Raw genomic sequence first — 57,400 nt, 5'->3', positions numbered from 1 at the left:
CCAGTCCTCCACGGGAATCACCCTTCCCTCCTGACCTTGATCACCAAGGCCAAGAATCAGATGAAAATCCACAAAAGGGTCAGGATTGACACGCTGTCAAAGGGTCAGATTTGGACCGTCGTCGAGACTGCCTGCTGGGTCAGGTGGCTGTAGATGTTCGCGGTCGTCGAGAGCGTCGAGTGCCGCAAGGTCTTGGAGACGACGGTGAGCGGGACGCCGGCGTTGATGGCGAGGGTGGCGGCCAGGTGGCGCAGGTCGTGCAGGGTGATGCGGGAACGTCGGCCTCTCGGGCGAGCTTGCGGAAGCGGTGGAGGACCTGTTCGGGGCGTAGTGGGCGGCCATCGGGGCGGCAGAAAACCAGGCCGACGCACGGATCGTCCGGTGCGCTTCCTGTGGAGTTGCCAGTCGAGTTCCGGATAGCGATGGAGCGGCGCTTGAGTGCTGCCGCGACGCGTGGAGAATTCGCGACCCGGTTCTTGCTGCTGCGGGTCTTGGGTGAGGTGAGCACGAGGCGGTTGTTGTCGATGGCCGAGAGGGTGCAGCGAACGTAAAGCACCTCCTCCTCGACATGGACGTCTGCCCAATGCAGGCCAAGGGCTTCGCCCTTGCGCATGCCGGTGCCGATGAGAAGTTCGCACAGGTCGGCGATGAGCGGGTCGGTGTGGTGGCAGTAGTGCAGGAACTGCGCGGCTTCCTGCGGAGTCCATACGCGCCGTTCGGGCGCTGGTGGTCGGGGGAGGACGGCAGGGCGTGCGGGGTTGTGGGGGAGGCGGCGTTGTCGGACGGCGTCGCCGAGGGCACTGGAAAGGGTCGCGAGGCAGCGATGGAGAGTCACTTTCCCTTGGCCTTGGGTGAGTTGAGTATGAACGAAGCCGGCGATGTGGCGGTGGCCGAGCTCGTCGAGCTGCACGCAGTCTGGCCTGGGCGTACCCCCTTGTCGTGGCGGTGAGGGCCCGGGATGCGTTCCTGCTGCGGTGTGGTTTCAGGTGGTCGAGCCCGAGCCCAACGATCCGGTCGTAGGAGGCAAGCGTGATCTGCTTGAGCTGGGCGAAGACGCCAAGGCCCGGGGACTGCGGCGGTCCTGCCGCAGTCCCCGGCTTGCAGGGCGGGTTCAGGGCGGACGGCGGTGCGCCGTCCGCTGAGGGTTTCACCCGTGGCGGTGGTGGCCGTGCTGGCGGCTGTGGCCGTGGTGGTGACGCTGACCATGGTGGTGACGGTGGCCGTGGTGGTGACGGTGACCATGGTGGTGACGGTGGGCGTGGCAGTCGGAGAGTCGGAAGGAGGCGATACGGGTGTTCCAGTTTCCGGTGCCATCGGACGGTTGGTACTGGTTGGTGTACCAGAACGTACAGTTGTTCACGGGGTCGATCGCCATGGAGGTGTAGTCACCCCAGCGGTTGCTCCCGGTCTGGGAGCCTGCGCCGGTCCATACGGTGGTTTCGTGGAACGTCGTCAGGTTCCGAGGGTCATGCGCCAGGCGTCCGGTGATGCGGATCGAGGGGTGGGCCTGGGAGGACGATCGCGAGTATCCCAGGGCGATGTCGCCCTTCCTGTCCTGGGCTGCGGAGCCCATCCACCGGTAGGTGGGTCCCGGAGCGTAGGTGCTTTGCTGGTGGACGACCGGTCGGCCGTGGTGCAGCCGCAGTTCGTACCAGCGCACGCCCACGCCGCCGCGGGCGTCGACCGCGTGGTTGAAGACCAGGGACTGATGGTCGCCGAAGTTGCGGTAGGCGAACCGGTACATGGGTGAGTAGGAGAGCGAGTCCAGTTTCTGGGTGGTGCCGGCCTGGGGGACGCACTGGGTGGGATCGGTGCTCTCGCAGGCCCGGGTGTAGGGGGCCACTCGCAGCTCCCGCGGGCCCGTGACGGTGGTGCGGGTCTGGTCTGTCCAGTCGACGTGGAACCGCCAGTACTGCAGAGTGTCGTCGGTGGGACCGAGGTTGATCAGCAGGTTGGGCTCGCCCCGCGGGGGTGGGGTGGTGCCGTCGAGGTCCGAGCCGAGCGGGATGGTCGATGCCGGGAGGGTGTAGCACTGCTGGTCGGCGTCGGCTCCGCGCAGCATCCTGTGCCGGTCCCAGGCGCACGCCTCGAAGAGCGTCCCGGCGGCGGTTGCGATCACGTAGTAGGCGTCCGGCCATACCGCCACCTTCGGGTGGTCGGGGAGGTTTTGATACCCGAAGTCGTAGCGGTAGTACTCGCCGGTGGCATCCGCGGTGCGGGAGACGCCCACGCACAGTCGGTTCGTGTTGGTGACGTCGTCGCGGGCGAACTGGTTGATGATCCAGCGGTGGGCCAGGGAGTCCCAGCGGACTACGGGGTCCCCGAGGAAGGCGTTCTGAGCGAACTCGCACGGTCCGCCGAACCCGCTGAACAGGGTTTGGGTCGTCAGCGGTCCCAGTAGCGTGGCACCGGACTTGGAGTACACCGCGAGTTCGAAGTTGGTGATCTCCATGATCTGGCGGGAGCCTACTGAGGCATTGGGGTCAGGAGGGACGCCCCCGCCTTCCCGGATGCCCTCGAAACTGACGCCCAACCGGATCCGGCCCCGGCGGCCGTTGTGGTTCTGCACCACCCGACCGGGACCGGTGGCCTTGGTGAGGGATGGGTGCGGCACCTTTGTGGGGGCATGAAGTGGGGGGCGGGCCGGACCTGTCTGGATCTCTGCGACAGCTCACGCAGCGGTGGTGAGGTGTCATGGTGCACCGCGGGGCCGGAGTCTGGGGACCGAGAAGCCTGCGTGTGGACGGCCGGCTTGAGTACGGCTTTGGCGGCGGGCGTGGCGGACCACGCCGGGGAGGCGACCAGCGCCGCTCCCACTGCGGCGAGGGCAACGATCGAACGCAAGGCACGGGATACGTGCATCAATCCTCCGAACGGGTCGGTGAGCCGACCCGTTCGGCCGCCTGGTGACGGCGTCGTCCCAGGCAACCCCCCACCCGGGTGCGGGGGTTGTCGAGACCTCCCCGCGCCCCCGGGCAGGCCGGGCACGTTTCGAGGCCGCAATATGAGGGCGGGCGACTCTTCTGATTGTGTGGAAAACCTAGTTATCCACCTCGTCCGGCCGACCCTGGGGTGACCGGCGTCGTGTCGGGTGCGGCTCAGCCTTATGGCGCTGCCTACATGACGGCCAGCCGAGCTCGTCCAGCTTTACGTGGCCGAGGGCCGGGATCGCAGCTCTCGCCTTCGAGGAGGCGACGAAGCATGGTGGTGGGGGCGCCCCGGGTGGGGAAGCCGCCGCGGCGGATGGCGTGGCGCTTGCCCGGGCGGGGAGGGCAGACCGACGGCGAAGGTCCAGGTGCCGTGATCGGGGTCGGCGGCGAGCTTGGGGCAGCGGGCGCCGAGTTGCTTGCGCTGCTGGTCGCGGCAGCCGCACCGACGGTAGACGCGCCCCCGGGTGGTGGCCGAGCGCATGGTGATCGCTTCCAACGGGTGAGCATGGGACTTTCGCGGGTTGCGGTGCCAGCGCAGGATCGTGTCGGGGCGGATCAGGAGCGGGAGGCGCCCCGGCTTGACTGTGGGGAGGTGGTCAAGCAGGCTGGCGAGCACGGCGCGGTCGGTGTCGGTGAACGTGGGCTTGCCGACCTGGCGTTGCAGGACCAGCAGTTGGTGCCGCGGCGCCAGGATCTCAATGTCCTTGTCCCTGTCGCTCATCGGCAGGAGCCGTAGCAGCGCGAGGGTGTTGGTCGCGGCGAGGTAGGCCAGGCGCAGCAGCACGACAGATCATCATGCCGCCAGTGCCCTGAGCACGTGAAGACTCCGAAGCGACTCGCGGGCATGGCCGGAGAGCGCCGATCAAGGCCGCGACCTGGGCGGATGATGTATCGGCACCCGCAAGCCTCGCCGACACATTGGATCTGGCCGCAGCGGAAGCTGGCGTCGCCATTGGTGGGGCGCACAGGAACGAGCGAGACCCTCTGCGATGTGCCGAAGCCGTCAGCAGCGCGGTCGGCCGGGGACCTGGCCGCCACCGGCTTCGGCCAGGCAGCCTGAGCCGGGCGCCCCGCCTGGGGCCGGTGGTGTTGTTCGCTCCCGCCTCCGTGCAGGCCCCTCAACTGGTTGCCGCATCAGTGTCCCCCGAGTACCGCCTGCAGGAGGCCGGGGAAGCGCGTCTCCATGTCTTCGCGACGCACTCTGACGATCCGTTTGCGACCGTCTGCAACCGACCTGATCAAGCCTGCCTCGCGGAGGATGCGGTAGTGGTGGGAAATGGTCGGGTTGCTCAGACCGAGGTCAGCCTCTTCGACGATGACGGCGCAGTCGACGGGTTCCGAGCTGCGAAAGAGCGCAGTCATCAGCGCCCGCCTGCCGGGGTCAGCGAGTGCGCTGAGGATGACGGTGAGGTCGAAGGAGTCGACCGAGGGTTCAGGCAGCGTGCGGGGCATCCATCGTCTCCTCTCGAATCTTTGACGCTCATCAAATCGTACGCTAGCCTCCAGCGTATGATAATTCGACAACGATCGAATGATTGGAAGTCGTCATGATCGGGATCACGGGCGCGTCCGGTGGCCTGGGGCGCGCCGCCGCCGAGCTGCTGCTGGAGAGCGTGGAAGCGCGCGAGGTCGTGCTGGCCACGCGTCGCCCCGAGTCGCTCGCCGACCTAGCCGAGCGCGGGGCCGAGGTCCGACGGGCCGACTTCGCCGCTCCCGGGTCGCTCGTCGGTGCCTTCGCCGGGATCGACCGGCTGCTGCTGGTGTCGATCACTGGGGTGGAGCGGGTGGAGCAGCACCGCGCGGCGATCGAGGCCGCGCGGGCCGCCGGGGTGCGGCACGTCGCGTACACCTCGGTGGTCGAGCCGGTACCGGCCAACCCGGCCGCCAAGGTCGACGACCACGCCCGCACGGAGCAGGTTCTGCGCGACAGCGGCCTGGCGTGGACTTTCCTGCGCAACAACCTGTACGCCGAGATCCCGATACCGGTGATCGAACAGGCGATCGCGTCCGGTCGGCTGGTGTCCAACAGTGGCGCGGGGGCGACGTCGTACGTATCCCGCGACGACTGCGCCGCGGCCGCCGTCGGAGTGCTCACCCAGGACGGGCACGAGGAGCGCATCTATGACGTCACCGGCCCCGAGGCCTGGACGGCCGCGGACCTCGCGGCGCTGGCCGGTCGCCTCGGCGGCCGCGAGATCGAGCTGGTCGACCTCGACGACGCCGTCTTCGCGGCGCAGCTGCGCGGCGGCGGGGTCCCGGAGGCCGTCGTCCCGATGCTCACCTCGTTCGGCGCGGCCGCCCGCGCGGGCCACCTCGCCCGGGTCACCTCGGTGGTGCCGGACCTCACCGGTCGTCCGGCCCGCGCGCTCACCGACGTCGTGGGGCCGCGGGTCGCCCGCTGAGGCCCGGTCAGCCCGTCGGGGCGAAGAAGCGGTCCGCCCCGGGAGATCCCGGACATCCGGTTCACCGCCCGCCCCGGGACGTAGCGCACCTCCTGGCCGTGCGCGAGCACCGCCAGCGGCAACGCCGCCGCGGCACTGGTCAGATCCACCGCCCAGGCCACCACGTCGGCCGCCTCGCGCACCGCGGTAAGCAGCTCGAGGATCTCCGCCTCGTCGTTGACCACCTTCTTCGAGAGCACCGGGTGGCCCTCACCGTCCACGGCCACCGCCCAGTGATGGCCCTTGCCCGCGTCGATGCCCACCCACAGCCGCCCCGGCGAGACTCGTCCAACTTCGCGCTCCCATCTTGTCGATCGGTCGGCTTCGGCCCAGGGGAACGCTCCGCCGTCGGGTCCCCAACCAGCGATGTCCGCACTTCTCAATCAGCGGTCGAAGCGTCCCGGAGAACCGGGCGGCCATTCCTTCCCAGCGCTCAAGCGCAACCTGCCATCAGCCATACCCGGTCCTCCCGGACCGCCTCACAGATTAGGGAACTGCTATGACCACCACTGCCCGTGACCTCGGCCAGCGCTTCCATGCCGCGCTCGTCACCGGCGACTGGGTGACCATCCGGTCCATGCTCCACGACGACGCCACCTGGACCCTGCCAGGCGACAACACCGTCAGCGGCGTCGTCGTCGGCGCGGACGCCATGGTCGAGCGCGCCCAGAAGGTCGCCTCCTACGGCCTCTCCTTCAAACTGCTGAACGTTCTGGTCAGCCGCGAGAACATGGCCCTGTCACAGCACAACACCGCCCAGCGCCCGGACGCGGTCCTGGACGAGTACGTGAGCACCGTCTGCCGCCTGCGGGACGGCAAAATCGCCCACATTGAGAGCTACCTGTCCGACGTCCCCGGCATGAACACCTTCTTCGTCTGACGAGAACGCAGATTCGGGAGGGCAACGCCTCGCGCAGCGGGCCTGTCAAACGAACGGTGTGACCAGGGTGGTTGGAGTTGCTGATTGACTGCTGAGAGGCGGCCGTCGAAGGTGATGTCGAAGGCGTTCAAGGCGGTCTTCCATCGGCTGGTCCAGCGGGCTAGGCCCTTGCCGGTGGGGTCGAGGGACATGATCGCCATGTAGACGCACTTCAACGCGGCTTGCTCGTTGGGAAAGTGACCGCGGGCCTTGACCGCTCGACGGATCCGCACGCTCATCGACTCGATCGCATTCGTCGTTCACACGATGCGGCGGATCTCGCTTTCGAAGCGGAGGAACGGGGTGAACTCCTCCCAGGCGCTCTCCCACAGCCTCACGATTGCCGGGTACTTCTTGCCTCATGCGTCGGCGAATGCAGCGAACCGATCCAGGGCGGCTTCCTCGGTCGGAGCCGTGTAGGGGAAGGCCAACGCTGGCGCCATCTTCGACCGGGTCACCCCCTTCATCCACTACAGCAGGTCTGATCCCAAGGTGAAGGAGGTGGCCGACCATATCTACACGGCGTTGAATGACCCAACTCCACTGCGCCGAAGAAGACTGGCAAAGTCATCCCCGGGAACTTCCTCCTCAACCCGCCCAGTGGGATCCACCGCCTTTACCCCGGCTACGACGCCAACGCTGCGGACCAGTACAAGAAGAACAGCCAAGCAAAGACCGTGCGTGCGAGAGCCTGCCGAAGGCAGCGAACCAGGACTGTGCGAGTACCCGTTCGCCTCGTCATGGGAGGGGGCCGGAGTCGGCGACGGTAACTTCTTCGTCAGGTACGTCAACGCTTCCCAGAACCGCAGCGCGGGGGGAAGTCTGGTGGTTTGGTACGGAAAAGACCGCATCTTGAACCGGGACGGATTCAGCGTCTACATCTCGTAGTCGCGCGACTCAAAAGCACAGCGGCTCCTGGGGGATCCCTGGGAGCCGCTGGCGTGCGCGCACCTTATTGAACAGGTGTAAAGAAGATCCAATACTTCTCCAGATCCACCGGCATATCCCATTCTCCACGCGCGCGTCTGGCCTCGTCACGGCCCCGGGCAGTCTCGCCTCCGGCCCGAAAGATGTCACGCCTCGGTGGGTGGACCTGCAACGCGACCTGTGGATCCTCGCGTTCGCCACCCACCCAGACCGCGCGATCACACTGTTTCATGGCCAAGCCGAGACCCTGGGCGACCCGGCACTGCCATCCGCTCGGCCTGTCGGCGCAGGACGGCGACCTCGTGGCGCAGGGCGAGGATCTCGGCCTTGTGTGCGGCGGAGGAGCGCCCCAGCAGTGTCAGCCAGCCCAGCAGTCGGCAGAAGATCAAGTACAGCAATCGTAGGCCGACGAACCGGGATCATGCCCGGGGCGCGGCCGCTCGCAAAGCTGCTGGTCAGTCGCTGTACGGCAGTAAAGACACCCTTCAGGCGTTGCGATCAAGACGGACGACACGGACTGGCCGTTCAATCCGCCCTTCGACCTGCATGATCCTCAGTACGCACCGATGGAGACTCGGCGTGCGGACTTCGAAGAGGCGTGGCGCCGTGCTCGTCGCGAGGATCAGGCAGCTGCCCACTGTCAGACGATGGCCTTGCCTGGGCTGCCAACTACGCGGCATGGACGCCGTGTTCGTGAGACCAGGCGGCAGCGCAGAACAGTGCTGCCCCGGGGGCATCAGGCAGACGGCCGGGGTCGGTTCGACGGCGTGGTCGACGTCATATGCTCTCCGCCAGTCGCTCGATCAGCGGGGCCGCTGACATGAGGGTCTCCAACTCCGCTTTCGTGAAGTGCTGTTCGAGGGCGGTCGCCACCTGTCGGGCCCGGGCGTCGTGTTTGCGCCGCAGCATCCCCAGACCGGTCTCGGTCAGTGACACGAGTACCCGTCGGCGGTCATGCGGGTCAGGGTTCCGCCGGACGAGGCCCCGCCCTTCCAGGCCGCTCAGAGTGGTTCCCATCGCCTGAGGCGTGATCTGCTCGGCCCTTGCCAGCTCGGCGGCCGTGGCCGGGCCGCCCCGGTTCAGTCTTGACAGCGCCGAGCGTTCGGGCAGCGAAAGCTCGCCGGGTGTCGATGCATGGCGGAGCCGCCGCGCCATGAGCCTGATGCCGTCGTAGAGCACTGCACCGAGGTCATCGGCGTTCGCAGACTGAGCCATGGTCATCAAGCTAAATTGATCAACCAAGATTGTCAACCTGGATTGTCAGTCCAGGCTGAAGGGTTTAGTGTGCGAGGCATGACGACCGGATTAGGTACAACGAGATTCGGCATCCACGCCATCGCCACCGACGAGAGCATTCACCCCGCCAAGCTCGGGACGGCGGTGGAAGAACGCGGCTTCGACGCCCTCTTCCTGGCCGACCACAGCCACATTCCGGCTGACAGTGCCAAGCCCCACCCGCGTGGCGGCGAGCTGCCCCGGCAGTACTACCGGACGCTCGACCCGTTCGCCGCTCTGAGCATGGTCGCCGGAGTGACCGAGAACCTGTTGCTCGGCACCGGAGTCGCCCTGCTTGTCCAGCGTGATCCGATCCAAACCGCCAAAGACGTCGCCTCCTTGGACTTCCTGTCCAACGGCCGGGTGATCTTCGGCATCGGCGCGGGCTGGAACCGCGAGGAGATGCGCAACCACGGCACCGACCCACGGATCCGCGGTCGGCTCCTGGACGAGCGGATGGCCGCGATCATCGAGATCTGGACGAAGGGCCAGGCCGAATACCACGGGAAGTACGTCGACTTCGACCCGATCTTCGCCTGGCCCAAGCCGGTTCAGCGACCGCACCCGCCGGTGTACGTGGGCGGCCAGAGCGCCAAGGCGATCGCTCGGGCCGAGCGGTTCGGCGGCTGGATGCCCAGCGCCAACGACGTCACCGACCCCGCCGGGGTCGCTGAGCAGATGGCGCTGGTCGGCCCGGAGACACCAGTGATCGCCAACGCCGTTCCACCCGAGCCGGACGTCGTCGCGGCCTACCGGGAGGCCGGCGCGGCGGGCATCACCTTCCACCTGCCCAACGTCCCGGAAGCCGAAGCCCTGAGCATCCTCGACGAACTGGCCCGGCTGATCGACTGATCGGCTGAGCCGCCTGGGCGCGCGGGCCTGTGGACAGGTCCGCTCGCCCATCGAGCGCGATCCGATCTCGGCATCTGCGTCGAGAGTGTCGCGTTGCTTTCTGGGCTTCTGCTGCATCGTCACCACCGCATCGCACCGCGCAGGCCGCTTCCGGGCCCGCACGTCCAGCCCTGCTGTGGCGCCTGTTCGCTGAGCGGCCGATACGGGCGCTCACGTGCACGTTCGGCCTTGTGGGTGCCGGAAAGTACATCCACGCTGGTCAAGCTGCATGTCGGTACTCGTGAAGGGTCCGGCCGAGTCGGTCGTGGCGGCGTATTTGCAGTTGGGTGATCCGGCCCGGATCTGTGATCGGTGTGGGCCGTGCTCTCAGGGGTGGGCCGTGGGCGAGGGCGCGGTGGGGGCGGTGGATGTTGAGGTCGTTCTCGAACTCGCGTAGTGCGTTGAGGAGATGGTGCTGGTTCCAGATCAGTCTTTGTATCCCTGCGGGGACGCCGGTGGCGGCGTGCAAATGGGACGGTGCTGTCCGCCGACGTCGGTCACCCTGTGGGATGTTGAGCCCGTAGATCAGTCAGGCGAGGGGGCCGGCTGAGCGGCTGTGGACTGCCGCTTCGAGCGCGCCGATCAGACTCTGGTTCGCCCCTTCGGCTCCCCGGTGCAGCCGCCGTGGCCGCCTGCACCGGGTGGCTGGAGACGCGGACGGGAGGGGCGAGGCCGTGGCACGGGACGATGCTGATGAGATCGTGCGGGTCGAGGAGCTGGTTGCGCGGGTGGCCGCGACCACAACGAGCACCGCCCCCACCATCCCCGGCGCCAGCTACCACCTGAGGCTCACGAACAGCCCGCCACGGTGCATGACCTCGACACCCGCAAGGCGCTACGCACCCGGGTCCTCGGTGGCCTGATCAACGAGTACCGATATGGGGCGTGACGTGCAGCGACGACTTTTCGAGCGGCACAGGGGCCGTGACCGTCCGTCAGCGCAGCACGGAAAGTGATCCAGGACCACGATTCACCGACACCGACAGGACAAGCGATTCGTCAGCCAGGCTTGCGTCGATGTCCACATGTGACATTGGGGGAGGGGCGGCCGCTCCTCCCCCACATCACGCGGCTGGAGCTCGCTCCTCCAGACAGCGCAGCTACAGTGGCCGGTTGCCGTCAGAGGGCGAGCTTGAGCAGCAGTTCGCTGAGGTCGGCCGGCATGGTGATCATGCAGTCGTGGCCGGTCGGCAGTTCCCACACCTGCGCAGAAGAACCGTTGGGCTGGATCGGAGGGACAGGTCGCCGGGTGATGCCTTCCGGTGTCGCGCCGACGCAGTGGATGTGCGTCCGCGGGATCGTGTTCGCGGCCGGGTTGTCCAGCCGAACCGGCTGCTGCAGGCAGCGCACCGGCTGATCTGAGAGCATCGAGCGCAGCCACGCGACGTCCGCCGGTTCGGTTACCCCGAACAAGCCGAAAGGCGCAGGCTGCTCCGGAAGTGGCGGAACGCGCCAACCGCCGTCGGACTTCGCGGCGAGGTCGATCAGCTTCTGGGTCACAGGCTGGACGTCCCCGGCGGTCTCTCCGTCCTCGGGGACCATCGCGTCGAGGTACACCAGGTGTGCGATCCGGTCCGGAACGGCGTTGGCAGCGGACGAGATGACCAGCCCCGCGTAACTGTGACCCACGAGGATCACCTCGGTGAGGTCCTCCTCGTCGATCAGCCTGACTATGTCATCGACGTGCGTGTCGAGCCCCACCTCGGGGCCGAGCAGATGCGCCTTGTCGCCGTAGCCGGTCAGCGACGGCGCGAGCGCCCGATGCCCGGCCGACTCCAGCAGCGGGACCACCCGCTGCCAGCAGCCACCGCTGTGCCAAGCACCGTGCACCAGCAGAAACGTGGACATGATCGGAACCCAATCTCTCTTTCGGGGTGCGGAGGCACACGGAGCTAGTGGTTACCGTTTGTATCTCAGTACTCTTTGAGAACCACCGCCATGCTGGTGCACTCGATGCGCCGCGGGCAATAAGGCACATTTCGGTGCCGTGGTTCCCTGGAGGTAACCATGACCACGACGGACAGCGCGATGCAGTCGGCGCGGCAGGACAATGCGTGCCGGACCCGCGTGGTGCTCGACATCGTCGGGGACAAGTGGTCGCTGCTGGTCGTGCGCAACCTCAGGGAGGGACCGCGCCGCTTCACCGAACTCAAACGGGCCATCGACGGAATCAGCCAGCGAATGCTCACTGTCACCCTGCGCAGCCTTGAACGTGACGGAATCCTGACCCGCACCGTCCATAACGTCATGCCGCCGCACGTGACCTACGAGCTCACCACGATGGGCATCACCCTCCGCGAAGCCGCCGCGCCCCTCCTGGAGTGGAGCATCGCGCACTTGGCGCACATCGACGTCGCCCGCGCTGAATACGACGCCCGCACCGACGCCCCGTCCGCCTACAGGACGTCCGGCGGTTCATGAGCGGAGCCAGACCGCCCAGCTGCCGGTCGGGTTGGTGGTGACGCCGAGGAGGTGGACCCGGCGAGTGGAGATCTCCATGGCGACCATGCAGTACAGCCGCTTCAGCAGCACGGTAACGACATGGAAGAGGTCCACTGCCAGGATCCCCGAGGCCTGGGTGCGTTGAAACTCCGCCCACGTCGGGCCCGAGCGGCGTGGTGCCGGATCGACCCCGGCCTTCTTCAGGATCGCCCACACCGTGGAGGGGCCGATCGGGCGGCCCAGGCCGGCTAGTGCTGTGACCGCATAGGTTCGCCGGGTTGGCCGTCGTGGCGGTCGGATGTGCGGTGACGTCCGATCCGACCGCTGGAGGCGCGGTGGCCGGGCCTGTCCGTGTGCGCAGACTGACCGGTCAGGAAGGGCAGAAGCTGCAGCAGATCGTGCGTCGTGGCAGCACGCGAGGCCATGTTTAAGCCAACTGGCCGACGCCAACGGCTCGATCGATCACCCACGTGGTGCGTCCCATGCGGCTGCCGGCCGGTGCGCACACTCAGCCATGTGCGTAGTTCGTGGAAGTACGGATCGCATTGTCAGCTCTGCCGGACGCCGGCCCCCGCGCAGCGGCGCGACGGACCACCCGTGGTCCGGGGGAGCAGGAAAGGAGTATCTGATGACACGGACCCATGAGTCGCCCGTCACGCGCTGGGCGGAGAGCACGGCCACCGACGACAGCGGATTCCGCACGGCGGACGCCACCGTCGCGGTGCCGGCCCTCGGCGCCACCGAGGTGAAGGTCGTCACGCCGCGAGAGGTGCCGACTGCCTGGTGGATAGGCCACCACGTGGTGGGGGAGCGTCAGCCGGGTGTGAGCGCGGGTCGCGGGCTCTCCGTGCAGGAGCTGCTGAGCCACCTCCGCTGACGGCCACCCGGGGCCCCGGAACCGCGCCCGCCGTCCGGGGCCCCGGACAGGGCCCGCCGCCGAAAGGGAACGGCGGCCCCGCCCGGCTCCACCACCACGGGAGGAACACGTGCGCTTCGGGGACGACATCGACGTCGTACTGCGCAGAGCCGAAATGCTCACCTCTGTCGGGCAGTTGATCGGAGCCCTGGAACAACTGTCGGCGTCCGCCGAGCTGGGTCCGGGCGGCTTCCTCGCCTGGGACGTCGGCCGGCTCGGTCTCCCGCCGTCGTGGGCGCCCGCGGCCGGGACTCTCGACCGGCTCTTCGGCCATCCCCAGGTGCTGGGGATCGTCGCGGCGCGGGGCCTCGCCGGACTCGGGCTGCTGATGCCCGGCGCGGCCCGCCCGGCCCGGGCGGCGCTGTCGGCCGCGATGTGCCTGACGGCCTACGGCCTGCAGGCCCGCGCGCGCTACGGATTCGACGGGTCTGACCCGCTGGCCTTCGTCACCTACGCCTGCTCGGTGCTGGAGAAGACGTTCGGCGGGGACCGCCGGGCCCGGGAGGCGGTGGTGGCCTTCCTCGCGGCGCAGGCATGCCTGTCCTATGCCACGTCCGGGGTGTCGAAGCTGGTCTCGCCGGTCTGGCGGGACGGGTCGGCCATCCCGAGGATCTTCCGCACCGAGACGCTTGGGGACGCCTTCCTCCACCGTGCGGTCCGCGACCGACCGTGGCTCGCCAAGACGCTCGCCTGGTCGACCATCGCCGGTGAACTCTCCTTTCCCCTCGTACTGGTGGCGCCGCCTCCGGTCGCCCGGGCCATCCTCGCTGCCGGCGCCGCATTCCATCTCGGCAACGCGCGCCTCATGGGACTCAACCGGTTCGTCTGGTCGTACTGCGCGACGTATCCGGCCATCGCCCACGTCTCCCGTTCGCTCGGCGGCCCCGGCGTAGGGCCGAAAACCGGACGTACAGTTTCGTCCGGACATGCGGGGCAGCAAGGCCGTACGGTGACCTCCGGCCCCACGGTGCGGGGCGGGCACACAGGACGCGCCGCCGGGGACTCTCCAGGCGGCGGGCTGGACCGGGCCGGCGCTGCGGGCCTCGCGCTCCTGGCGGGCGTGGGTGCGGGCACCACCGTGCTGCGCCTGGCGCGGCAACAGCGGCTCCGTCGCGCCGGATCGGCGCCCGGCAGGATGGTGCGGCTCGGCCGACGCGAGGTGCACGTGCTCGCGGACACGACCTCGGGCGGTCCGACCGTGGTATTCGAGAGCGGGATGGCCTGCCCGGTCACCGCCTGGTCGTGGGCGCTGCGCGGTCTGGGCCCCGGTGTCGACTACGTCGCCTACGATCGGCCTGGCATCGGCTGGAGCTCACCGTACGGAGGGGCGCAGGACGCCGAGTGGAACAGCGCGGCGCTGGGCGCGCTGCTCGCCCGGCTCGAGGCGAAGCCGCCCTTCCTGCTGGTGGGCCACTCGGTGGGCGGGGTGCTGATCCGCTGCTTCGCCCGCCGCCATCCGGAGATGGTCGGCGGTCTGGTGTTCGTCGACTCCTCGCATCCCGAGCAACTCGACCGGTCCGCCGGGCAGCGCGAAACCCTCCCCTGGGTCCGGCAGCGGCTCACCACGCAGTGGCTGCGAACACTGGTCGGTGGGCCGACAGCGTGCCGCTCCGACGACCTGGCGGCAGGACCGTTCGGCTTCTTGCCCGCTGCGGTCGCGGCGACGACCAAGGCCCGTATGTCCACGCCCGCCACGTGGTGGTCGGCCCGCCGGGAACTGCGCCAGTGGCACCAATCCTGGTCGCACGATGCGGCCCGGCTCACGACGTTCTCACCGGCTCCGGTCGCGGTGCTGAGTGCGGGGGAGACCGCTCGCTCGGACCCCGCCCACCTCGCACTCCAACGGGAGCTGGCCGAGCTGTCCGAGGTGTCCCGGCACGACATCGTGGCCGACGCCGGGCACAACACCTTGGTCACGCGCAGGGAGTACGCCGACCGCGTGGTCGCGAGCATCGAGTGGGCTCTGGCCCGGACCACGGAGGCCGTCCATGCCTGATCCGACCGGAACACCCGCGCTCACCGGCTACGCTGGCGCACCCGTTCAGCGGTACGGGCTCTACGGGCTGCTGCTGGCCTGGTTCGGGCTCACGGTGGCACAGCAGTTCCGTAGGCAGCCACGGTGGCTGGGCCCGGTCGACCCCGGGCACTCGCTGTTCCCCGTCTCAACGTACTTCGCGCCCAACCCGGCGGCGGAGGACATCCATCTCCTGGTCAGGCACCGGCTGGCGGACGGCACCACGAGTCCGTGGCGCGAGTATCCGGTGATCCGGCCGCGGTCGGTACGGCAGATGGTCTGGCACCCCGGCCGGCGTGCCGAGAAGGCGCTGCTGGACCTGTCCTCCGACCTCACGTCCGTGCTGCGCGAGGAGCGGCGTGAGGAGTTCGTGCAGACCTCGATCCCGTATCTCACGCTGTTGAGCGTCGTCTCCCGCCGCTGCCCGGCGCCCGAGGGCGCCGAACGCGTGCAGTTCCAGCTCGTGGCGTCCCCGGGCCGGGAGCGCACGGAGGAACCCCATAGCCTCCTGGTCTCCGCCTTCCACGCCCTGGAAGATTCGGAGGTCTGACCAGGGCCGCCTCCGGGGCGCATTCCTGGCGGGCGCGGACCGGGGCAGCGCTCCGGGGGAGGAGTGAGCTGTACTGAGATTTGTGGAGTCCCTGATGCCAGGGTTACGGTCCTGGCGAAGAACTACCTGATGCGTGAGCTGGGCTTGGAGGGCGTCATGGCCCGGATCGCGGGCCGGTTCAAGCGGGTGGAGCCGCGTGCCACGGCCCGCGCCGGCGAAGTCCACCGAGCCATCGCAGGCTTGGTCTCCGACCGCGCTGCCCAGCGGACCACCCGCCACGACCCGAGCACCGAACTGGTGGGCGTCCGCGCGACGGCCTGCTGAATCACTCACCAGCCGAACCGCCAGGCCAGCACGCCCCACACTCAATCGCGGGTCAGGCCGTTACTCTGCAACTTCGGCGAGCGGGGGTCCGGGCGCGTCCGCTGGAGCCGGCTTCCGCTGGTCCGGGCGCACGTGCTGCGCGGCGAGGTGCGGGATACCGCCCAGTGGCACCGCGACGCGCTCACCTATCCCGCCGCCCGGGTCTGGCCGCTCGACTACCTGGCGCAGCCGCCGTATGTGGAGCTGACGGCACGGCCGAGCAGCATGGGCGAGGATCTGTGCGATCGGTCAGGCGGTTTGCCGCAGCGGGCGAGCCGTGTCAGGAACGCACATGTCTGTCTGGTGTCGCCGATCGCAGGAGTTCTTCCGCCTGTCGCGCGATCTGGGTGACGATCTCGCCGGCGGGTTCGACGCTGGTGATGAGGGCGGCGGATTCTCCGGCATACATTGCCATCGCCGTGACATCGCCTGAGGCCGTGGCAGTGGGTGGCGGAAACCCGAATCTCGGCACTTCCTCGGTATCGGGCCCGATCTTCATCCGCGCGACGGCGGCGTTGTCGGGCAGCGCGGCGGCGCGTTCATACGCGCGACGCAGCACGCGGGACCGCGTCACCTCATCCGGCCAGCCGGTCTTGAAGGCGTCGGTCAGGACCGTCTCGGTCTCGGCCACGATTGCATCCTTGTAGCTTTGGTGCGCGTTGGACTCCGGGGTCGCGACGAAGCGAGTGCCGAGCCGGACTCCGGCGGCGCCGGCCGCCAGCGCCGCCGCCAGCCCGCGCCCGTCGGCGATGCCGCCGGTGGCCAGGACCGGGATATCGACCGCGGACAGGACCTCAAAGAGCATCGGCCAGAGCCCACGCGAGCCGTACATGCGGCCGCCGCCCTCGGTGCCCCGGACGACGAGGAAGTCGCACCCGGCGTCGACGGCGGCGCGGGCCTGGTCGGTGGCGCCGACCTGCCAGGCCGCGAGCGCGCCCGCCGCGTGCACCCGCTCGACGAGCGAGCCATCGACGGCGCCGTGGTAGAAGTCGACGCACCGGCACCGCGCCGCCGCCGCTTCGACGACCTCCAGGTCGAGGAACGGCACCAGCACGTTGAAACCGAACGGGCCCTTGGCGTGGGCGCCGCAGGCCTCGAGCGCGTCGATGACCGCCCTGGCGGGTGCGCCCGGCAGCCCGACCATGCCCATGCCGCCGGCCTCGGTCACCGCGGCGACCAGTTGCGGGGTGTTCAGCACACCCATCGGCGCCAGCTGGATCGGGGCCTTACAGCCGACAAGCTGGGTGAACGCCGTCTGCAACATCGCTCCCCCTACTCAAGTGGCCCACACCCACAGCCTACCCGCGGCGTATGCGGTCGACGGGTTCCCCCGGTGTACGGAGCGCTTGCTCTCGCCAGCGGCCGGGTGGACGTAACGGCCAACGGCGACCGGCCGCCGACCATGCCCGGGGCCCACGTCGCCGTAGCAGCACCGACAACTCGGCCACACCCCGGATCTTGACCCACCAGGCCAGGCCAGGATGCAGAGTTGATCCGATCGTTGCAAGATCATTCGCAAAGTAAGTCCGGAACTGGCAAGGTTCGCCCGGACAGGACATGCCCTGTCCGATTCCGTTGGACGCTGCCCTGGTCGGTGGTCGTGACCAGCAGTGTGCAAGGTCCGTCTGCGCGAACGCCTCCGCGATTGGTCAAGTCGCCCCTGCATCTTCGGAGACCGCACACCGAACGCCTTTTCGCCTGCCACGTCAACGCCGGTCGCTCTGCCGCAAGAAGTGCCAGTGGGGGGCGCGGACAGGGTCGGGGGCGGGGGTTCGTCACGCTCCTGGCCAAGTGTCAGCGCGAGGCGTCTGTTGCTGGTTTCGGACGGCAGTCGGCGGGCTCGGAGGCCAGATCTTGCGTCCCGATGACGGATAGCAGTTCCAGTTGCTCAGCCCCCCGGCCGCCGGTCGGTGCGGTGAACCACAACAGTCGCTGGCGTCCGTCCTCGCTGAGCAGGTTGCAGCAGTCGAGTTCGATGACGCCCAGCGTGGGATGGACGATCCGCTTGCGGTCCGTCCGCTTCACCGCGACGTCGTGGGTGTCCCACAGCGCCGCGAACTCCGCGCTGCCGCGACGGAGGATAGCCACCATCTTCGCCATTTCCGCGTCATGGCCGCGCCGGGCGGCTGCGGCTTGGAGGTCCGCCACGAACCACCGTGAATGATGCGGATGATCCTCGGGTGGGAAGATCTCGCGCGTTTCGGGGTCGGTGAACCAGCGGTACACGAAGCTCGCCGTCGGACCGCGCCGGGTCGGTGATCGTCCCAGGAGGGCAACGGCGAGGTCGTTCTCCACCAGGGTTTCGTGCAGATCGGTGAGGACACGCGCGGGAGTGTTGGACAGCCGGTCCAGCAGTCCCAGTAGGGCAGGCTGCACATGCGATGCCGGTCCGTGCGCCGACGGGGGAATCGGCCGTTCGGCGAGATGGAACAGGTGGTCGCGCTCATCCGAGTTCAGCCGTAGGGCCCGGGCGAGGGCGGCCAGAGTCTGGGCCGAGGGCTGCACACCGGTCTTCTGGCTGCCACGCTCCAACTCGGTGTAGTAGTCGGCCGACAAGCCTGCGAGCTGGGCGACCTCCTCGCGGCGTAGGCCCGGGACGCGGCGCCGCGGCCCCTGAGGCAGGCCGACGTCGCCCGGCCGGATGCGGTCGCGGCGCGATCGCAGGAACGCGCCGAGTTCTGGAAGGTTCACCCCTCCATGGTTGCCCGCGCGGCGAGCCGTAGCCAGGGGGCGGCAACCCCCGGGTAAACGCAGCCCTGGCTACCTCTGGAGGGCTGGCCGATGGTCGAGCAGATACCAGGGCGGCGGCAAGACCGCGGCCCGATCGCCCTCAAACGCAGGAGACGCCATGCCGCTTCCGGATTCCGTGGACTCCACCGCTACTGCTGCGCGCCTCTCAGGTTCGTCTCGCGTCGCCGTCGTCACCGGCGGATCGCGCGGCATCGGCCGCCAGGCCGTGCGCCGCCTGGCCGCCGACGGTTACGCCATCGTCGTCGGCTACATCGGCGATCATGACCAGGCCGGGGCAGCCGTCAAGGAGGCCGCTGCCGCCGGCGGCGTCGCGGTGGCCGTGCGCGCCGATGTCGGTGACGAGTACGCCGTCGCGACGCTGTTCGACACCGCCGAGGCCGAGTTCGGCGGCGTCGACGTGGTCGTGCACGCCGCCGGACGGGCGCGCATGGCGCCGATCGCCGAGCTGGACCTGGCCGTCCTCGACGACCTGCACCGCACCAACATCCGCGGCACGTTCGTCGTGGCCCAGCAGGCAGCCCGCCGCGTGCGGCCCGGCGGCACGATCCTCACCTTCTCCACCTCCGTGGTCGGCCTGGCCCTCCCGAACTATGGCGCGTACTGCGCCAGCAAGGGCGCGGTTGAGGCGGTGACGCTGATCCTGGCCCGCGAACTGCGCGGGCGTGATGTCACCGTCAATGCCGTCGCGCCCGGACCGACGGCGACCGACGGGTTCCTGGACGGCAAGGACGAGGAGACCATCGCCCGCATGGCCGCCCAGCCCCCGCTGGAGCGGCTCGGCACCCCGGCCGACATCGCCGAGGTCGTGGCGTTCCTCGCCTCTCCGGCCGGCCACTGGGTCAACGGGCAGGTCGTCCGCGCCAACGGCGGAATCATCTGAACCCCCTCCGCCACACCATGACACGCCTGCCGTTCGCAGCCCCCAGACCCCAGCTCGATGCAGGATCCAACTGACGTATGCAGCCTGAGATGCAAGGTCGATCTGACTTGTACAAGGTTCACCGCTGCAGGACATCCGCCACGTACTTTCCCCCGGAGGGACCTTCTGGGTGGGCACCGAACACGCCCTCCGTCGGGAAGACAACGCCCCTCTCAAGAGCCAGGGCACCACCGCGCGCGATGTCGACTCACCTCCGGATGGTCCACCGTGACGACCGTGGACCTCCACCAGTTGGCCTGCTTCGCCCTGCGCTTGTGACCTCACCCTCCACCGACCGGAGAAGACCTGTGGGTGCCCGATACTCGGCCGCCGTATGCGACCTGCGGGTATTCGTGGATCACTCCACTGAGGCGGTCGCGGCGGATGACCTTGCCTTCGGAGCGGTCTGGATCAGCATGACCAGCCGGTGGCAACTGCTGTCGGACAGCTGGGCTGTTGCCGGTGAGCGCCTCCCGCCGGAGCCGGCCGTGACCTGAGCGGCCTTGGCCTGTCCCACAACAGCGTCAGGTCCTGCTGTGTTGCAGCAGTTCAGGGGGTGGGACGTCCCGAGTAGGCATCATCTGGCCGAACACCTTTCTTCCTCCTGCCAACCGTCGTGCACCGTGGTCTGCGCAAGCCGGGGCACAGCGGTGCACGGCACAGCGGCACCACAGAGGAAGGGGAGAAACGATGAAGTTCAAACGATCGGCCGCCTCTGCTGCGTTGGCGACCAGCGTCGCCGCAGCAATCGTCTTCGGCACGGTCGGCCCGGCCCAGGCCAACACGAACGCCGACAGCCTGGGCGAGGGCGTGCCCAACATCAACTACGGCTCAGGCGTCTGGTGCGTGCAGTACATGTTGAACCGCATGGACAACGCCGGCTTGGCCGAGGACAGCTCTTTCGGGCCCGCTACCGCCGCCGCGGTCAGGGTGTTCCAGGCCACTCACCACTACAGCTACCACCTGACCGTCGACGGTGTCGTAGGCCCCAAGACCGGAACCGAGATGCTGGACCAGTGGAAATACGTCTTCCACAAGTCCGGAGGCTGGGGCGGCTACTGCGGCAACTGGCTGCCCACCACCCACTAGGTCACAACGAACTGCTGCTGTCCGCACCGTGCTTCACCGGCTGGCCGGTCTCGCCGGGATGCCCTTCGCAGTGCTCGGAGCGTCGAACGACCGTGGCCGACATTCTTGGCGATGTCGTGAATCCGGTGCGCGATCGCCTTGCAGGCCTCTGCGGTCCGCGAGGTCGCGGGTCTTTGACCTGGACCGGCCCACCGGGTGGGCGCCCAATCGCGGCCGCCGGGAACTCTCGGACTCCACCGCTCCTTCGGGTGGCCTGCTCAGACCATGCTGGAAGGCAGGAGAGGTTCAATTGGTCTATTAGACAGGTTGATGACGGCCGTTGCAGAACAACCGCGAGTATGACGACCTCAAATCATGGTGCTGATACTTTCCCAGATGTAGACGGAGCAATTCCGTCAAACTTTGAAGGGAGCACGAATGCGCGCTCACAAGAGCAGAACGTTGTTGGCAACCTTAGCCACCACTGTGGCGATCGGCGTCCTGGCTACGGCTCCGGCATCGGCCGCCCCTGACGCCCACGCCAGCCCCGCCACCATTGGGACATGTCACCGTTGGCAGGACATCAGCACGTTCGGCGGCTGGTGTGAGGGAAGCAGCCCCAGCATGTACAAGGCCTACGCGAAATGCGCCAACGGCCATCGCACGAGGTACGTCTACGGCGTGGTCCGCATGGCCGGGGATAGCCAGGGCTCCTATGCCTACTGCAGTAGTGTAGGCCTTCACCTCTCCTTCGGCGGCTTCATGCTGGTTCAGTAGCGCTGAACTATTGCGCTCGTGTCTCCATCCCGGAATACAGTAAATCGAGACAGCATCAGCTTTCCCGATCAGGACACGAGCGCTATTGGCGCCCCGGTTGCGCCCAGGGAAGTGGCGCACTGGGTTCCACAGGGTCCAGGGATTGATCTCGGTGTTGGGTTCCCGCCCGAAGACGATCAGTGACCAGGTACGCGAGCGCATTTGCCTGATCGTCGAACGCGGCCGCCGGAGGGACGGGCGGCACCACCGGCGTGATGTCGCCCAGCAGTCCCAGCACCAGCCGGTAGAGCCGTTCCTCCGCACCGGGCTCGCACCGTGCATGCAGCACGTGTGCGCCCCGCTGCGGAGCGGCGGCTCTGTCCCCGGCGTCGTCGAGGCCGACGACCTGGGGACGTTGGATACAGCACTCGCAGAGCCATACGTCAGGATCCCGCCCCGCCTGACCCCCACCGCAAGTCCCAGGCCAACAGCGGTAGCCGAGTTTCGGGCACCCACACTCCGCGACTGCCACGCAACCAACGTGGCCCGCCGGATTGCCATCAACGCCATTGAGGACGCGCTTCACGGCAGCTGAGGGCGGGTCCCAGGGTGTCGGCGGACGCTTCCGTAGCTGCCCCCTGGGGCACCTCATATCGACGACGAACCCACCTGCGACGCGCGAACTTCACGAGCTCTCGCGCTCTCGGGCTCTGCGGAATTCTCCAGAAGGCCGCGGAGCCCCCGGTGGCCTCGCCGTCGACGTGGGCGCCCTGTGTCCGCGCGCCGATTCGGAATGGAGGCTCGCCGAAGCCGTCCTCGGCCAGGTCAGGGCAAAGCCGCAGAATGTGCCGACGCGGCTGCGGTCCGGCGAGCAACAGCACACCGAGAAGCAGCTGTCAGACCTGGTCGGCGCCAGCTCGCTTGCGCGCTCGATAGTTGCGCAGGTTGGCCGCGTTGCCGCAGACGCGAACGTCGTGCCAGACGCCGCTGTTGTTGCGGGAGCGGTCGTAGAAGGCAGCCGCGCAGCGGGTGTTGCGACAGGTCTTCAGGCGGCGCAGAGTGTCCGTGCACTGGGCCCGGTAGGCCTCGATGAGGGCGAGTGATGCCACCTGCCGCCATCCCGTACCGCGCGGCTCCGCCCGGATGGTTCCGTGCTCGTCGAGGCGCAACGCCATGGGCAAGGTCATCAGTGAGGCCGTTGGGCCGGACTTCGGTGTGGTCTCGGCGGTCTGTGCCTGCAGGATCTGGTTCAGATCGTGGCGGAAGTCGCGGAGGCTCCGTACGTCCTCGGCTGTCAGCTCGATACCGGGTGCCGGCTGGTGGGTCGTGCTGCTCCAGCTCTTCAACGCCTGGTCGAGCCACTCATTGGCGTCTTCAGTGGTGTGCAGCAGGTCGGCCCCACGTGGCTTCCCAGCGGACAGCGTGTTGAGCAGGTCCTGTACGAACGCCAGCTCGCCCGGGGCGGGCTGCAGACCGTATCGGACTGTCGCACTCCAGGACATTCTGGGATCTCTTTCTGTGGTTCTTGTAGCGACATGCCCATAGATATTTTACCTATTACTTTCAGAGTGTAGCTGTGTGAGGCGTCGGTGTCACGTTGCCTAAATAACACGGAGGGTGTGGTCTGATCACCTCCTAGCCGGCAGGGCTTCGGTGGATTCACGAACAGAAGTGTCCAGATGTCGGATCTGGCTTCGCCCGTGGGTGTGTCGGCGTCGTTCGTCGGTATGTCTTCGCGAGACCGCGCCCGGCAGCGCGGCGGCCGCAGCGGGCTGCTGTCAACACGCGATCGGTGTCTCCGGCCACCCGGTTCCCCTCGGGGCAGGACGCTGGTGACTGCGGCGTCCGAGGCCGCAGCCGCTCAGCCCTTGGCAGACCTGGCTGAGCCCCACAATGCACCCTGGTTGACGCGGTCGGGATGCAGTTCCAGCATGCCGCGGTAGAGGTCGATGGTGGTCGTGGTGCGTTCTGCGACTGCTTCGAAGTCGTGGATGTACCGCCGGGTCTCGTCGATGGTCTTCGGGTCGTCGGGGAGGCCCGGCCGCTTGTGCCCCGCGATGACCGCGGCGGGGTTCAGTGACGCGATCGTGTCAAGCGCGTCCAGCCAGGATTGCCGGCCCTCGGCGGGCGATTCGGCGAGGTAGAGATGGACGTCGTTGTAGACGGCGTCTCCGGCCGCGACCAAGCCGATCGACGGCACGTGCAAGCAGGTGGTGTCATCGGTGTCGGTGTGGCCGAGTTCCACGACGACGAGGTCGTGTCCCTCCAGCGTCAGCCGGTGCCCGTCCAGCGGCTCTGCGGCCACCAGGTTGTCCGGAATCTGACCGGGGAAGCGCTTGTCCCAGAACGACGCCACGAACTCCGGCGCCATCTGCTTCTCCATCTGCTTCACCACGGCCGGCGTCGCGACGGCGCGCGCCCCCGGGAAGCGCTCGAGCAGCGTCCCCAGCCCGAACCAGTGGTCCCCGTGTCCATGCGTCACGAAAATGGTGGTCAGGCTCTTGCCGCTTGCCGCGACCCAGTCGGCCAGTCGACCGGCCTGTTCCGTAGTCATCAGCGCGTCCACCAGGACCGCATCGTGCTCGCCCGTGATCAGCGTCGTCGCCATCGGGGACCACATGCGCCGGGGGAGGTCGGGGGGCAGGTCCGCGATCTCCGTGGGGATCGACGGCGCTACGTGGACGCTCCAGTTCAGAGGTGCTCTGGACATCGTTGCTTCCTCGAGTGTCTGAGGCAGCCGCAGCGCCGATTCCTGATCGGCCGTGCCGACAGAGCCGGAGGCTGCCCGGCCTTTCCTTTCGATGGTAGCTCGCCCGACGACAGAGCCAAAATTTTAACACATCTGTCTGATGGTCGTCGGAGCTGGATCCTGATGCCGACCGGGCTTACTGCTCTGACTTCGAGCCGTTCCTCCAGGAGAAGCCCCACGCGGGAACACTGCCACTGGTTCGCCCCGGCGCCGCAGCCGCGACCAGGTGCACGCCCGACCCTCGGCGATTCGCAGGATTCTCTGCTGCGGATGGGTGAGGTGGAGCATGCTGTATTTCTCGACGGCCTCCGGCTGCTGGCTGCGCGCATAGCCCCGCTGGTCAGGAGCGACGACCCGATACCCCGCGGCAGACAGCGCACCGAGCTGGTGCCGCCAGGAGTACCAACTCTCCGGGAATCCGTGAAGCAGCAAGACCAGCGGGCCCTGTCCCTGCTCGGCAATGTGCAGTTGGACGCGGTTGGCCGTGACAAATTTGTGCTGGACTGTGTCAGACATGCAACCTCCGGGCTGAGTTACTTCCCTCCGCCTCTCCAGTCGGCACTTCCCGCTCGGTGTCCGACTTCCGCGCCCCGACCTGTCCGGTGCGCGCCGCGCGAGCTCTCTAGGCCGCTGCAGGCGGGCCGACGACCGCGACGACGCTCCGCCACAGAGCCTTCGGGTTGGCGTACCCGGGGAAGAGTCGCATCATCTCGTCGAAGAACTCCTCGGGCGTGCGGCCACCCTCTTCGTGGAGGCGCTGGAAGGTGTTGAGGTAGGTGCGGGTCCGCTGGACGGCGCCTCCGTCGTCCGGCTGCGTCTTGTCCTTGTGGCCGGCGACTGCGTACTTCGGATCCAGCGCCTCGATTTTGTCCAGGGCGCGGTACCACGATTCGAGTCCACCGTTGCCGGACTCGTTGAGGTACTGATGGCAGTGGTTGTAAACGGAGTCGCCGGCGACGAAGAGGCGAATGGCCGGGACCCACAGACCGCTGGTGTCGTCTGTGTCGGTGTGACCGAGCTCAACCGCCTTGAGGGCATTGCCCTCCAGTTCGATGCCTTGCTGCGGGATGATCCGCGGCTCGATCTCTCCCTCGCTGACCTGGTCCGGGAACCTGGCCTCCCATTGCGCACCGCGGTTTTCGTGCTGCATCTTCATGTACGCCGCAGTACCGGGGGTGGCGTAGACCTTCGCTGTCGGGAAGCGTTCGAGCAGTGCCGGTGCGCCGAACCAGTGGTCGCCGTGGCCGTGGGTGATGTAGATCGAGGTGAGGTTCCTTTCGAACGACGCGATCCAGTCGCCGATCACGTGGACGTGTTCGTGTGTCCAGGGGGTGTCTACGAGGACCGCGTCGCGCTCACCCGTGATGAGCGTCGACGTTATGGGAGATGCGACCGCCGGGTAGCCGTGGGGCACCGGCGGCGTGCCATGTTCGAGAGTCGGATCGGCAACGTGAACATGAAAGCGAAGCTCAGACGCCATAGTGCGGGCCCTTTCTTGTTGTGCTTGCCTCCACCCGATGCGTCGTCGGCAGCGTGCCCTGCCACGAGCAGCGGCGCCTGGCCTGATGCGGGACACGGCGGGCCAGTGCCGCATCACTCGACATAACTGTACACGTTTTGGCTCTGTCTTGACAGGATCGAACGCCACCGCCCCCGGCCTTCGGGTGCAATGGGTGAGGTGGTGTAACCGGCGGTGGCGCCGCTCCGACCCGCGCTGCGCGGCTTGGACCCTGCGCTGGCAATCACGATGCCGGCGCGCACGGATCGTGATATATCGCCCGGAACGCCCGACTCGACTGTGTGGTCAATTGGGCGCTTCGGAAGCCGCCGGAAATCCGAGCTTTCATGTATAAGTCTTCGATGCCTCGACGGGAACCTATCGCATTACGGGAGATTGGGCCACGGGAACGGATCCACCGGCGCCGATTAATGAACTCGACAGTAATTTTCTTGCTGTTGCCGTGGAAGCCGCCGGCGGTGGACCAGTCCTTCCGTCTTGGCACTGCTCGTCTCGCTCCGACATGCGCTGGGGGGATGTGCGGCTTATGATCGCTAGGTATGGGGCGTGTGACACAGATTTCGCGGCCTTGTCGTCGGCATCCGCAAGAACCGCAAGAATGTTCCTGTGGGTTCTCACCGCTCAGCACCTCCGCGGCATGTCTGCCGCGCATACGAGGCACTCAGGGATCATGGCGAAATCACGAGACGAGACGATGCACGCTGAGAGGACAAAACAGGCCCAACGGGGGAGCAATCAGTCGCAACGTCGGGACGACGTGAGCACCAGGGATCTGGTGTTCATTCATGGCTTCCTGGACAAGCCCTCGATTCGGCAGGACGTTATAAACCGTTTGGAATGCCCGGAGCGGACGCCGATCCCGGTGAGTCTCCACCACACCGGCATGGGCGAGCGCGAAGGTGCTCGACGGGGTGCGACCTTGGACGCCTACCGTGACCAGGCCGGCGCCTCCGTCGATCCGCTCGACAATTCGTCGGACCGGCCAGACGTCATCGTAGGACGCAGCAGGGGGTACGCAGGTGGCGGAGCTGCTCGCTGTGGCCCGTCCACACCGCACAGCGGGACTTGTGTTGATCAGCCCCATACCGTTGCGCGGGTAGGCGCTGTCGGCAATGGAGATGTCCGCGTTCGCCACGCGTGCGCTGGTTCACGGGCATGTGGCTAGCCGCTTCTCGAACTGCGAGACCGCTTACGTCCCAAGCGCCGGGCACTGGTCCCACGCCGAGAAACCCGCAGCCTGACTGACTTCGTGAACAAAGTCGTAACCGCATAAAGAGGTGAACGGGTAATGGACTTCGAGGACGTACTCGTGCCTGCCGCAGACGACATATCACTGCACGCCTGGTTGTTTCGGCCACCCGTTGGAGACGGTCCCTTTCCGGCGATCACGATGGCGCACGGCTTCGGCGGAGTGAAGTACCGCGGCCTGCAAGGATATGCAGAGCGCTTCAGCCGTGCGGGATTCGTCGTCCTCGTTCATGATCACCGGGGGTTCGGGCTGAGCGGCGGCGAGCCGCGCGGCGACATCGACCCCTGGCAGCAGGTGGCGGACTGGCGACGAGCGATCTCGTTCCTGGAGACACTCGACGACGTCGACGTCAACCGGATCGGGATCTGGGGCTCGAGCTACGCCGGCGGGCACTCGATCGTTCTGGCAGCCACCGACAGGCGAATCAAAGCCGCAGTCGCGCAGATCCCGACGATCAGCGGCTACGAACAGAGCCTTCGTCGTGTGCCCCCGGACCGGAAGCAGGCGCTCGAGGAGCGGTTCGACGCCGACGAACGCGGTCAACTGGCCGGTCGCCGACCCGAGTTTCAACTCCTCAACAGCCTCGACCCCGGTGCGCAGGCCGCCTACCATTCCCAGGGCATGGACGAGCTCCATGCCTCTTTCCCCATGCCACCTGGCGTCGAGAAACCTGAGCACATCACACTGCGGTCAACACGCAAGGCGCAGATGTACGAGCCCGGGGCATGGATTGCGCGCGTTTCACCGACACCGCTGCTGATGGTCGTGGCGAAAACCGACACGGTCACGCTCACCGATCTCGCACTCGCCGCGTATGGGCGTGCCCTGGAGCCCAAGCGACTGGCGATGTATGTCGGTGACCACTTCGACGCCTACATGACGGGCTTTGAAACGACGAGCAAGGCTGCCACCGACTGGTTCCGTGAGCATCTGGCACCGTGACCACGCGCGCAGCGCGGGTTGGCACCGCCCTCTCGGCGAAGGACGGCGGCGACCCATGGTCCGGTGCTCCAATGAGTGCGCCGCCCGTCAGGGCGGCGCAGTCGAACCGACTGATGATCACCCGATCTTCGCGAGGAACTCCGCGATGTCACGCGCCAGTTCCTCAGGGCGCTCCAGGTAGGGGAAGTGGCCGGCATCGCCGACCTTGGCCACACTTGCGTCGGCGAACCGGCCGGCAACGTCGGTGCGCAGCATCTCTTCGCTGAAGAAGGTGTCGTCGGTGACCACGACCAGGGTCGGGGCCGTGACGGGCGAGGGCCGACGCCCCTGCGGGTGACCTCCGATCCAGGAGGCCAAGGACTGGAGAGTGGAGCGTTCGCTCTCCGCCGGGGTCGCGATGACGAGGTGCAACGCCGTCGTGTCGGACGTGTTGCGGGCGAGTCGCATGCGCGACAGCGCGGCGGTGACTCGGTCGAGTTCGCGAGCGCCCGCCTCGAAGTCCTCCAGCATGTCCGCGGGTAGCGGCGTGCCCGCCAGCGGCGCCGGGGTCACCAGCACCAACCCCTTGACCGCATCCGCCAGTTGAGTGGCTGCGAGTTCCGCGACGGGGCCTCCCATGGACTGGCCGACCAGGACGACTTGCTCCTGTGGCCGCGCGACATGACGCACGACCTCGACGACCTGGGAGGCAAAGTCGTCCAGGAGGCCCGCATGCTCCGCGTCGCGGCGGCTGACCTCCTTACGCTGGACCAAGACCACACGCCAGTCGGTGATGACGCCAAGGCGCGCCAACTCGTCTATGGTCCATTGCCAGCCCACAGCGCTGTCACGCCAGCCGTGGACGAAGACCATCATCCCGGCATCGCCGTCACCCACTCGGAAGTACTGGATGCCCGACGGGGTGAACCGCTGCTCCAGAGCTGTACGCGTCACTGCCCGTCGCCTCGGTGGATCGGCCAGACCTCATCGAGTGTGTCCGCGTCGGTGTTGGTGCCCTCGATCGACACGATGCGCAACCCGTCGGTGCGGCGAGCGATGATGAAGTGCACGGCGAGGCGCTCGATTTCCGAATCGTCGCCGCGCCGACGCGACCAGATGACGTCGATCGCGCCACCATGCCGGTGAAAGATCATCACTCGGCGGTCGAGCACCGCGGTGTGCGTGTAGTCGGCGGACTGAAGGCGGTCAAAGCTGTCTTTGAACCACCCGGTGATCTCCTCGGGGCTGTTGAAGACGGCCGCCGGACCGTCTTCCAGGCCGATCCAGAGCGGGGCACCCCAGAAGTCTGCGATGAAGGAGGGGTCGCTCGAGGTCTCCACAGCGGTCATCCACGGCTGCAGATAGTCCTCGAAGAACCAGTTGGTGATCTCCGTGTAAGCGTCGCCGAGTGCGGCGGGCGAGGACGTTGATGGCATCTTCAGTTCTCTCCTTTGAGGGACTGGTCGGTCGCCCCGGATGCGGAGGTCCGACGAGCCAGTCGCGGTGATATCCCGCCTATTCGATGACGGCGCCCGAGGGCGACCAGGTCCCGGTGTCGATCGGCGAGTACTCCTCGCCCTTGCCATCCAGGCGGATCATCCGCTTCTCCGCGTGCTCGGCGAGCACATCCGGCTCGAGAGGCGGCACAAAGGTGTTGTTGACGACCGTGTACTCGGCCGCGAGTCGGCCGACCGGAGCGATCGCGCCGAAGTCGATTCGGCCGTTGATGTAAAGGTCGTCGCGAACGTAAAAGTTGACGACTTCACCCCACACCACATTGTGGAGCCCGTCCGGAGCCGAGAGGATCCTGTCCACCCTGCACTCCAAGGCAAGAGGTGCGCCCTTCACCCGCGGTGGCTTCACCAGAGCTGAGGGCTCCTTCTCCACGTCCACCATATCGAACTCGTCCACGTCGGGGGCAAAATCGACAGCGGTGCGATGCACGGCGTGCGCCTGCGGGAGCGTAGCCATGTTCGTGACGAACTCGCCGGTCTCCCTGATGTTGACGAAGCTGTCCTTCAGTGTGCCGTCTTCCCGCGGCTGCAGCGACAGCGAAACCTTGGGAGGTTTACGTCCGACGCAGGTGAAGAAGGAAATCGGAGCAAGATTTCCCACGCCGGCTGTGGATACGGTACTGACCCACGCGACAGGCCGCGGGATGATCGTGCCGATGAGCAGCTTGTAGGCGGACTTTGCGTCCAGCCCCTGTGCGTCGATGTCCATGGGTCCCTCTCCGTACCTCGCCACCAGGCAAAGTCGAAGCTCGACGCGCGCACCAGAGTGAACCTACGGCACCACGCCATATCCAATGCAACTTTGCCTCTGTCTCCAAATGTGCCACCCCTCCACGGCCTGGAGCGACACGATACGTGCCCTAGAGGGAATCCTGGCCACTTCGACACATCGGCAGACGTAACCATACCACTCTTGCCTCTGTCGCACACTAGCCAAAGTGTACTTTGAGGGATAGACGCCCCCCATCCCGGCTTGCCTTGCCTTCCGGCAGGTCGGAGACCCGCGTTCGTACACGCCCGTGCCTGCCGGCCGCTCAGGCAACCCGGCGAGCCCACGACATCGACGCAGAAGCAGTCAGGCTCCGCTATGCCTTCCAACAAGCTGATCGACACCGGCTTCCCGGGCCTGGACAGCACATCGCCGGCAAGCACGCGTGTTTCTCAGACAGCTCAACACCACCTCTAGGAGCACCTACCAGGGCTAAGAAGCAGTCGGCCAACAGCCGCAAGCGCCGACAGCGGGTATCGGACCGAACTGTCGGCGCGGTGAACGCCTTCTCCCGGGCACCGCCAACGGCCAGTTCTCCAGCCGGTAGTAGACGGCTCGCAGTTGCCGTACCTCTCCGGGGCGAGCCCACTCAGACCGCTGCCCGCCGCGTACATCGCAAGGAGTCCGCTGTCGTCGGGGCCTCTTGAATTTCCGACCATTCGGCAGCCCTCGAATCCCGGGTCACGCACAGCGCCTGCGCATAGACATCGGCCGGTACGTCCCCACCGTTCCCTCCCCTCAACTCGTCGTCTCATCGTGTGCGCACTAGCATTGCGTCTGTGAAAGTCGCGGCTTTCGGCGACTACACGCGCACTCGACACGACCCGCAATTGTCGGAGCACAAAGAGCGATCGCGCTCACAGCGCCGGGGTGAAGAGCCGTGGCCATCCACGGTCGTGTCGAGATGACGATCCCGTGGTGGAGCGGGAACAGGCGGGTCTGGATCTCGTGGCTTTGGTGACGGCAGGCATGCGGTGGCGCTGTCCGACCAGCGCCCGACGCGGGAACGGAAGCGAAGAGGCAGCCATGAACACGCAGCCGGTCAGTTGGAATCGGGACCTTGAACGGTGGGAGACGACAGCCAGAGGGCGCGCTGTGCTGGCCAATTCACGACTGAACAAGGGGACCGCATTCACGGAGGAGGAACGACAGTCGCTCGGCCTCATCGGGCTGATTCCGCCACGTGTACTCACACTGGAACAACAAATGTCGCGGGCGTACTCGCAGTTCCTCGCACAACCCAGTGATCTGGCCAAGAATGTCAATCTGACTTCCCTCCACGACCGCAACGAAGTGCTGTTCTACCGGCTGATGTGCGAGCACCTGGACGAGACACTGCCCATCGTCTATACGCCCACCGTCGGCACTGCGATCCAGCGCTACAGCTACGAGTACCGACGGCCCCGAGGGATCTATCTCTCGGTCGACGCGCCCAAGGAGGTCGAGAGCTCGCTGCTCGCCAGCGGACTCGGACCGGACGACGTCGACCTCATCGTCGCCACGGACGGTGAGGCGATCCTGGGCATCGGGGACTGGGGCGTGGGCGGAATCAACATCTCGGTGGGCAAGCTGGCCGTCTACACCGCCGCGGGTGGCATCGACCCCTCCCGCACCATCCCCGTCGTCCTCGACGTGGGCACCAACAGGCAGGAACTTCTGGACGATCCGCACTACCTCGGCAATCGCCACCCCAGGGTCGACCAGGACACCTACGACGCCTTCATCGAGACCTACGTCGAGACAGCCACTCGCCTCTATCCCAACGCCGTTCTGCACTGGGAGGACTTCGGACCGGACAACGCGCGGCGCATCCTGGGGCGTTACCGCAACCGGTGCCTCACCTTCAACGACGACGTCCAGGGCACGGGGGCGGTGAATCTGGCGGCGGTGCTGTCCGGAGTGCAAGCGAGCGGGACGCCGCTCCACGAGCACCGGGTGGTGATCTTCGGCGCGGGTACAGCAGGCATCGGCGTCGCCGATCAGCTGCGTGATGCTATGAAATCCGCCGGGCTGACCCCCGACGAGGCCACCCGGCGACTCTGGTGCGTCGCCCGACACGGTCTGCTCACCCAGGACATGGCCATGCGGGACTTCCAGGACCCGTACGCCCGTGCTGCCGACGAGGTGGCCGGCTGGTCTCGCGACACGGATCTCGGCGGAATTTCCTTGGCGGAGCTCGTACATCAGGTGAAGCCGACCGTCCTCATCGGCACCTCCGGCCAGGGCGGCGCCTTCACCGAACCGTTGATCCGTGAGATGGCCGCTTCCGTCGACCGCCCGATCATCCTGCCCATGTCCAACCCCACGCCGCTGGCCGAGGCGACCCCGGCCCAACTGCTCGAATGGACCGACGGTCGGGCTCTGGTGGCCACGGGCAGTCCCTTCGCGCCCGTGACCCACCGCAGCACCGTCTATCAGATCGGGCAGGCCAACAACGCGTTCGTCTTCCCAGGGCTCAGCCTCGGCGCCATCGTCGCTCAGGCCACCGGCATCACCGACGGCATGCTCACAGCCGCCGCGCACGCCGTGGCCGAGCAGGTCGACTCCACCGCTCCCGGTGCCCCCCTGCTCCCGCCCACGCGGCAATTGCGGCAGACCTCTGCCGCCGTGGCCACGGCCGTTGCACGAGCCGCGGCCCGCGACGGCGTGGCGCGCACCACGATCGGCGACGACATCAACACCCGGGTTCGTGCCGCAATGTGGCAGCCGAACTACCGTCCGGTAGTGGCCATCTGACGAGCCGGGCCTGCTGGCCGCCCTTTTTTCCCAAGTACGTGCCCCGCTGATGGCATCCAGGGGCTCAACCAGCTTCAATCGCCAGTGATCGCAAGCCGCCAACGGATTTCCCACGACGCAGGGCCCGACATGCGCCTCCTGGCCAGGCGAGTTATTGTCGCTACGTGGAGTCTGGCTCTAAGGATATTCGTCCTGGTAGGGGGGCCGACGAAGCCCATTTCCGCACCGTGCCCCCGAACGCCAAGAGTGAAGAAGGCAACCATCATTGCCTGTCCCGGTGGCGACGACGCCCAGGAGCCGAGCATGAAAGCTATCCGTTTCGCTCAGCATGGGGAGCCGACCGAGGTCCTCACCGTCGAGGATCTACCCATTCCCGAGCCCGGCGAAGGGCAAGTGAGGGTCCGCATCCTGCAGACGCCGGTAAATCCGTCCGATCTCCTCTATGTACGGGGACACTATGCGGGTGTCCAAGCACATTTTCCGGCACCAACCGGATTCGAAGGCGTCGGCATTGTTGAAGCTCTCGGGCCGGGGGTAAAAGAAGTAGCTGAAGGGCAACGGGTATCGGTCGTCAACGGCCAAGGCGGCAACTGGGCCGAGTACGCTGTCGTCCCCGCCAGCGACTTGTTCCTCGCACCCGACGAGATCCCCGATGACCAAGTAGCCTCCTTCGTCATCAATCCGGCCTCAGCCATTCTCATGGTCCGCCATGTTCTGGCGGTCCCCGAAGGGGAATGGCTGCTCCAGTCAGCAGCCGGGTCCGAGCTCGGACGCATGGTCATCAGACTGGCCAAGCGGGATGGCATACGTACCGTGAACGTCGTCCGCAGACGAGAGTCCGCGGAAGAACTGGAGCGACTCGGCGCCGATGTCGTGCTCGTCACCGCCGATGGACCGATCGACGAACAGGTACGCAAAGTCGTTGACCCGGCGGGCATCAAATACGCCATTGACCCCGTGGTGGGAGAGACTGGCACGCAGATCTTCAAGTCACTCCACGAAGACGGACGCATGCTGGTCTACGGCTCTCTCACCGGCGAGCCGATCCGCGTCGGTGACGACCCGCGTTTCATCCTGGCCGGTCGCCGAATCCTGGAGGTGTACTGGCTGGGATACTGGCTACCAAGGCTCACAGAAGCACAGCGAAAGCAGCTGGGTCAGGACATCATAGATCTCATGCGCGAGGGTATCGTGGAAACTTCTCCCGGGCGCAAATACTCTCTCGATGAGATCAACGAGGCCGTCATTCAGGCGGAGCAGAAAGGCAGGCAGGGGAAGGTATTCCTTGTCCCCGGAAGCTAGTAGTGGGCGATCGTCGAGCGCGGCGTTGGCAAACTCGCCTACGAGGGCGTGGAGGCGCTCGCCGGAGCACGTGCTGACCGACGACGAGCACGTGCTCCGTGCGATCCATATCGCGGTCAACAAATCCACCGTATGACCGACAACAGCCACGGCAGCCTGTCAGCTGGCAGGATCTCCGGCCCTCTCGACGGGCTCACACGGCACGACGGCGCAGCCCACGACCTTCATCTCGCCGGACGGCTCACGGAGCAATCGACAGAGAATTGCTTGCAGTTGGACGACGGGGGAAGGCGCGCAGGAGCGTTGGCGTCGAACCATGACATCAGCTTCCACGGCGTGGCACGGGTCTCTCCTGCGCTACAGGATCCGGCGTAGGCGTTGAAGTCGGGAATGCGACCCGCCGGCAGGCTGTGCCGCTCGGAAATAGGATTCGGTGCTGTGACCCGCAGCGATGCTGTTCAGTCAAGCGGCGTGGTGGTACTCGTTGATGAGGCCGCGAAGGATCGTCCCAGACACCGTGCAGGCCGCGGCATCGGATTGAGGAACCCCAGGTCAGGATCCGAGTCGTATTTTCGAGCGGCACAACACGCGGATCGGTCGGCGTAACTGCCGATGCGTCGCCCAGAAAAGCAAAATCAAACCCCCGCACGAACCCCAAGTGCCGTTGCGTCGGGTGTAGTTGCGTAGTGAACGAACCGGCTTATCGATACGGCGTGAGTGCAGTATGTGGTTTGCGCGTCGGATGGGTGGTCACCACACCAGCGCTGCTGATCGGTACAGACCCGGCGCCCGCATCTGCTCCGGGGACGGGCTGTGCGGGGCGGCCCGTAGCTGGGCGTGGACACCGGCCACCAGCCCGTCCGGTTGATCCCCGCCCAGCCCTGTTGAACGTTCCCGCTCAACGGCCCTGCCCGGGTGGGTGGGGGACTGGCGTCCTCGTAACCGCCACGCGACCGAGCAGGGCCACCTTGATGATCAAGGGCCGCCGGAGCGGAACCCACGTGAACAAGCCTCCGGGTGTGCGAGCACACCCGATCGAGCCGTACGGACCATGAGCTCTCTGGCCCCCGGTGGGCGGGCGGATCAGCGCAGTCCGGCGAACAGGTCGTTCTCGGGCACGGCCGCTCCGGTGGTGCCCTGGACACGTACGAAGGTCTCGACGCCCATCAACTCGGTGAACCTCTCCTGGCCCATCCTGAGGAAGAAGATGTTCTCGCCCTGGCTGGCGTGAGCGGCCAGCGCATCGAACTTCTGACCGCCGAACGCGGTGGTGTCCACCCAGGTGGTGATCTCCTCGTCGGGGAGTCCGATCTCGGCCAACGCCGCGGCCTCAGCGGGATCCGGCTCCTGCCAGTCCGTACCGAACTCGCGCATGACCTCCCCGAACCGCTGCATCATCGAGCGGGGCGCCGTCGTCCAGTACACCTTCGGTGTCAGCGCGGTCATCGCCAGCGCCGCCATCGTGATGCGGTTTGCCTGGATGTGGTCGGGGTGGCCGTAGAAGCCGTTCTCGTCGTAGGTCACTACCACATCGGGCTGGTAGCGTCGCAAGAGTTCCGCGAGTCGGGCAGCGCCCTCCTCCACGGGTGTCTGCCAGAAGGAGCCCGGGGCGTCATTGGACGGCCAGCCCATCATCCCGGAGTCGGCGTAGTCCAGCATCTCCAGATGACTGACCTTCAGGACTTCGCAGCTCGCCTCAAGTTCTTGACGCCGCATCAAGGCGACAGCTGCCGGATCGTGCCCGGGATCGCCCGGCTTGACACCCCCCGGTCCGTCGCCGCAACCGCCGTCGGTGCACGTCACGAGGACCGTGCGAATGCCCTCCGCCGCGTACCGCGCGAGGACACCTCCCGTTCCAGTGGCCTCATCGTCGGGGTGGGCGTGCACCGCCATGAGCGTCAAGGGCCAGTCATTCATGAAATCGTCCTCCTGTGTGAAAAGGCCTCGGTCCGAGTCTGCGGCAGGCGTATAACCGGTCGCCCCAATATCGGGTGACCGGGCGTACCGCGGACCCGGGGGACCGGATCGCGTCGGGGCGGACGATCTTTTGGTCTCTCTGTTCCCCGCCCGCGCGGCTCCGGTCCCTCGGCCGGTGCAACAGTGCTGACCGGATCGGTTGTTCCCGCCGCGCACGGGAACACCTCTGGGCCTTGGCGCTCGCTCCCGTGCACTTCGCTTCCGGACTTGCCGGTGAGCCTTCACGAGTTCGTCGGCTCGTTGCGCCGGCCCGGGCCCCGGCACTCCGATGCGCGGATCGGGACCCGCCCGGCGACGCAGCCGGGGCGCGACCGGTGCCAGCGTGACCGCGAGCACATGCGCGGTGGTGGTCGGCCGCAGACCGGTGTTGGCCGCTGCAGAGCCGACGGCGACGGCGGGCTCGGACGAAGGTTCGGCCTGACGTGACGTTCGGTCGTGCACGGGGAGCGGGAGAAGGCCCGCGGCCGCCGTCGCCGCTGCCTGGCGCACCACGCCGTGAAGGGGGTCACAACTCCGATCAGACCGCTGAACTGGGGCTCTCCTGCGGGCCGTGAGGCGGCCTGATCGGGGTGGCGTGGTACTCGTTGAGCAGTCCGCCGCGTATTCGACGGCGCCGTACGGCGGCAGCAGGCAAGGAGGATGACGTTCGGATTGTCGTCGGGTGCTCGTAGGGCCAGGCCGCGGTGGGCTCATCCGGTGTTGTAGTGCTCGGCGTACTCGCTGAGCGCAGTGCGCAGGTGTCGTTCGGCGGTGATGAGGAGTCGGTCGGTGCATTCGGCGTGTGCTGTGTGTATCCACTGCTCGGTGAATGCGTTTGATCGCGGGCGTTGTGGCGGGGTAGGGATGACGGTTGTGTCGTTGCCGGCGAAGACGGCGTCAAGAGCGGCGGTGAACTTGGCGTCGCGATCACGGATGAGGAACCGAAAGCACCTGGCCCTGTCCTCCAGATCAATCAGCAGGATCCGGGCGAGCTGGGCCACCCACTCGCCCGTGGGGTGGGTGGTGATGCCGAGGACGTGGACGCGCCGGGTCTTGGTCTCCACGACGAAGAGTACGTAGAGGCGTTTGAGGAAGACGGTGTCCATGTGCATGAAGTCGCAGGTCAGGAGCGTGTGGGCGTGCGTGCGTAGGAAGGTGTGCCAGGTGTGTTGAGAGGTGCGCTGTGGTGCGGGCGGCAGGCCGGAGCGGCGTAGCACGCGGCGGATGGTGGTGGCGGCGACTCGGTGGCCGGGCCGCCGCAGTTCACCTTGGATCCTGACGTACCCCCAGGTCGGATTCTCCTCGGCCAGGCGCAGGGTGAGCGCGACGATCCCTTCGGGTAGTGGTGGTCGGCCGGACCTGCCCGGTGGCTGGCGCCACGTCCAGCGCGCCAGGCGCCGGTGCCAGGTCAGCAGCGTGCCCGGGGTGACCAACCGGTGCGGACGCAAGGCGCGTGGAAGGTGCCGCGCGAGAGCGGTGAGCAGGGCGCGGTCGGCTCATGACATCCGCGGCCGCCCGACCTGGCGTCGCAGTACAGCGACCTCATGGCGTAGAGCGAGGATCTCGGCCTTGTGCGCGGCGGAGGAGCGCCCCAGCAGTGTCGGCCAGCCCAGCAGTCGGCAGAAGATCAAGTGCAGCAGTCGTAGACCCACGAACCGGGGTCATGCCCGAGGCGCGGCCGCTCGCAAAGCCACTGGTCAGTCGCCGTACGGCAGTAAAGACACCCTTCAGGGACGGATCCCGCACAACTCCTTCCGCTCGGCCGGAGCGTTTGAACGTCAGGGACGACTGCGCCGGGTCTGGCTCCGGAGCGCGTCGAGACGCCGGCGGGCGCTGGCCACCCAGTCCTCCTGGCCCGGGAGCGTCGCCACCGCCGCGAGGAGCCGCGCCGCCTCCGCTACGTCCCGACCGTCCAGCGCCGCGAGGAACCCCCGTTTGAGGCGGAGCGCGGTGGTGCCCGCGGTCTGTGATCCAGCGCCCGCACCCTCCGGGGGAACGGACTCCGGCCACGGGATCAGCATCGGAGTGCCTGCCCCGGGACGGGGCTTCGCGCCCCGCCGTGCCGAACCGGCGCGGGGGCTCCGGAACCAGACGAACAGGCCGGTTCCAGAGCCCACGGCCACGGCAACGCCCAGCGTCCACACCCCGAAGGGGGTGTGCCGCGCGACGACCTCCACGATCCCCAGGACCGCCGCCAGGACGGCGACGAGGAGCATCGTGACCACGGCCGCGCCCGCCGCGACAACGCTCCGGCGCAGGGCGCCGAACGGGCCATCCCCGGTGGTCATGCGGCGTCCGGACGGTGCAGGGCAGCGGTCATCCGATCATCGAGCTCGGCAACGGCCCGGCGCGCGGAGACGATCCCGGCCAGCTCCCGGGCCAGGTCCTCGGCGCCGCGCCCGCCCGGCGAGGCCAACTGGACCAAGGCCTCGACTTTCTCGGCGAGCATCCGCTCTGCTGACTCAGCGAGTGCCTCGCACTGGTCGGAGTACGCCTGGTGCACCGGCCCCCCGTTCCGGACGTCGATCCCGCTCACCTGCGTGCGCATCGCTTCGATCCCGCGCGCGAACGCCTTCCTGGACCCGGCCCGGGCCAGGGTCAGACCGGCGTACCCGAGCGCACCGGCACCGGCCGCGACCAGGACCAGCGCGCCCACCGGCGTCATGGCGAATGCGATGATTCCGCCGCCGATGCCGCCGGCGGCGCCCACCGTGGCCGCCGTGCCGCCTACCGCGGTCCCCGACACACCACCGCCCACCCCCGCCAGCCCGCCCAGCACGGCGGGACCTATCTCCGCCAACGAGAAGGTGACCCCGGCGGCGGCGGCGCCGTAGCCGGCCAGCGCGCCGCCCGCCGCACCCGCGACCGTCGCTCCCGCGCCGCGCCCCAGTCGCGCCCTGGTGTCGTCCACCAGGCGCGGGGACTCCGTCGAATCCGTGGTGTCAGGGGAGACGCCGAACTCGCCCATGCTCTCCTGCAGGAGCGGGAGCCGGTCGAAGAACAGGTCCAGCGCGTGCTGCGCGTGGCCGCGGTAGAAGGCGAGGACGGGTTCCAGGGCACGCTGGGTGGCCGTCATGACCTCGTCGTCGTGGAGGGCGGCGGCGTTCGCCAGGCCGCGGGCGGTTTGCTCGGCGACGGCCTTGGGGATGCGGTTGTGCTCCGACAGCACTTTCTGCTCGGCGCGGGTGATCCGCTGGAGCAGGTCCTGCTGGGACTTGACGACCGAACTCCGGCATGCTGGCCATTGGCTGGCGGCCAGACGGCCCGCCATGGCGGGGCCCGACACCGCCTGCCAGGCGTCCTCAGCGGCCCGGCGGGCCGCGGCCACCTGGGCGGCGAGCTTCCGGGCGGCGGCCGGGTCGGGGCTGAGTACGGCCCGAAGCGTGGCCTCCCGGAAGGCTAGGAAATCGTCGAGTTCGGCGAGGGCGCCGAGCGCGTGGCCGTGGGCACGGAAGAGCAGGCTGTCGGCACCGTTGTCCGCCATGTACGCCGAGACCGCGCGGATGAAGCGCTCGGCCTCCTTGCGGTGCGGCCGGCCGGTGACCCGCGGACCGGAGCGGTGGCGCCAGGACCGCGGGCTGGTCAAGGTCGGCAGGTGGAGCACGAACAGTTGCTCCGGGTCCACCTCCGCGAACGTCTCGTCACCGAGGACCCGCCGGGCTGCGGACCGGACCTCGCCAGCCCACTCTTCCTGCCGGGCAGCGTTCCTCTCCCAGGCGTCGTAAGACCAGTTGAGGACCACCGCGGCGAACCGGACGCGGGTGCGCGACCACTGCTCGGCGATCCGCAGCAGGGGGCCGTAGGAGCGGTCGCGACAGACACCGATCACGGTGTGCGTGTCGCTCTCCAGGAACGCCCGCAGCTCCGCGGCGACATGGGGCGACACGCCCTCAACGCCCGGCAGGTCGACCAGCCGCACCCCCTTCTCCAGCATCGGGTGCTGTAGCCGCACGTAGCCGCGCAGCACCCGCTTGCGGTTGTCCTCGTTGCGGCCGCTGAGGACATACCCGCCGAACTCCTCCATGTCCCGGCAGGCGGCCTCGGTGGACGGCACGCCATCCAGGACCACCGAGTAGCGCACCTGGTCGGTGTCCCCCCACTCGACGACGACCGGGGCCACAGTGCCCGGGACGAGGTCCTCCTGCGGTGTGACGTCCCTTCCCAGCAGCGCGTTGACCAGCGTCGACTTCCCGGCGCCCTCCGCGCCGACAATCACGAGGTCGAGCAGGCAGGCGTCGACCGCCTGCTCCGCCGCGTCGAACCGCCGCAGCAGCCCGGTGTTGCGCGGCATGCAGCGGCGGGCGATCTTCCGTCCGGAGGCGACCGCGTCCAGGAACGTGTCTCTGGCGGCGGTGAAGGCGTCCAGGACGGCGTTGCCGAACGCGAGTTCGCTGGGCTCGACAGGTTCGACCGACATGGCCTTTCCCCCAATTCGACGGCCATGCTCCCACGGTGGGCCCAGCAGCATACGGCTGGCAGAACCCACCGATTGCGCCACGTCCATACCCATCCGTTCCGGACACGAAACGGGGACGGGATCGGCGTGATTCCGCAAACCGCCGCGCCCGGCCCGGCGTGGTGCCGCGCCAGGTCCGCGACTGCGCACGGGGTCACACGCGGCCGGGCCACAAATGGGCGGGCGGCTCAGCCGAGGAGGCCCGCCAGGACCGGTTCGAGCACGCCCAAGCTGACGGCCCGACAGCAGGCCCACCCGGTCGAGCAGCACGCCACCGGCGACCACTGTATGTCGGTACTCGTGGAGGGTTCGGCCGAGTCGGTCACGTCGGCGTATGTTCAGTTGGGTGATCCGGTCCGGATCGGCGATCGGTGTGGGCCGTGCTCTCAGGGGTGAGCCGTGGTCGAGGGCGCGGTGGGGGCGGTGGGTGCTGTAGTGGTGTTCGAACTTTGCGGGTGCCGATTAATCATCCGGCCTGCTCAGGCGGCATGTTGGTATTCGTGGAGGGTTCCGTCGAGTCGGTCTCGTCGTCGGATCCTCAGGTGCCTGGTGCGCGGTGGCACGTTGATCGGTTCGGGTAGGGGGGCGAAGCGGCGCGGCTTGCTTCAGTGTTCGGTGCGGTCGGTGCTCGTTGTAGAAGGACTCGAACTCGCGGAGCGCGTTCGGAAGGTGTCTCTGGTTCCAGACCAAGGTGCGGTCCAGGAACTGGCGTCGGCAGGTCTGTATCCAGCGCTCCATGAGGGAGTTCATTCGCGGCATCTGGATGCCGGTGGTGACGACCTTCGGCCCGGCGTCGGCCAGCAAGGCGTCGAAGGCGGCGGTGAACTTGGAATCTCGGTCACGGATGACGAATCTGGCCCTGACGCTCGCGTCCTTGAGGTCCATGAGGAGATTGCGTCCGAGCTGCACGATCCACTCCGCCGTCGGGTGTGCGGTGGCGTCCGGGATCCGGATGCGCCGGGTGGAGTGCTCGATGACCGCGAAGACATACAGGCGCGTCCCAGTCAGGGTGCGGGCCTTGAAGAGATCGCAGGCGAGCAGCGCGTCAGCCTGGCTGCGGAGAAAGTCGGCCCAAGTCGTGCCCTTCCGTTCGGGGGTGGGACGGATGCCGTGCTCGCGCAGGATCTCCCAGACGGTAGAGGCGGCGACCTTGATGCCGAGGGCAGCGAGCTCGCCGTGGATTCTTCGGTAGCCCCACGAGCTGTTCTCGCGTGCCAGGCGCAACACCAAGGCCTGGATCGAGCGGACGGTGGGCGGGCGTCCGCGGTGCTTTGGCACGCAGGTCGCAGCATGGCGTCGCTTGAGTAGGTCGCGGTGCCAGCGCAGGATCGTGTCCGGGCGTACCAGCAGCAGGAGGTGACGCAGCTTGTCCATCGGGAGGTGGTGGAGCAGGCCGGCGAGGACAGCACGGTCGGTGTCGGTGAACTGGGGCTTGCCGACCTGGCGCTGGAGGACCGGCAGTTGGTGCGGCAGCGCCAGGATCTCGATGTCCTTATCTCGGCCACTCATTGGCAGCAGGCGCGAGAGCGCGAAGGTGTTGGTCGCGGAGATGTCGACCAGGCGCAGCAGCACGGCAGATCACGACTTGGGCGTCCGTCGGACTCGGGTCATTGGCAGGCTGATCCTCCCGACGTGCGGTCCGTCACTCCGGTGCCCTCGGGGATCGCGGATGCAGGCCCCTCGATGGGCGTCGTTGCAGGTGGCGAGAGACGGCGACGTCGGCGGCGCGCCTGGGTGCCTTGACATGGCGAAGACGACCGGACGTATTGACATGGGACGTTGAGGAGTGTGAAACGTGGCCAGGCCCAGTTTGCGGGAGCACTTGATCGATGCTGCTTCTGAGCGCTTTCACGAATACGGGTTCAACGGCAGCGGGATCAAGGACATCACCGACGCCGCCGGAGCGCCGAAGGGCTCGTTCTACAACCACTTCGACAGCAAAGAGTCGATGGCCGTGGAGGTGATGAGCCGCTACGGCGAGACACGTGAGCTGGGCATGCTCGCCGACAAGTCCGTCGCGCCCATGGAGCGCATCCGTCGGCACTTCGTCTTCCTGTCGGAAGACCTGGAGCAGTACGGCTACACCCGGGGCTGCATGTTCGGGAACTTCGGCGCGGAGCTGTCCACGCAGAGCCCGACGATTCGCGACGAGGTGGGCCGCAGGCTCGGAAGCTGGGAGTCGCTCCTCGCCTCGGTACTGGAGGAGGCCCGGGCTGCTGGCGAGCTGGCGAGCGGTGTGGACGCAGTGGTGCTGGCGCGGTTCCTGGTGAGCGCCTGGGAGGGTGCGGCGATGCAGGCGAAGGTCGTCCGCGGCAGCGCACCCCTGGACGACTTCTTTGCCGTCTTCGACTCGATGACCGCTTGAGCGCCTGCACTGGTGCCGCTGCAGGAGCGCGGCCGAGACCGCCTGGGCTGACTGCTCCCTGGGGCGGCTGCCGGTCTTCAGGACGTGCCCTCCGAGGGTCGTCGTCAGGTGGAGGGGAGAAGCGGGGGTCCGATTCGCCCCGCGGCTCGTCGGCGTGCAGCAGGCGGGCGATGTCTTCGTCCAGCCGCAGCAGGGCGCTCTCGGTCCCGGTGGCGACCTCCGTGTAGGTCTCGTCGAGGAAGTCCCGCGGGATGCAGGCCGGCACCGCCAGTGTGGCTTCCGCTTCGGGGGAGGCGATTCGGATGTGGACGGCGCCGCGGCCGGCGGCCAGCGCGCGGTCGGCGCGGAGCGGGCCATGCCTGTACGTCACCGAGGCCGACTGGCGTGGCAAGGCCCGCGGCCAGCGGATCCCGTGCGAACAGCTTCTCCACCGGCCGGGGCGTGTCGGGGCTTGCGACCGGGGGAGAGGAAGCGTCGACCCGTGGCCGCGTAGACAGGGAACGCGGACCCGGTAGCCCTGGTCGGCGAGTAGCGGGGCGACGTGCGCGTAGCTGTGGATGTCGTAGGGCCACCCGTGGCAGGGCGTCGTTGGGGACGACCCGGTTGACCACGCCCGCGTCGGCCATCATCGGCGCGGGCACCTGCTCGGAGGTGATCGCCCACTCGGCGGCCCGCGCCCGGCCAGCTCGTTCGGCGACCCGGTAGATCCCGCCGAGCAGCGTGACGATGCCCAGGCTCTGTTCGGGGTGCCCAATGCGCGCCGACTCCGCGGCGAAGACGACGTCCGCGCGCAGCGCGAGTTCCAGGCCGCCTCCGAAGCACAGGCCGTGGACAGCCGCGATCACCGGGAGCGGCAGGCGCTCCAGCTGGTTGAAGACCTGCGTGTAGCGCTCGAAGAGGGACCTCAGCTCGCGCACGTCCGCGTCCGGCCAGTCGACGATGTCACCGCCGAAACTGAAGTCCGGGCCCTCGGCGCGTACCAGCACGGCCCGGGCTCCGCTGCCGCCGATCGCGTCCAGCGCTTCGGCCAGTTCGGTGGCCATCCGGGGATCGATCCGGTTCTGTGGTGGGTTGGCCAGCACCAGGGTGGCGAGGCCGTCGTCGACGGAGTAGGCCAGGTGCGGCACGATGGGGTCCCTTCAGGGTTGGTGGGGACAACTCGGCACGGGGCCGGGCGCCGATCAGGCGAGGTGCGTGCGGAACCAGGCAACGGCGGCGGTGCTCGACTGGTCGAACTCGGTGGTGTAGGGGGCGAAGTGGCCGCCGGGGATCAACTGCAGCCCCTTGGGCTCCAGGGCCCGCTCGTAGGCGGTGAGCGCGAGGTCGGTCACGGTGATCGTGTCGCCGGTGGCCACCACCATGAGCAGTGGTGTGGGGGAGACCCGCGAGATCCACGTCCCGGGCTCATACATGCGCGCGGCCCGGGTGGAGCGCACGGTGACGTGGTTCTCCCACACCCCCTCGGGCGCGGGCTGGTTGTAGAAGTCGATGGCCTCCTTGGACCGGTACGACGCCGGCACGTTCGGATCGCTGCTCACGATCGCCTGGGTCCGCGGGGCCTCGCCGCGCAACTGCGCCCGCTCGTCCTCGTCGAAGGTGGCTTCCAGGCCCGGCGCGGCATCCGGCGCGATGCGACGCAGCCCCTGCTCGTAGCCGCTGATGGTCGGCACCTGGGCCACCACAGCCCGCAGCCGGCGGTCGGTCGCACCCAGCACGATCGCATGGCCGCCCGCGTAGCTGGTGCCCCACAGGCCGATCCGGCCCGGGTCGACCTCGGGCCTGGTCTCGAGGTAGGAGATGGCCCGCCGCCAGTCGGCGATCTGCTGCCAGGGGTCGACGTCCTGTCGCGGCAGGCCGTCGCTGGCCCCGAAGCCGCGGTGGTCGTGGAGCAGGACGACGAACCCGTTCTCGGCGAATCGCCGCGCGAAGCGCTCCAGGCCGTGCTCCTTCACCCCGGCATAGCCGTGGGCCATCGTGATGGCCGGGCGCGGGCCGGGCTCCTGCGGCAGGAACAGCCAGCCGCGCAGCATCACGCCGCCGTCGGCCCCGAACTCGACATCGATGCGGTCAACCATGGGACAAGACCTCCCGGGGGATGGGGCGTTCAGCCCTGGTGGAAAAGGTCGGCGGGAACCGTCCCGCGCAGCCGGTCGCGCAGTTCCGCGGAGAAGCACAGCGCCGCGCCCAGCGGGCGGTGGTGGACGAGGGCTCGAACGATCTGCCCGGATGCCGACTTGGTGAGCACGGTGATGCCCTGGACCGGCAGGCCGCCGAGGACGGTGGCCTCCTATTCGAGGTAGGTCTGGGAGCCGTCGGTGGTCTCCCGCTTGAAGGGCGAGCGTCTCGTAGATGCCGCTGGCGGCGCCCATGACCGTCATGACCTGCTCGCGGCCCTCGACCGGGCGGGTGAGCACGCTGCCCTCCAGCACCACGTCCGCGGCGAAGGCCTCGCCGAAGGCCGCGGCCGACTTCTGCTCGAAGGCGCCGGTCCAGCCCGGTGCGCTGTCGATCTTCTGGGGCCCCGCGGCGCCGGACAGAAGCAAGGTGGCGAGGAAGCGGTCCACCTGGAGGGGTGTGACGTGTGCGGCGCTCTTGCCCGCCAGCGTGAAGCAGCTCGGGCCGACGGGAGTGCCATCACCGTGTCCCGGTGCAGCCAGGAACTTGCCAACCACCCGCACAGAAGGGCGGAACAGGCATGACGCCTCCGGACCCGTTCGCGGGTACCTCGTACGCGAAGTCGCCCGCAGGGTGGTGGACGGAGTACGGGGGAGCGCTGGACGTAAAAACTGGTTGACCCACTTGCCGGAGCCGTACCACCCGCCGTGCCTGCGTGGCTGTGACAGGTGCAGACCGCCCAGCAGCCAGCAACACCCCTGGTCTCCCGCCCTACCGGTTGAAACCGAACGGCAGTCCCCCGGAGTTCGGGATCCCGGTAGGGCGGGGCAGAGGAAAGGAACACCATGTCAGTTCAGGAGCTTCTGAATCTGACCACGCCCCGCGCTGGGCGCGTTGATCCGGGCGCTTGCGTCCAGTGCGCAGCCATCCGCAAGCGAATTCGGAAAGCCACCAAGGCCCGTGACGCTGACGGGGCAATGGCAGCCCTTGAAGCGATGCGCGTGCACAAGCGGTACGGGCACCCTACGGACTCTCGGCGGATTGCTAGTGATCTTCCTGGACTGGACCCCAAGATCACGCGGGACTGAGCCGGGAGCAGGACGGCAAGACGGCAAGTTCCAGCAACAGCACTACATGACCACGACGGAGGGGTTCAATGGAACGGTGCCCGGTGTGCAGCGGCACCCATGTGACCGTGTATCCCCAAGAGGATGGGACGTTCCTATGTATGTGCCAGTGCGGGGCGGTGTGGACTAAATGACCCCGATCGAGGATTCACGCATGCGGACTCTCCTGGTGCGAGCCATGCAAGGGGGGCAAACCACTAGGATTCGGAACATCTTGGCGGAGTTCAAACAACTGGCTTGCCGCGTCTGCAAGGAATCGAACGTCAGCGTCCATCCCGAAGCGGGCTGGGGCGTGACTGTGCTCTGTGAACGGCAGGAGTGCCAGGGAGCCCATACAGTCTTGCTCTGACACCCAATCGGCCCCGTCAGGCGTTCAACCCCCGAAGCGCCGGGCGGGGCATTCTGCTTCAGCGCCCCGACGGTCGGGGTGCAGCGTTGCCTGCTTCTTGACCCAGACCCTGCGCCGCCTGGAACGCAACGGGATGGTCGTGCGCCGCGTGCTGCCGACCTCGCCGGTCGGAGTCGAGTACTCCCTCACTCCGCTCGGCGAATCCCTGCGGGAGCCGTTCGGTCGGTTGTACGACTGGACAGTCAACAACGCGGACGAAATCCGGGCGCACCAAATGAACTACGACCGACGCGTTCAGAGCTGAGAACGCGTGACCGAGAACCGCATCGTCCTGAGCTGACTCGCTCCGGGCACCGCCGGGCGTCCGGGCCCCCAAACCTGCGGTCCGATGCTGGCATCTCACGGCTGGCTGGCCGGCGCTTTCCCGAATGCGTCCGGCTGAACCGTCAGTTCCGTGGTGGCGTAGATGCCGGGAAGCAACCGGCAGTGCCACCACTTCTCATCAACAATCCGAGTTGGGCTGATCATCAACCGCCGTCGGAACCGGTGTATAAACGCTGCCACTCGACATCGATGAAGCCATCTACCTCGCGGAGAAGCGCGGCGCCGATGTCCACGAGCTCAACGAGGCCTACGAGCTCACGACGTCGAAGGCCGGCGGACTCAAAGTCCGTACCCGTCATCCCGGCTGGGCCCAGCGAACGGCGCCTCGAAGCGGGACTTGTAGGTGACGCCTCCGCTGATGCTGTCTCCGGCGGTGAAAGCGCCGGATCCGCTGGGGATGTCGCCCTTCCAGTTTGCGCGTGCCTTTGCGACGGGCATGTTTTCCTCCAAGTCCCGTAGGGGTTTCCGATGGGCGAATTGCGTTGCCGCCGGCCGTCTGCCGGCGGCCTCAGGCGAAGTGGAAGTCGCTGAGGTCGATGGACACCATGACCTGGCTCGTGATCGCCCGCAGATCCTCGTCGCGGCGGTAGGCCCGGCGACGGGTCGGCAGTCGGATGCCGTCGGCCTCGACGATGTCGTAGACGTACTGCGCGGCGGCGAAGCCGCCGGCGATGTCCACGTGGTAGTCGTGGCGGCGCAGCAGCCGGTCCGGGCCGAAGTAGAAGTCCTGGCGGGTGCTGTGACTGGCGATCATGGCAGGAAAGGTCGCGCGCAGTCCGCGCCATTCCTCACCGGATTCCACCCAGGGCTGGATCTCCTCGACCTCGACCCCGGGCATGGCCAGCAGGAAGGGCGTGGTGAGGTACGTCCACAGGGCGTACCCGTTGAAGTACGCCCGGTCCAGGGGGTCCCAGGGCGTCTCCAGGACGTGGCCGTCGAAGGACCTGCGCGGCTCGAAGCGCTCCGCGACGACGGCCCCGTCGGTCTTCTCGACGGCGACGCGGCCCGGGGTGAAGTCGGTCCGCTGGTCGGGAGCACCGAACGGGGCGACCGAGGCGTGCTCCTCGTGCAGAGAGACCGTCATCTCGCGGGGCGTCGGGTCCTGTGGCATCCCTTTGATGGCGAACATGTCGCCCCCGCTGACGATGGTGGCGCGCCCGGTGCTGAACCGGCGCCAGCGGTCCATGCCGCCATGGGCTTCGATGGCCTCGTTGAGAAGGGAACTCATGCTGTTGTGCCTCCTGGTGAAAAGCTCACTCCCGTGGACGACCCTCAGTCGGGAGAGGGTCACTTGCCGTTCAGAGGGCCCTTGAAGGACCTGCGGACCACCGACCCGGCGAACGGGAGCACCGAGGCCAGGACCTTGCCGTTGAAAGTGCTGGGGTGCCTGTCCGGTTGGATGTCGATGCGGGAGCCGTCGCCGTGGGGGTCATCTTGAACACCCATCCGCCGCCGGGTCCGAAGGCTTTCGAGTCGAGCGTGGTGATGGTGACCTCGTCCCCGGTCGGATCCCATTCGTAGCGTGCGCGCTCCCATGCGCTGGCCGTTCCCTCGGTCACCTCGGCCCAGGTGTCCCCGAGTGCGTGGATCTCGAAGTGTTCCGCGTCGATCGTGGGCCAAGCCTGGGCCCGTGCGGAACTGAAGTCGGTCAGTGCCGCGGCGATCGTGTCGATGAGCTCCTGGACGAACGCCAGTCCGCCGGGGGCCGGGTCCACGCCGTAGCGGTCGAGGGCTGACCAGATCACGCTGATACCTCGCAGCTGTGACATATGTAACGCTGCTTCGTATATTATTTCCGTCGCTGCAATCGCGACACCATCGAGGCGCCGTCATCGGTGCCTCGATGATCCTTGCCGCGAAGGAGGTGCGCCCTGGCTGCCGCCTGGCTACCCTCGTCGGCTTCTGGACGTGGCCAAGGCGGAGCGCGCCCACACCAACAGCGCCGGGCCGACGGCCCAAGCGGCGAGCGTGAGCAGCGGGACGACGGAGTGGGCGCCGTTGAAGTAGCTCAGATCGGTGATCGCGCGAACCGCGGCCCCCGGCGGCAGGATGCCCGAGACGGACCGGGCGACGCTGGGAAGCAGGTCGGCTCCGACGGAGGCGCCGCTCGTCGAGTTTCCGACGGTGAGCAGCAGCAGGGTGGCCATGGGAATCCCCACCGAGCTGAAGAGGGTGCCGAGGAGCTTGGTGGTGAAGGCGGCAGCAGCGGTGAGCAGGGCCAGGGCCACCGTCAAGGGGATGAAGGGAGCCGGCACCGCTCCCAGTACCGGCCCGGCGAGGGCCGCGGCGATGCTGCCGGCCACGACCGCGAAACCGGCCATGACCGTGAAGCGGTGGCGCAGGTGCAGGAGCCTGGACAGCCCCAGGATGTTCTGTGCCAGGACGAAGCCGGAGAGCGTGACCCCGAAGGCGACGTAGAAACCCGCCAGGCCCCGGCTGTCGTAGCGGGCGAGCGGCACGCCGTCGTGCACGGTCACGGTCTCGCCGGCGCCGTGGGCGTAGGCGGAGACGAGATTCTCCACAGCGGTGGTCGTCGACAGCCCGTTGGCGCCGGCGACCTCGAGCGACACCCTGCCGGTCCCCTGTGGCGTCAGGACCGCGACGACGTCCCGGTGCCTGAGCGCCTGGTCGGCTGCGGTCCCGCCGGGCTCGGAGCGGACGTCGATGCTGTCGCCGAGGGCCTGCTGGATCTGGGTAGACAGCTCGCTGCCGACGACGCCGACCGGAATCTGGTGAGGCTTCGCCGCGCGCGCCAAACCCACGTAGCAGCTGATGAACGCGGCGACCACGACCAGTGCGATCACAACCGGCTGCAGCCAGGACCGGACCGGCGGTCTCGCCGGGGGAGCCACCTGGGGCCTGCGTATGGCTGTGCTGCCCTGCGGCTCGGCCGTGGGAGTGGACGCTGGGGTGTGCATGGGGACCTCGCGGGTCTGGAGAGAAGCGGAACGGGGGCGATCCGCGTTGGCGGAGGATGCGTGAAAGCTGGCATCAGGCGACATGGGCATAAATCAATAGCATCTTTCGATGCGCTGTCCATTCCACCCCGGCCAAGCCGGCTGGGCTCCTGGCAACCGGCCTCGCGTGATCCCGCGCCCGGAGGGTCCGGGGGCCACGGAAGGCTCCGGGGGCACGGGGGGCTCTGGGGGCCGGCGGCCACGGAAGGCTCCAGGCGGTTTCGGGTCACTTCGGGGGGCCGGGTCCGAGGCGGCGAGCGGGCCGCGCAGGACCGAGTCCGTGGTTCGTGCCAATGCTTGATCTTGACGTTTCGTCAGCAGCGTTGGTCGGGTTTGGCGAAGGCCGAGGCCGCCCCGGGGAGCCCAATGAGAGCACACCGGGGCGGCCTCGGAGGTCTTTCGGCCGGCTACTGCCCCGGGTGGGTCAGGTCGGCAGGGGGCATGCCGGGCGGGCCGAGGACGACGTCGCCCAGTTCCTCGGTCACGGCCGTGAAAAGCTCCGCGTCCAGCTCCGTCTCGGGCGTGGCCAGGTGCAGGGGGGTGCCCGCACGGGCAATGAGTGAGCCAACACTCCTCGGCTCCTACAGCACGATGGTGGTCGTGGCGAAGGTCTGCGTGGCGTGGCGGCTGCCGAAGCGTCAAAGCCGAACGGTGCCCTTGCCGAGAACCTCATCCACCGGGGTCAGGCCGCATGTTGGTACTCGTGGAGGAGTCTGCCCGGACGCTCAAGCCTTCGTATGTCTTCACCGACAGCCCCTTCGAGATGCTCCAGGCCGAGCGGGCCCACCGCCACCACGCGATCATCGAACAGGTCATCGCCGACGGTGAGGGCAGGCCGCCGGCCCACCTGCCCTCCGGCCACTTCAACGCCAATGCGGCCTGGCTGACCTGCTGGGCGATCAGCTACAACCTGCTACGCGCCGCGGGCGCGTTGGCCTCCGCGTTCCAGGCCAAGGCCACCACCGCAACCATTCGCCGACACACCGTCCATCGGTTCGTCGTCGCAGATCTCCTTGAGCCGGCTCGTGGGCGCCTGCGACCGTCTTCAACCTGATCACCGAGTCGTAGGTCAGGCGAGTTCGACCTGTTCGACCGGAAGGCTCGCCAACCCCCGCAGCACGTTGTTGACGTGTCGGACCGGAGCGCCGACATGCCACCGTCGCACCCGTCGCGCGAGGGCCGAGAGGACCGCGGACGCCTCCATTCGAGCCAGCCCCTGTCCGGCGCACGAGTGAACTCCTCGGCCGAAGGACAGATGGTCGCTGGGCTTGCGGGTCACGTCGAAGCGGTCCGGATCGGTGTAGTGGCGCTCGTCGCGGTTGCCGGACCCGAACAACAGCACCACACGTTCGCCGGCCGGGACCGTAACGTCCTCAAAGTCGACGCTCGTCGTGGTCACGCGGGTAAAGGCCTGCACCGGCGAATCGTGTCGCAGGACCTCGTCGAAGGCATCGAGGACATCGACATCGCCGTCGCGGACGAGGTCCCACTGATCAGGGTTCTCGGCGAACATGAGGACGGCATGGGAGAGCGCATGAACGGTGGTGTCGATACCTGCGGTGGTGTAGGCCGAGAGCAGGGGAGCGCACGATGCGTGGTCAATGATTCCCGCGTCAGCGGCCTCGAAGATCGCGCGTCCCATGCTGCCGGGAGCGAGTTCGCTCGCGCGCACGGAACGGCACCAGCGGAACATCTCCTTGCGCGCCTCCCAGCTCTTCCGAGTCCGATCGTTCAGCGGGCCGAAGGCGGTGAAGCTCGCGTCGGCCCAGGAGAGCAAACGGTTCCGCACCGAGTCCGGAATCCCGACGAGGTCGGCGACGACAGCGAGCGGGAACACCTGGGCCAGATCGGTGACGGCGTCGAACGAGTCTCTCTCGACCAAGGCATCGACGAGTTGGGTGGCCGAGCGTTCCAGATCGCCCCGCAGCCGCTGCAGCCCACGGGGTGCGAGCTGCTCGGAGAGCACGGAGCGGAGGGCGCGGTGCTCAGGTGGGTCGGAGGCCAGCACCGTGCCCTGCTGGGCCGAGTTCATCGCGTCATTGAGAGCGACCCCTCGCGCGGAGGAGAAGACCCGCCAGTTCGACAGCGCCTCGCGGACACCGTCATAGCGGGGTATCGCCCACGCGCCGTGTCGCTCAAGGAAGATCGCGCTCGCTTGGGCCCTCAGATCCGCATAGACAGGATAGGGATCGGCGAGGACATCGTCGCTGAACAGGTCGAGATCGGTACGGGGAAGTGTGGGGGCCATCGACTTTCTTAGTCCCTTCCTGATCGAACATCGGCAACATCGTCAACTTACCCGCGCCACACGTGTGCCGTTCGGAAAATTGTTGCTGCTGGTCGCTGATCACGCCGCCGAGCACCCGGGTGCGCAGGAGTCGGTGGGCGGCCGGGGCGGTCATGGGCGCTGGGTGCTCTCGGGCGAGGGGAGGGAGTTGTCCCCGAGCTTGGTGCGGGCGATGGCGGTTGTAGTGCCGGGCGTAGGCATCGAGGATCTGCCGGCGTGGGTCTCGTTCCATGTCAACAGGTGGTCGAGGACCTTGCGCCGCAGGGTTCCGATGACCCGTTCGCAGTGGGCGTTCGCCCGCGGAGCACGGGGAGGCGCCTCGACGACCTCCACGTCCTCAGCCTCGAAGACCGCATCGAAGGACTCGCTGTAACTCGCGTCCCGGTCGCGGAGCAGGAAGCGTAGGGAGTCGGCCCGTACCCCCAACTCGACGGCGAGGTTTCTCGCCTGCTGTACTGCCCAGGACCCGGTTGCAGCACCAGCAGTTCGGCGGCTCTTGCCGCGTCCGGCACCCACACCGGTCTTCTGAGGCGAACTTGACCCGGTCCGCACCGAGTTGCCGCTCAAGGACCGTGATCCGGTGGTGCAGGGCGAGGATCTCCGCGTCCTTGTCGCGGTCGCTCATCGGTAGCGGCCGCAGCGCGGCGACGCGTTGCTGACGGTCAGACAGGCGAGACGAAGCAACACGAGTGCTCATCCTGCCGCAGCACCGAACAAGCCCCTGAGCTGTATGGATGACGTTCTCGGCAGGCGCAGTACCGGCACCCGCACTCCTCGCGACGGGACGGAGGCCTTCGGCGTTCGTCAGTCCTCGGCGAGGAAGTCGGCGATCCGGGGCCAGAGCGCGTCCCACTCCTTGCCATCGTGCCTGCTGTCGTGCGCGAGGCCGGGCACGGTGACCAGCCTCGCGGACCGGCCCAGTCGCTCCGCCTCGACGGCCAGATCGCGGGCGTGCTCAACCGGGATGAGCCGGTCAGCCTCACCATGCACGATGAGCATGGGGGAGGTGACATCGCCGAGCGAGGCCAGCGGCCGGCGTTCCGGAGCTGCGAAGTAGGACGCCAGTTGATCCGGTCCGAGGCTGAGACGGGAGGGTACGAGCGAGCCCGGCTGTGCCCGCTCGGCCGCCACGAGCAGCGCCGAATCGTAAAGGCCCATGAGCAGAACCGCCCGGTGCCAGCGGTCCGGTGCGCGCCCGAGCGCGGCGAGAGCGGTGTATCCGCCGCGACTGGTGCCCAGCAGACTCACGCGGGCGACGTCGATCTCGGGGAGTCCTGCGAGGTAGTCGGCGGCGGCGAGAACGTCGTCGATGTCGCGGCCGCCCATCTCCGCCCGGGCGTCGAAGTCGGGGCCGTGCCCTGGGGCGCCGCGGTGGTCGACGGTGAAGACCGCGAAGCCCGCGGCCCGCAGCGGCGGGTGTTCGCTGACCTGTACGGGGTCGCCGTCCGCGTTCAAGGCCCCGCCCGGACCCGCGGTGCACACTACGACGGCCGGATGCGGCCCGGGCCCCGGCGGCAGGCTGAGATGGCCGTAGACGGTCAGGCCGTCAGCCGACTCGAACTCGTGGACGGCGAGGTCCTGGAAGGTGTCGGCCGGTGCCCGGTCGAGTTCGTCCGCGAGCAGCCTGGCCAGCCCGGCCATGGTGAGATTGCGTTGCAGCTTGACCGCGGGTACCGACACGCCGAGTTGTTTGTGCAGCAGCACGCGCAGCCCGACGGCGGTCAGCGAGTCGATGTCGACCGGCTGGTCGTTGCCGAGCTGATGGTCGGTGAGGCCGGTGGTCTGTTGCAGGATGGGCGCGAGCAGGGAGGGCAGCAGCGTGGCACGTTCCTGCGGGCTGAGGCTCCCCAGGCGCGGCGCGCCTGACCCGTCGCCGCTGCCTGCCGCACCGGCCGGCACCACCGAGCGGACCCGCGGCAGCGAGGCGAGCTGCGGGTTGGCCCGGGCCCAGTGCGGCCAGTCGATGTCGGCCACCGAGGCCTCGACCGGACGGGTCCGCAGTACCGTCTCCAGCTCGGTCACGAACCGCGCGGGTGACAAGCCGACGTGCCCGTTGCGGCGAAGGAAGGAGCCGACCTCACCGTTGCCGCTGACCGCCACGCCCACGTCGTCGATCATGCCCCAGCCGATGCTGGTGGCGGGCAGGCCCCGGGCGCTCCGGTAGCGGGCGAGGGCGTTCAGGAACTCGTTCGCGGTCGCATAGGCGCCCAGTGCGACGGAGCCCAGCTGTGCCCCCACCGAGGAGAAGAGCAGGAAGAAGTCGAGGGTGTCCGGTCGGGTCTCCAGATGCAGGTTCCAGGCGCCGTCCGCCTTCGGCCGGGTGGCGGCCACCAGGCGCGCCGCGTCGGTGTCCGAGAGCACGGCGTCGTCGAAGTCGGCCGCGGCGTGGACGATGCCCCGGATCGGCGGCATCGTGGTGCGGATCCGCGCGAGCAGGGCGGCCACCTGGTTCCGGTCGGCCACGTCGGCCTTCTCGACCCGGACCTCGACGCCCTGGCCGGTCAGCTCGGCCAGCGCCCGCTCGGCCTCGGCCGTCGCGACACCGCTGCGTCCGACCAGTACGAGATGACCGGCTCCCCGCTCGGCGAGCCAGCGGGCGACCGTACGCCCCAGGCCGCCCAGGCCGCCTATGAGCACATAGGTGGCGTCGGGCCGGACCGGCGATCCGGTGAGTGAGGAGGCGGGAACGGTGACCGGTTCACCGGACAGGCGAACTACGATCTTGCCGAGGTGGTCGGGCCCGCCCATCGCCAGCATCGCCTTGTCGACCTGGTCGGCGGGCAGCTCGGTGACCGGCAGCGGGGCGATGACGCCCTTCTCGAAGAGGGCGGCCACCTCCCGCATGGACGTACGGACGTCCTCCGGCCGCAGTGCCATCATCTGGTCGTAGTCGAACGAGTGGTGCGTCATCGCCCGCTGTGCGGGACCGGTGTCGGTGCCGGGTTTGCCCAATTCGACGAAGTGGCCGAAGGTGCGGAGCACCCGGAGGTTGTGGTGGATCATCTCCCCGGGCAGCGAGTTGACGATGACGTCGACGCCTTCGCCACCGGTCCAGCGGAGCACGTCGTCGGCGAACGCCGTGGACCGGGAGTCGGCCACGTGGGCCAGGCCCTGGTCGCGCAGGAACTCCCGCCGTGTTCGACTGCCGGCGGTGGCGAACACCTCGGCGCCGAGCCGGGCGGCGATGCGGACCGCGGCCAGCCCGACGCCCCCGGCGGCCGAGTGGACCAGGACCCGGTCGCCCGCGCGTACCCTGGCCATTCGTATCAGCGAAAGGTACGCCGTGACCACCGGGAGCAGCGAGGCGGCCTGTGCCGGGGACAGCCTGGCGGGCTTGCGCACCACCCGAACCGCGTCGAGCGTCACATGCGATGCGAATAGTGCCCGGCTGTGCGCGAACACCTCGTCGCCGGGTACCAGGTCGGTCACGTCCTCGCCGACCCGGACGACGGTGCCCGAGCACTCCAGGCCGAGCGTCTCCCGCGAGTGGCTGCCCTCCATCGCCTGTGGCGCGAGCAGCCCGGTCACCTTCAGCACGTCCTTGAAGTTGACGCCGACGTAGGCGACTTCGATCTCGACCTCGGTGGGGCCGGGCTCTCGCCGGAGAGACGCGGCGAACCGGAGGTTGTCGGCGGTGGTGCGGAGCACGCCGAGGCGGACCGGCGTGATGTCGGTACGGGTGTTCACCTGGTGTAGCGGGGACAGGTCCCCGGCGGGTTCCAGCCGTCGGATGTGGCGCGTGTCGCCGCGCAGCGCCACCTCGTCGAGCCCGTCGTGGAGGAGCTCGTCCAGCAGTGCGTCCTCGGCGCCCGCGTCGATGTCGATGAGGCGGCAGCGCAGTTCCGGCCGTTCGGCGTTGACGACCCGGCCGAACCCCCACAGCGCGGCGGCGAACGGGTCGGTGGTCTGGTCCTCGGGGGAGACGCTCTGCGTACCGGCGGTGACGATGAACAGCGGCACCTCGGCGACCGGCATCGCCTGCACCAGCCGGAGCGGCTCGGCGACCGGTGCGCACACGGGCGCGTCGGCCGTCCGGTGGTCCGCGACGTAGACCACGCCGCGGCAGCCCTTGACGCGTTCCGGCCAGTCCTCCTCGGCCGGGTCGGTGCGCATGACGGTGCCGCCCGACGCGGTGAGCCGTCGTTCCAGCCCGGCTGCGGTGGCCGAGGAGCCGACGAGAATCCAGGTGCCCTCGGCGTCGCCGGTGCGGTCGAGCGGTTCCGGCCGCCAGGCGTGCTCGTAGTAGAGGCGCTGACCGGGTGCGGTGGTCACGGCGCCGTCGTCGGCCAGGCGCTGGGCGCGCAGGCCGACCACCTCCGCGACGACCTCGCCGTGGTCGGTGACGAGGGTGAGGTCGCATTCGAACCGTCCCGGGACCGTGCTGTGCCGGTCGCGGCCGTGGACCCACAGCCGCTGGCCTGGTGCGCGGTAGTACCGGAGTTCGGCGATACGGGCCGGTACGTAGGTGCCGGCCGCGGCGGGACCGCCGAGCACGAGAGCCCCGGCGAACACGGCCTGGAGACCGGCGTCCAGGAACACCGGGTGCAGGCGGTGGCCCGCCGGGTCCACGGTGTCGAGGTCGATCTCGGCGAAGACCTCTCCGGTCTGCTCCCGGAGCCACAGCCGGTCGACAGCGCGGAACGCCGGTCCGTAGTTCAGGTCGCCGGCGGCGAGGCGTGCGTACACCTCGTCGTGGTCGAGCATCGGCAACGAACAGGTGTGCTCGGCGAGGGTGTCGGTGCGCGGCGGCGGCAGCGCCGGCCCGGCGAGGTACGACCGGCGCAGCTCGGTGTGCAGCGCCCAGTCGGGGTCGTCCGCTTGGGCGCGGCTGTGCAGGCTCACCTGTCGGCGCGTCGGATCGTAACCGACGCGCAGGGTGGTCACCGAGGACGGCGAGAGCACGAGCGGCCGGTGGAAGACGATGTCCTCAAGGAAGCATGGCTCGTCGTCGGGAAACATGGCGAGCGCGGCCTCGACGTACCCGGCGCCCGGGAAGATCACATCGTCGCCGATCCGGTGGTCTTCGAGGTACGGGAACTCGGCCGTGCCCAGTTCGACGTTCTGGATCGGCGTGGCCGAGGCGACGGTCCGGCCGCCGAGGGACAGGCCGCCGAGGTTCAGGCGCGCCTGCCGGGAGGCCGGCGACTCGCTCCAGTGGCGGTCCCGCTGCCACGGGTAGAGCGGGAGGTCGATGTGGTCCGGCGGGCCGGGGTGCACCCGCTCCCAGTTCGGCGTGGCACCGGCCGTGTAGAGGGAACCGAGCGTTTCCAGCAGTTGCTGACGCTGCGGGCGGTCCCGGCGCAGTGAGGCCAGCCGTACCGCATCGGTGCCGCGGTCGGTCAGGGCCTCGTCCACCGCCGCAGCAAGCACCGGATGCGGCCCGACCTCCAGCACCGCCCCGGGCCCCTGGCCGAGTAGGCGCCGGAAGGCGTCGGCGAAACGCACCGGTTGCCGGACGTTCCCCCACCAGTACTCGCCGTCGA

Annotated in this window: 45 protein-coding genes and 10 pseudogenes (1 of these 55 only partly in view); 18 read left to right on the top strand and 37 right to left on the bottom strand. The window is 68.1% G+C overall.

From position 1 onward, the window contains the following. Positions 1-104 precede the first annotated feature (104 nt). Positions 105-649: pseudogene (locus tag P2L57_RS25210) on the bottom strand (site-specific integrase). Between P2L57_RS25210 and P2L57_RS25205 the strand changes: the two are divergent. Further along, a complete protein-coding gene (locus P2L57_RS25205; protein ID WP_275818355.1) occupies positions 584-949 on the top strand; it encodes a hypothetical protein in 366 nt (121 codons plus the stop codon). The pseudogene P2L57_RS25210 and the gene P2L57_RS25205 sit on opposite strands and share 66 nt — an antisense overlap. Positions 950-1,147: 198 nt before the next feature. Here P2L57_RS25205 and P2L57_RS25200 read toward each other — a convergent pair whose 3' ends face one another. The 3 genes and pseudogenes from P2L57_RS25200 to P2L57_RS25190 form a co-directional block, all read right to left on the bottom strand. Continuing rightward, positions 1,148-2,614: a hypothetical protein gene (locus tag P2L57_RS25200; protein ID WP_275818342.1), complete on the bottom strand. Its 1,467-nt coding sequence runs from the start codon at positions 2,612-2,614 to the stop codon at positions 1,148-1,150. Between the two features lie 812 nt (positions 2,615-3,426). Next, a pseudogene (locus P2L57_RS25195) lies at positions 3,427-3,714 on the bottom strand (integrase); the annotation flags it as partial. Between the two features lie 350 nt (positions 3,715-4,064). Next, positions 4,065-4,382: an ArsR/SmtB family transcription factor gene (locus P2L57_RS25190; RefSeq protein WP_275818340.1), complete on the bottom strand. Its 318-nt coding sequence runs from the start codon at positions 4,380-4,382 to the stop codon at positions 4,065-4,067. Between the two features lie 95 nt (positions 4,383-4,477). Here P2L57_RS25190 and P2L57_RS25185 point away from each other — a divergent pair, with 95 nt between their 5' ends. Beyond that, positions 4,478-5,332 (top strand): SDR family oxidoreductase, encoded by an 855-nt coding sequence (locus tag P2L57_RS25185; protein WP_275818338.1) that lies wholly within the window; start codon positions 4,478-4,480, stop codon positions 5,330-5,332. 35 nt (positions 5,333-5,367) lie between these two features. On the opposite strand, the pseudogene P2L57_RS25180 reads toward P2L57_RS25185, so the two are convergent. Beyond that, positions 5,368-5,640: pseudogene (locus P2L57_RS25180) on the bottom strand (IS110 family transposase); the annotation flags it as partial. 230 nt (positions 5,641-5,870) lie between these two features. On the opposite strand from P2L57_RS25180, the gene P2L57_RS25175 reads away from it, so the two are divergent. After that, the gene (locus tag P2L57_RS25175) at positions 5,871-6,251 is read left to right on the top strand and encodes a nuclear transport factor 2 family protein (protein WP_275818336.1); all 381 of its coding nucleotides are present in this window, start codon (positions 5,871-5,873) and stop codon (positions 6,249-6,251) included. Positions 6,252-6,340: 89 nt separating this feature from the next. Here the strand turns inward: P2L57_RS25175 and P2L57_RS25170 are convergent. Then, positions 6,341-6,709, bottom strand: a pseudogene (locus P2L57_RS25170) (transposase); the annotation flags it as partial. Positions 6,710-6,782: 73 nt separating this feature from the next. Between P2L57_RS25170 and P2L57_RS41165 the strand changes: the two are divergent. Next, positions 6,783-7,178, top strand: a complete 396-nt coding sequence (locus P2L57_RS41165) for a NucA/NucB deoxyribonuclease domain-containing protein (RefSeq protein ID WP_443732079.1) — start codon at positions 6,783-6,785, stop codon at positions 7,176-7,178. A 257-nt stretch (positions 7,179-7,435) separates the two neighbouring features. Here P2L57_RS41165 and P2L57_RS25165 read toward each other — a convergent pair whose 3' ends face one another. Further along, positions 7,436-7,606 (bottom strand): hypothetical protein, encoded by a 171-nt coding sequence (locus P2L57_RS25165; RefSeq protein WP_275818334.1) that lies wholly within the window; start codon positions 7,604-7,606, stop codon positions 7,436-7,438. 388 nt (positions 7,607-7,994) lie between these two features. After that, on the bottom strand, positions 7,995-8,432 hold the full coding sequence (locus P2L57_RS25160) for a MarR family winged helix-turn-helix transcriptional regulator (RefSeq protein ID WP_275818332.1): 438 nt from the start codon (positions 8,430-8,432) through the stop codon (positions 7,995-7,997). A gap of 78 nt (positions 8,433-8,510) precedes the next feature. Here P2L57_RS25160 and P2L57_RS25155 point away from each other — a divergent pair, with 78 nt between their 5' ends. Next, on the top strand, positions 8,511-9,344 hold the full coding sequence (locus P2L57_RS25155; protein ID WP_275818330.1) for an LLM class F420-dependent oxidoreductase: 834 nt from the start codon (positions 8,511-8,513) through the stop codon (positions 9,342-9,344). A 1,158-nt stretch (positions 9,345-10,502) separates the two neighbouring features. Here P2L57_RS25155 and P2L57_RS25145 read toward each other — a convergent pair. Further along, positions 10,503-11,231: an alpha/beta hydrolase gene (locus P2L57_RS25145; protein WP_275818328.1), complete on the bottom strand. Its 729-nt coding sequence runs from the start codon at positions 11,229-11,231 to the stop codon at positions 10,503-10,505. A 159-nt stretch (positions 11,232-11,390) separates the two neighbouring features. Here P2L57_RS25145 and P2L57_RS25140 point away from each other — a divergent pair, with 159 nt between their 5' ends. Next, on the top strand, positions 11,391-11,804 hold the full coding sequence (locus P2L57_RS25140) for a winged helix-turn-helix transcriptional regulator (protein ID WP_275818326.1): 414 nt from the start codon (positions 11,391-11,393) through the stop codon (positions 11,802-11,804). On the opposite strand, the gene P2L57_RS25135 is transcribed toward P2L57_RS25140, so the two are convergent. Continuing rightward, positions 11,799-11,939 (bottom strand): hypothetical protein, encoded by a 141-nt coding sequence (locus P2L57_RS25135; RefSeq protein WP_275818324.1) that lies wholly within the window; start codon positions 11,937-11,939, stop codon positions 11,799-11,801. The two genes, P2L57_RS25140 and P2L57_RS25135, sit on opposite strands and share 6 nt — an antisense overlap. A gap of 514 nt (positions 11,940-12,453) precedes the next feature. Here P2L57_RS25135 and P2L57_RS25125 point away from each other — a divergent pair. From P2L57_RS25125 to P2L57_RS25110, 4 genes are all read left to right on the top strand, one after another. After that, positions 12,454-12,702, top strand: coding sequence for a hypothetical protein (locus tag P2L57_RS25125; protein ID WP_275818322.1), 249 nt, complete (start codon positions 12,454-12,456; stop codon positions 12,700-12,702). Between the two features lie 109 nt (positions 12,703-12,811). Beyond that, a complete protein-coding gene (locus P2L57_RS40330) occupies positions 12,812-14,737 on the top strand; it encodes an alpha/beta fold hydrolase (protein WP_275818320.1) in 1,926 nt (641 codons plus the stop codon). After that, entirely contained in the window at positions 14,730-15,305 is a 576-nt protein-coding gene (locus P2L57_RS25115) for a hypothetical protein (protein WP_275818318.1), read from the top strand. The genes P2L57_RS40330 and P2L57_RS25115 overlap by 8 nt, the downstream gene beginning before the upstream one ends. A gap of 129 nt (positions 15,306-15,434) precedes the next feature. After that, positions 15,435-15,629, top strand: coding sequence for a hypothetical protein (locus tag P2L57_RS25110; protein WP_275818316.1), 195 nt, complete (start codon positions 15,435-15,437; stop codon positions 15,627-15,629). A gap of 319 nt (positions 15,630-15,948) precedes the next feature. Here the strand turns inward: P2L57_RS25110 and P2L57_RS25105 are convergent, their stop codons facing one another. After that, the gene (locus tag P2L57_RS25105) at positions 15,949-16,932 is read right to left on the bottom strand and encodes an NAD(P)H-dependent flavin oxidoreductase (protein ID WP_275818314.1); all 984 of its coding nucleotides are present in this window, start codon (positions 16,930-16,932) and stop codon (positions 15,949-15,951) included. Between the two features lie 530 nt (positions 16,933-17,462). Beyond that, positions 17,463-18,359: an MmyB family transcriptional regulator gene (locus tag P2L57_RS25100; RefSeq protein WP_275818312.1), complete on the bottom strand. Its 897-nt coding sequence runs from the start codon at positions 18,357-18,359 to the stop codon at positions 17,463-17,465. Positions 18,360-18,516: 157 nt separating this feature from the next. Here P2L57_RS25100 and P2L57_RS25095 point away from each other — a divergent pair, with 157 nt between their 5' ends. Both P2L57_RS25095 and P2L57_RS25090 read left to right on the top strand, forming a co-directional pair. After that, positions 18,517-19,299, top strand: a complete 783-nt coding sequence (locus P2L57_RS25095; RefSeq protein WP_275818310.1) for an SDR family oxidoreductase — start codon at positions 18,517-18,519, stop codon at positions 19,297-19,299. Between the two features lie 729 nt (positions 19,300-20,028). Continuing rightward, positions 20,029-20,427: a peptidoglycan-binding domain-containing protein gene (locus P2L57_RS25090; RefSeq protein WP_275818307.1), complete on the top strand. Its 399-nt coding sequence runs from the start codon at positions 20,029-20,031 to the stop codon at positions 20,425-20,427. 1,631 nt (positions 20,428-22,058) lie between these two features. Here the strand turns inward: P2L57_RS25090 and P2L57_RS25085 are convergent. The 4 genes and pseudogenes from P2L57_RS25085 to P2L57_RS25070 all read right to left on the bottom strand — a co-directional run bounded on the left by P2L57_RS25085 (position 22,059) and on the right by P2L57_RS25070 (position 25,391). After that, positions 22,059-22,664, bottom strand: coding sequence for a CGNR zinc finger domain-containing protein (locus P2L57_RS25085; protein ID WP_275818305.1), 606 nt, complete (start codon positions 22,662-22,664; stop codon positions 22,059-22,061). Between the two features lie 359 nt (positions 22,665-23,023). Further along, entirely contained in the window at positions 23,024-23,872 is an 849-nt protein-coding gene (locus P2L57_RS25080) for an MBL fold metallo-hydrolase (RefSeq protein WP_275818303.1), read from the bottom strand. Positions 23,873-24,142: 270 nt separating this feature from the next. Beyond that, positions 24,143-24,427 (bottom strand): annotated as a pseudogene (locus tag P2L57_RS25075) (alpha/beta fold hydrolase); the annotation flags it as partial. Positions 24,428-24,533: 106 nt separating this feature from the next. After that, positions 24,534-25,391, bottom strand: coding sequence for an MBL fold metallo-hydrolase (locus tag P2L57_RS25070; protein ID WP_275818302.1), 858 nt, complete (start codon positions 25,389-25,391; stop codon positions 24,534-24,536). Between the two features lie 1,327 nt (positions 25,392-26,718). Here P2L57_RS25070 and P2L57_RS25065 point away from each other — a divergent pair. Beyond that, positions 26,719-27,621 (top strand): alpha/beta hydrolase, encoded by a 903-nt coding sequence (locus tag P2L57_RS25065; RefSeq protein WP_275818300.1) that lies wholly within the window; start codon positions 26,719-26,721, stop codon positions 27,619-27,621. Between the two features lie 117 nt (positions 27,622-27,738). Here P2L57_RS25065 and P2L57_RS25060 read toward each other — a convergent pair whose 3' ends face one another. From P2L57_RS25060 to P2L57_RS25050, 3 genes are all read right to left on the bottom strand, one after another. Beyond that, positions 27,739-28,554, bottom strand: a complete 816-nt coding sequence (locus tag P2L57_RS25060) for an alpha/beta fold hydrolase (RefSeq protein WP_275818298.1) — start codon at positions 28,552-28,554, stop codon at positions 27,739-27,741. Continuing rightward, positions 28,551-29,036: a DUF6841 family protein gene (locus P2L57_RS25055; RefSeq protein WP_275818296.1), complete on the bottom strand. Its 486-nt coding sequence runs from the start codon at positions 29,034-29,036 to the stop codon at positions 28,551-28,553. Before P2L57_RS25055 ends, P2L57_RS25060 begins: the two co-directional genes overlap by 4 nt. A gap of 79 nt (positions 29,037-29,115) precedes the next feature. Continuing rightward, positions 29,116-29,823, bottom strand: a complete 708-nt coding sequence (locus tag P2L57_RS25050; RefSeq protein WP_275818294.1) for a flavin reductase family protein — start codon at positions 29,821-29,823, stop codon at positions 29,116-29,118. 1,086 nt (positions 29,824-30,909) lie between these two features. Between P2L57_RS25050 and P2L57_RS25045 the strand changes: the two genes are divergently transcribed. Next, positions 30,910-32,619 (top strand): NAD-dependent malic enzyme, encoded by a 1,710-nt coding sequence (locus P2L57_RS25045; RefSeq protein ID WP_275818292.1) that lies wholly within the window; start codon positions 30,910-30,912, stop codon positions 32,617-32,619. A gap of 246 nt (positions 32,620-32,865) precedes the next feature. Then, complete coding sequence (locus P2L57_RS25040) at positions 32,866-33,921, top strand: zinc-dependent alcohol dehydrogenase family protein (protein WP_275818290.1); 1,056 nt, start codon at positions 32,866-32,868, stop codon at positions 33,919-33,921. Positions 33,922-35,004: 1,083 nt separating this feature from the next. On the opposite strand, the gene P2L57_RS25035 is transcribed toward P2L57_RS25040, so the two are convergent. From P2L57_RS25035 to P2L57_RS25010, 6 genes and pseudogenes are all read right to left on the bottom strand, one after another. Beyond that, positions 35,005-35,838 carry a PIG-L family deacetylase gene (locus P2L57_RS25035; protein WP_275818287.1) on the bottom strand — a complete coding sequence of 278 codons (834 nt, stop codon included), beginning with the start codon at positions 35,836-35,838 and terminating at the stop codon, positions 35,005-35,007. Positions 35,839-36,587: 749 nt separating this feature from the next. Beyond that, entirely contained in the window at positions 36,588-37,325 is a 738-nt protein-coding gene (locus P2L57_RS25030; RefSeq protein ID WP_275818285.1) for an integrase, read from the bottom strand. A 48-nt stretch (positions 37,326-37,373) separates the two neighbouring features. Continuing rightward, positions 37,374-37,529 (bottom strand): hypothetical protein, encoded by a 156-nt coding sequence (locus P2L57_RS25025; protein ID WP_275818283.1) that lies wholly within the window; start codon positions 37,527-37,529, stop codon positions 37,374-37,376. Positions 37,530-37,655: 126 nt separating this feature from the next. Further along, entirely contained in the window at positions 37,656-38,165 is a 510-nt protein-coding gene (locus P2L57_RS25020) for a hypothetical protein (protein WP_275818280.1), read from the bottom strand. Continuing rightward, positions 38,162-40,294: a dynamin family protein gene (locus P2L57_RS25015; RefSeq protein WP_275818278.1), complete on the bottom strand. Its 2,133-nt coding sequence runs from the start codon at positions 40,292-40,294 to the stop codon at positions 38,162-38,164. Before P2L57_RS25015 ends, P2L57_RS25020 begins: the two co-directional genes overlap by 4 nt. A gap of 518 nt (positions 40,295-40,812) precedes the next feature. Then, positions 40,813-41,905 (bottom strand): annotated as a pseudogene (locus tag P2L57_RS25010) (integrase core domain-containing protein). Between the two features lie 223 nt (positions 41,906-42,128). Between P2L57_RS25010 and P2L57_RS25005 the strand changes: the two are divergent. Further along, complete coding sequence (locus tag P2L57_RS25005; protein ID WP_275818276.1) at positions 42,129-42,698, top strand: TetR/AcrR family transcriptional regulator; 570 nt, start codon at positions 42,129-42,131, stop codon at positions 42,696-42,698. Between the two features lie 104 nt (positions 42,699-42,802). Here the strand turns inward: P2L57_RS25005 and P2L57_RS25000 are convergent, their stop codons facing one another. The 5 genes and pseudogenes from P2L57_RS25000 to P2L57_RS24980 form a co-directional block, all read right to left on the bottom strand. Then, on the bottom strand, positions 42,803-43,195 hold the full coding sequence (locus P2L57_RS25000) for an SsgA family sporulation/cell division regulator (protein ID WP_275818351.1): 393 nt from the start codon (positions 43,193-43,195) through the stop codon (positions 42,803-42,805). Then, positions 43,156-43,275: pseudogene (locus P2L57_RS24995) on the bottom strand (alpha/beta fold hydrolase); the annotation flags it as partial. The gene P2L57_RS25000 and the pseudogene P2L57_RS24995, both read right to left, overlap by 40 nt. Positions 43,276-43,318: 43 nt before the next feature. Then, positions 43,319-43,741 (bottom strand): annotated as a pseudogene (locus P2L57_RS24990) (enoyl-CoA hydratase/isomerase family protein); the annotation flags it as partial. Between the two features lie 138 nt (positions 43,742-43,879). After that, positions 43,880-44,773: an alpha/beta hydrolase gene (locus P2L57_RS24985; RefSeq protein ID WP_275818274.1), complete on the bottom strand. Its 894-nt coding sequence runs from the start codon at positions 44,771-44,773 to the stop codon at positions 43,880-43,882. 29 nt (positions 44,774-44,802) lie between these two features. Next, the gene (locus tag P2L57_RS24980; RefSeq protein WP_275818272.1) at positions 44,803-44,943 is read right to left on the bottom strand and encodes a hypothetical protein; all 141 of its coding nucleotides are present in this window, start codon (positions 44,941-44,943) and stop codon (positions 44,803-44,805) included. A gap of 1,443 nt (positions 44,944-46,386) precedes the next feature. On the opposite strand from P2L57_RS24980, the gene P2L57_RS24975 reads away from it, so the two are divergent. Continuing rightward, positions 46,387-46,593 carry a winged helix-turn-helix transcriptional regulator gene (locus P2L57_RS24975; RefSeq protein WP_372515906.1) on the top strand — a complete coding sequence of 69 codons (207 nt, stop codon included), beginning with the start codon at positions 46,387-46,389 and terminating at the stop codon, positions 46,591-46,593. A gap of 359 nt (positions 46,594-46,952) precedes the next feature. On the opposite strand, the gene P2L57_RS24970 is transcribed toward P2L57_RS24975, so the two are convergent. From P2L57_RS24970 to P2L57_RS24955, 4 genes and pseudogenes are all read right to left on the bottom strand, one after another. Further along, on the bottom strand, positions 46,953-47,111 hold the full coding sequence (locus P2L57_RS24970; RefSeq protein WP_275818270.1) for an OsmC family protein: 159 nt from the start codon (positions 47,109-47,111) through the stop codon (positions 46,953-46,955). A 70-nt stretch (positions 47,112-47,181) separates the two neighbouring features. Then, on the bottom strand, positions 47,182-47,901 hold the full coding sequence (locus P2L57_RS24965; RefSeq protein ID WP_275818268.1) for a hypothetical protein: 720 nt from the start codon (positions 47,899-47,901) through the stop codon (positions 47,182-47,184). 59 nt (positions 47,902-47,960) lie between these two features. Then, positions 47,961-48,442: pseudogene (locus P2L57_RS24960) on the bottom strand (hypothetical protein). A 117-nt stretch (positions 48,443-48,559) separates the two neighbouring features. After that, positions 48,560-49,591 carry a hypothetical protein gene (locus P2L57_RS24955; protein ID WP_275818265.1) on the bottom strand — a complete coding sequence of 344 codons (1,032 nt, stop codon included), beginning with the start codon at positions 49,589-49,591 and terminating at the stop codon, positions 48,560-48,562. A gap of 742 nt (positions 49,592-50,333) precedes the next feature. On the opposite strand from P2L57_RS24955, the gene P2L57_RS40865 reads away from it, so the two are divergent. After that, a complete protein-coding gene (locus P2L57_RS40865; RefSeq protein WP_372515904.1) occupies positions 50,334-50,684 on the top strand; it encodes a hypothetical protein in 351 nt (116 codons plus the stop codon). 15 nt (positions 50,685-50,699) lie between these two features. Here P2L57_RS40865 and P2L57_RS24945 read toward each other — a convergent pair whose 3' ends face one another. The 3 genes and pseudogenes from P2L57_RS24945 to P2L57_RS24935 all read right to left on the bottom strand — a co-directional run. Beyond that, positions 50,700-51,878: a cytochrome P450 gene (locus P2L57_RS24945; protein ID WP_275818263.1), complete on the bottom strand. Its 1,179-nt coding sequence runs from the start codon at positions 51,876-51,878 to the stop codon at positions 50,700-50,702. Between the two features lie 91 nt (positions 51,879-51,969). Continuing rightward, positions 51,970-52,388 (bottom strand): annotated as a pseudogene (locus P2L57_RS24940) (integrase core domain-containing protein); the annotation flags it as partial. Positions 52,389-52,721: 333 nt separating this feature from the next. Then, on the bottom strand, positions 52,722-57,400 hold the 3' portion of the coding sequence (locus tag P2L57_RS24935) for a type I polyketide synthase (RefSeq protein ID WP_275818261.1). It continues 2,329 nt past the right edge of the window; only the last 4,679 of its 7,008 coding nucleotides appear in the window; its start codon lies off the right edge, out of view; its stop codon occupies positions 52,722-52,724.

The sequence above is a fragment of the Streptantibioticus ferralitis genome, from assembly GCF_029223525.1.
In the GTDB taxonomy this organism is placed as follows: domain Bacteria; phylum Actinomycetota; class Actinomycetes; order Streptomycetales; family Streptomycetaceae; genus Streptantibioticus_A; species Streptantibioticus_A ferralitis.
Note: the sequence above shows the minus strand (reverse complement) of the source record. Positions and strands in the feature narration are given on the sequence as shown.

Excerpts from the sequence above, each read along its gene's own strand:
- P2L57_RS25050 (WP_275818294.1), bottom strand. The coding sequence starts at position 29,823 with ATGGACATCGACGCACAGGGGCTGGACGCAAAGTCCGCCTACAAGCTG.
- P2L57_RS25155 (WP_275818330.1), top strand. The coding sequence starts at position 8,511 with ATGACGACCGGATTAGGTACAACGAGATTCGGCATCCACGCCATCGCC.
- P2L57_RS25070 (WP_275818302.1), bottom strand. The coding sequence starts at position 25,391 with ATGGCGTCTGAGCTTCGCTTTCATGTTCACGTTGCCGATCCGACTCTC.
- P2L57_RS25145 (WP_275818328.1), bottom strand. The coding sequence starts at position 11,231 with ATGTCCACGTTTCTGCTGGTGCACGGTGCTTGGCACAGCGGTGGCTGC.
- P2L57_RS25055 (WP_275818296.1), bottom strand. The coding sequence starts at position 29,036 with ATGCCATCAACGTCCTCGCCCGCCGCACTCGGCGACGCTTACACGGAG.
- P2L57_RS25110 (WP_275818316.1), top strand. The coding sequence starts at position 15,435 with ATGCGTGAGCTGGGCTTGGAGGGCGTCATGGCCCGGATCGCGGGCCGG.
- P2L57_RS25015 (WP_275818278.1), bottom strand. The coding sequence starts at position 40,294 with ATGTCGGTCGAACCTGTCGAGCCCAGCGAACTCGCGTTCGGCAACGCC.
- P2L57_RS25160 (WP_275818332.1), bottom strand. The coding sequence starts at position 8,432 with ATGGCTCAGTCTGCGAACGCCGATGACCTCGGTGCAGTGCTCTACGAC.
- P2L57_RS25065 (WP_275818300.1), top strand. The coding sequence starts at position 26,719 with ATGGACTTCGAGGACGTACTCGTGCCTGCCGCAGACGACATATCACTG.
- P2L57_RS25035 (WP_275818287.1), bottom strand. The coding sequence starts at position 35,838 with ATGAATGACTGGCCCTTGACGCTCATGGCGGTGCACGCCCACCCCGAC.
- P2L57_RS24965 (WP_275818268.1), bottom strand. The coding sequence starts at position 47,901 with ATGAGTTCCCTTCTCAACGAGGCCATCGAAGCCCATGGCGGCATGGAC.
- P2L57_RS25090 (WP_275818307.1), top strand. The coding sequence starts at position 20,029 with ATGAAGTTCAAACGATCGGCCGCCTCTGCTGCGTTGGCGACCAGCGTC.
- P2L57_RS25115 (WP_275818318.1), top strand. The coding sequence starts at position 14,730 with ATGCCTGATCCGACCGGAACACCCGCGCTCACCGGCTACGCTGGCGCA.
- P2L57_RS25095 (WP_275818310.1), top strand. The coding sequence starts at position 18,517 with ATGCCGCTTCCGGATTCCGTGGACTCCACCGCTACTGCTGCGCGCCTC.
- P2L57_RS24955 (WP_275818265.1), bottom strand. The coding sequence starts at position 49,591 with ATGCACACCCCAGCGTCCACTCCCACGGCCGAGCCGCAGGGCAGCACA.
- P2L57_RS25080 (WP_275818303.1), bottom strand. The coding sequence starts at position 23,872 with ATGTCCAGAGCACCTCTGAACTGGAGCGTCCACGTAGCGCCGTCGATC.
- P2L57_RS24945 (WP_275818263.1), bottom strand. The coding sequence starts at position 51,878 with ATGGCCCCCACACTTCCCCGTACCGATCTCGACCTGTTCAGCGACGAT.
- P2L57_RS25190 (WP_275818340.1), bottom strand. The coding sequence starts at position 4,382 with ATGCCCCGCACGCTGCCTGAACCCTCGGTCGACTCCTTCGACCTCACC.
- P2L57_RS25175 (WP_275818336.1), top strand. The coding sequence starts at position 5,871 with ATGACCACCACTGCCCGTGACCTCGGCCAGCGCTTCCATGCCGCGCTC.
- P2L57_RS25045 (WP_275818292.1), top strand. The coding sequence starts at position 30,910 with ATGAACACGCAGCCGGTCAGTTGGAATCGGGACCTTGAACGGTGGGAG.
- P2L57_RS25125 (WP_275818322.1), top strand. The coding sequence starts at position 12,454 with ATGACACGGACCCATGAGTCGCCCGTCACGCGCTGGGCGGAGAGCACG.
- P2L57_RS24970 (WP_275818270.1), bottom strand. The coding sequence starts at position 47,111 with ATGCCCGTCGCAAAGGCACGCGCAAACTGGAAGGGCGACATCCCCAGC.
- P2L57_RS25140 (WP_275818326.1), top strand. The coding sequence starts at position 11,391 with ATGACCACGACGGACAGCGCGATGCAGTCGGCGCGGCAGGACAATGCG.
- P2L57_RS25020 (WP_275818280.1), bottom strand. The coding sequence starts at position 38,165 with ATGACCACCGGGGATGGCCCGTTCGGCGCCCTGCGCCGGAGCGTTGTC.
- P2L57_RS25105 (WP_275818314.1), bottom strand. The coding sequence starts at position 16,932 with ATGTTGCAGACGGCGTTCACCCAGCTTGTCGGCTGTAAGGCCCCGATC.
- P2L57_RS25085 (WP_275818305.1), bottom strand. The coding sequence starts at position 22,664 with ATGTCCTGGAGTGCGACAGTCCGATACGGTCTGCAGCCCGCCCCGGGC.
- P2L57_RS25205 (WP_275818355.1), top strand. The coding sequence starts at position 584 with ATGCAGGCCAAGGGCTTCGCCCTTGCGCATGCCGGTGCCGATGAGAAG.
- P2L57_RS25185 (WP_275818338.1), top strand. The coding sequence starts at position 4,478 with ATGATCGGGATCACGGGCGCGTCCGGTGGCCTGGGGCGCGCCGCCGCC.
- P2L57_RS24985 (WP_275818274.1), bottom strand. The coding sequence starts at position 44,773 with ATGGTTGACCGCATCGATGTCGAGTTCGGGGCCGACGGCGGCGTGATG.